Source organism: Paenarthrobacter sp. A20 (assembly GCF_024168825.1).
GTDB lineage: Bacteria > Actinomycetota > Actinomycetes > Actinomycetales > Micrococcaceae > Arthrobacter.
In genome coordinates, this window is record NZ_JALJWH010000001.1 from 2,512,088 (window position 1) to 2,569,758 (window position 57,671).

Genomic DNA, 57,671 nt, shown 5'->3' on the forward strand with positions numbered 1-57,671 from the left:
GTGGTCCCTTGGCATTCCGGCGGGACCACCACGCTGGCCAACGGGGCCGGACTCTGCGAGGCCTGCAACCACACCAAAGAAGACCCCGGCTGGAGCGCCAACACCATGCCCGGCGACAGACACACCCTGGAAACCACCACACCCACGGGACACAGCTACCGGTCGAAAGCCCCAGCCTTGCCGGGTTATAGACAGGGCTCTCGCACGTCCGCGGTGACAACTCCGGGGGTGATAGCGGAACCGTCGGCGACTCCAACAGGTTCGAGCATTACGCCCCCGGAGAGTTCACCGCAATCCCGCCGGGTTGGCCGTAGGGTGCGGTACCGGGACAAGTCGCCCGCGGTGGTTCGGTGAGGAAAGGGACTTCCAGCCGAGAAGGATCATGCTGCAAGGGGCGCTTGCAGATCCGCGAAGCCCGGCGAACCCAAGAGCATGCCCGAAGCGCACAGCATCGCCGAAGACTCGGCGGAGAGAAGCAAACCAAGGCGAAGGCCGTCGCAGGACGCGGCGTCGCCGATCGCCCAGATACCCGGAACGGAGGTGGCGAGGTCGCGCCCCACTGCAATGCCGCCGTCGGACGCTACCAGGAGGCCGGCGCTCTCGGCGAGATCGTTGCGTGCAGTGCGCTCCTCGGCGATGACTACGAGGTCTCCGTTCATGCTGCTGCCATCCTCGAAGAGGATGCCGGTTGCCGGGAGCGGGGAGCCAGCAGCAGACGCTACGACGGCGGCAGGGCGGAGGGTGGTGCGGACGGGACGGACCCCGCGTGCCCGCAGCACGGCCTCAGCCTGGCCAGCAGCAGGTCCGTTGCCTACGAGGATCCCCAAGGGGCGTCGGCCGACGATCCGGGTGACGTCCTTGACTGCTTCGCCGATGTTTGCGGCGTCGTCGATGGTGGAGTAGCTCAGGCTGGATTCGGCGCCCGCCACCGGGGGCAGGACCGGGGCGGAGCCTGTTGCGATGACCAGCTGGTCGTAAGCGAACTCCATGCCGTCCACAGTGGTGACAATCTTTGAGTCGGCGTCGATGAAGCTGGCCGGCTGGCCGAAGCGGACCGAGACCTGGGGGAGTTCAGCGAGTTCAAGCAGGGCGTCCGGGCACTCGTCACGGTTGCTGAGCACGGTGATGGTTCCGTCGAACGCGCGTTGCCGGGAGTCGGACCTTCCGGCAAGTCGCCGCACCAAAGCCTGGGCGGCGGGGCCTGCGCCTGCGATGACGATGTGGAGGGAAGGTGCGGACGGGGTGGCGGACATGTTTGGCCCTTTCGCTCATATGACCTGCTGTTGATCATCAGCGTATTCGGCCGGTTTTTCGCGGGTGTTTCCCCGCTGTTGCCATCTTTGGCGTATCCGTAGCGTGGTGTTTACCAGCCGGTAATAACGTGCGTCACATTCGGCCGCCCATGACCCTCAGTATCGGCGGAGCAGCTCGCGGAAACCGTTCCCAGCGAAGCCGGCCACTGCCCCCGCACGGTCCACGAGTCCGTGGGCGCCCACCGGTTCGAGGGAGGCCAGGAGCCCTGCAGCGTCGGCCAGGCTCATGCTGAGGTCGGCAACCAGCCCACCAACTTCCAGCCGGGCACGCCGCGTATCCGCCCAGGCATCCGGACCCGGGTCGTCACGCAAGGTGCGCGTCACGGCGACGCTTTGCCACCCGCCGTCGAGCCTTACCCGTGCACGGTACGTGACGTCGTCCCCCATGACCTCCACCCGGCCGCCTGCCAGGAACGCCCGCCCGAACCGTGGGTGCTCAAGGTATCCGGTGAGCTGAGGCGCTTCATCGCCGGGATCAGACGGAAGGACCACTGTGGCCTTGAGCGTCACGGGAGAACCGTCCAGGTCGCCGCGAAGGGTGTCGTTGAAGCGGACTCCCGGTGCCGGTTCAGTCATCGCAGTGCAGCTCGCATCCTTGGCCACTCCGGCGTCAGTCATTGATTCAAGGTAGGCGCGGGCATCCCGGTAACCCATCCCGATCAGGGTCTCGGCGTCGATCCTGCCCAAGTAGAACTCCGGGTCCAACGGAAGCGGGTGGCGTGGCCGGACCACATGCAGCACAAACTCGCGCCCGGCAGTTGCGGCAACCTCGAAATCCGCCAAGAGCGCCCCCATGGCGCTCATTTCGATCATGTGCACGTACTGTTCCAGCGGACCATCGCCCCAGTACGGCGTATTTCCAATGCACCAGACAAGCCATACTTCGTCGGCACCCCGCTGCAGGGCTTCGGCCACGTTGGCGTCCCGTACCCAGACCGCGTCGGTCCAAATCTTCCCGTCCCGTCGCAGGGGTGTCAGGAAGATGGGCAACGACATGCCCGCCGCCATGAGCCCGGCGTCAATGACCGTGGCGTCGAGTGCGTGGCAGCGCTTTTCGGTGAACTCCACTACGTTGAAGGAACCTTCGACGGCGCCCGGTTCAGCCGCGCGGGCGCGGATGGTTGCGTCGTTGATGCCCAGAGCCGGGAAGACTTTCCCGAGGATGCCGTCGGCATCGCCGATGGCAGGAAGGGACCACGGCCCCTTGAGATAGTCACCCACAGGCAATGCCGAGCCGAAGTCCTTGACGTCAACCCCCGACCAACGGTTGCACATCTCCTCAGGCGACACTCCTGAGAGCAGCATGCCGGCCGTGAGGATCCCGCCGGAGGTGCCGTCAACATGGTGGAATTCCAGGCCTTCCTCAGCGAGCGCCTTCACCACGCCGGCCTGCCAGGCCACCCGCATTCCGCCACCTGCGAGGACCAGCGAGCGTTTCACGGTGCGCTTCATCCTGCCAGCCCGGCGTTGGCTGGTGCCGCACTGATGCGACGCCAATAGATGAACAGGAGTATCGCCGTCGCGAGGTCGAAGAAGGCGACTAGCAGGGCCAGGGGTGAGAAGACGCCGTTGAGGACGCCGATGCCCACGGCTCCGAAGGCGCCGGTTTTCTGCAGGCCGGACCAGAGCACCACTTCCGGGGAAGGCACGGTGTTGAGCAGGGTGTGGAGGAGCAGTCCGCCGACCACGACCATGAACATGCCCACGGTGCCGAAGAGTTGGCGGGTTTCGGGGGTGGAGCCGGCGCCGATCAGTTGGAGGACCGGTCCGCCGAACGGAACCTGGATGGCGCCGGTCAGCACCGTGATGATGGCAATGACTGCGAGGGCTGCTCGAAGTGGATCAGCGAGGGCCCAGGCGAGAGTGCCGGGAGGGTGCGGCCGGCGGGATCGGGCGGGGTGACCGGGCTGGTGCGCGGTCACGCGAACGACTCCAACAGCCGGCCGCGGTCCACCAGCAGCCACACCATGGCGGCCCAGGTGAGGGTGGATACGTAGAAGCGGATGTCGTTGAGCATCATCCAGCGTTTGAGCAGGGTGCGCAGTTCGGTATCGTCCGCGAAGTCGCCGCCACGGATCCGGACGTTGATGGGGATGATGATGCCTTGGCCCACCCAGGTCAGGACGATGATTCCCAGCAGGCAGATGATGGCGGGGATGACGCGGATGGTGCCCCATTCGGACCAGACGAGGATGCCGCCGGAGATGAACATGATGGGCACCACGATGGTGAAGAACTTGGTGGCCGCACGCGTGGGGATGCCGAAGTGCATGTCCACGTTGTCGCGGGCCAATGATTCCCATGTGGGGTAGAGGAAGAACTTGAGCACCCACATGGTGCCGACGTACATGGTGGCGCCGAAGAGGAAGTAGAGGGCGTTGATCAGGAGGAGCCAGTTCATTGGGCACCGCCCTGTACCCGGCTGCGGTCCGGCGGGGCCAGCCATTCCTGCCCTTGGCCCAAATCCACCACGCTGTCCATCATGTCCCCGCCGCGCAGCGCTGCGGCTTCGAGCTGGGTGGGGGCTGTGAGGAACCAGGCTTCGTAGTGGTCGTCCAGGACACCGTGGGCTTGCGGCAACCATGCGGTGAACACCGGTTTGCTTTCTACCTGCAGCTTTTTCAAGGGTTCGACGCCGGGCGCGTCACCGAGGATGAGCCGCGCCTTGGCTTGGGCTCCGAGGGCGATGTCCCCGGTGGCTTCGAAGTAGATGTCCGATTTCCAGAGCATGTTCCGGAAGACACAGTAGTTTGAGGCAGCGAGTTTGAGTGGCAGCTGGGTTGCGCTTGGCGCTGCGGGCCGTTCGATCTCGATGTAGCAGCCCAACTGGCCGTCCTTGTCGTACTGTGCGGAGACCGAGGAGTCCGTGACCACGAAGTCCAGGTTGGCTTGGTGTTTGGGCATTCCCCAGATCCCTTTGCCTCCCTTGACTGAGACTTCGGAGCTCACGGGCAGGTCCACCACGAACTGACCCAGTTTGAAGGTCTTTTGGAAGATCAGCGGGAGGATGGGCGGGGCTGGGCGGCTGCCGTGGGTGATGGCGATGGCCAGGGAGTATTCGATGTACTTCCCGATGTCAGTGGATTTGTAGTTGACCACCGTCACCACCAACAAGCCTTTGCCGCCGAGACTGAACGGCCGCATCTCGGAACCGGGGAGCGCAGCGGCCGCGGCTTTCTTGTTGATGGGGAAGGCCGCCATCAGTACGGGCGAGTCATCGGAATTGACCGGCATGACGTACTTGATCCCATCCGCGAAGGCATGCTGCCCGCGGAGCCGCTCCTGCCGCCGTGGAACCGGAGACGGGAGGAGTTTGAGCAAGGGTGTGGCCAGCTCGGTGAGGTTTTTCATGGTGTTGGCTCCTGGGCTGGGCTGATTGCTGGGGTTCCGTTGAGTTCGTTGACAATGACTGGGAAGGTGTCCTGCCAGGCGTGGTCGCCGAAGAAGACGTCCAAATGGCCGTAGCCGGGGATGAGGTGGAGTGAGTCCTTCCCGGGGCGGTGCTTTTGGAAGAACGCGAAGGTGCGTTGCTGGCTTTCGGGCAGGAAGCACAGGTTGTCCAGGCCGGCGATGAAAGCGAACCTCGCGTCGGTCTGGGGAGCCTCTGCGACGAAATTGTCCGGCAGTTCCGGATGGTCGCCGGCAGCCACCATGTGCCCGGCTTTGATGCTGCGGCCCATTTCTTCGAAGAAGGTCACGGGTACCTCCGCGAACTCTCCGCTGAGCCACTGGTGGGTGGCGTCGTCGAGGTTTTCATGGGACCAGAGGGCCGGGCGGCCGCTGCCGTAGGTGAAGCTGACCATCTTGCAGACGGTGTTGTCGCATTCATGGTGCGTGGCTTTGACCAGGCCCCGGATGGCCCGGGTGAAGTACCCCTGCGACTTGTACCCCCACGCTGGTGACAAGTACGGAGTGAAGACCTTGACCACAGGGGTCAGGTAGTCGATCTTGAGCCGGGAGAACGCCGGAACCACCGGGTGCAGGGACACCGCATTGGACACGATGGTGTCCACTTGCGGCAGGAGTCCGGCCACGGCGGACATGGTGAATGATGTGGATCCCTGGCAGTGGATCACAGCCTTCATGGTCTCCGCGCCCGTCGCGTTCAGGACGTGCTCGACGGCGGCAGGATGGTCGTACACGGCCGCGTCGGCAAGCGTCCAGGACAGCGGATCGAGGTCGATGGAAGCCCGCCAGTTCAGCATCCACACATCCCAGCCGTCTTCGAGGAGGACGTCTACGATGGTGGTCTTGACCGGGGGCCGGAACAGCTCAGCCCTGACGCCTGAGCCGTGGACCAGTATCACGGGACCCTTTGTGGCTTCCGCCGGCGACGTGACGTGGACGAGGCTGAGCGGTGTGTTGTCCCGGGCACGGAGGGGGATGACCTCAGTCCTGTGCTCGGCACGGGTGATGATCATGGGGTGCTTCCCTTCTGTGTGATGGTGATGGTCCGTGCGATGGTGATGGGTTCTTCAAGAAGCCGCACGCCGGGCAGGCCGGTAACCGGAACCAGGCGCGCGCCGTCGTCGCTGCTTGCCAGTTGCCAATCGCGGCAGACTGTGTCCACCATGAGGGGGTAGACGGTGAGGTCGCCGTCGGGTGCGAGGTGGATGCGGAGGAAGCCTTTATGGTCCTCGATTGCCTGGCCGGACATCCTCCAGGAGGACACCTCTCCGCTGGGCGTCGCCAGGATGTACAGGGCAAAGGCCTCGCTGCCGAGCACCCAGCCACCCAGATGCACCAGCGCCAGGGCCAGGACCAGGATCACGAAGTCCGGCCAGCTTCCTGGCCAGGGAACCAGGATCACGACGGCGGCACTCACCGCGAGCGCTGACAGCTGGTACAGCGCGCCCCGGACAAAAACGACGATGCCTGCCTTGGCCACTCCGAGCCAGCGGGCAAGCGTGGAGGCGACGGCCAGCACCAGCGGAAGGGCAAGGACCAGGACGAGGACCAACAACCAGGTGTTGCCGCGGGTGAGGCTGCGCAGGCTGTCCACGAACGACTCGCCGCGGAAGGCGCTGAAGACGGTCCACAGGGTCAGGGCGGCCACCACGTGCACTATGCCGAGCGACAATCCGAAGCCGGGGTTGCGGATGGGGAGCCAGAACTGCGAGAAGGGGTTGGCCAGCTGCGGGCCGAGCAGGCGGGAATCTCCTTGGCCGGGAAAGGTGGTGGGTGTGCGGGTGAACGTTCGGGCTGCGGCTGTGGGCTCAGGGCCTGGCTGCCCCGTGCCCGTCAGCCCCGTGTGTTCGCCGTTGGAGGACTCACCGGGAGCCGCCGACGGGGCAGGAAGGACGATGTCCTCCGGCAGCCCGTGTGTATCCGAGAGGTAGGCGCCGCCCAACCCGCAGGTGATCATCTGGGTCTTGCCTGGATCCGGTGCCTGGTGCTGGCCGCGGGAGTGCTCTCCGGGGTGGGAGTCCTCGTAGCGGGCGTAATGGTGGAGGTCGCCGGTGAGCCACAGCCGGACGCTGGCACCGGTGGCTTCGAACATGCCGGTTTCAGGGTTGAAGCGCCGGCGCAGGTAGTCCTGTTCGAAGAAGTTTGCCTGGCGGAACTCACCCAGGGCCGGATCAGCGGCGTCAACCCAGAAGGGGGCGGCCACGCAGAGGATGATCGCGTCACCTGGCTGCAATTGAAGGGTGACGTTCCGGTAGAAGTAATCCAGCTGCGGCTCGTCGATGTACTGGCCCAATTGACTGTCCAGGCCCAACAGCCACCAGCCGGGCGTGCCGCCGCGGCCCGGCCCGGGAGGGGCGCCGGTGAGCCGGACGGCAAAGTAGCTGCGCGTCTGGATGGTCCGCCAGCCCCCGATGCTCCGTTGCCTGGTGAAGATCCGGACGAAGGAGGTGAGGCCGTCGTACCAATCGTGGTTGCCGGGAAGCGCAAGCATGATGGGTACGGGATCCCGTCGAGGGTGGGCCGGAAATGCCGTCCGGTACGGGCCGGCCATCCGGTTCTCATAGGCCGCCGGGGAAGCCACAGGGTAGACCTCGTCCCCTCCCAGCACCAGGATCCTGCCGCGGGGGAGCTCATGTCCGTCCACGGTCAGGGTGTCCTGGGCCAGCAGGGATGCCACCGTGTACGTGGCATCGAAGCCGTCGCCGAGGTCGGCCGCGAAGTCGAGCCACATGTCCGCAGGTGCCGACCCTGCTGCACGCTCGTCCTGAAGCCCGGCAGGCGAGGGCAGGCCCCGGCTGCTGACCGGGGGCTGCGCCGGCTGGCCCTGGACGGGAAGGTTATCCAAGCGCAGGGGATCGGCGGGAAAGCTGCCCTCAAGCTCACGCTTATCGCCAAAATCGGCGAATACGGTGGCCGCCGCAACCTTCAGCGCAGTCCTGGCCAGCGACATGGGTGAGAGCCAACGAACCGCCGCCTGGGGTGTGAAACCCAGGACGGCGTGGTGTTTCGCGAGCTCCCAGCTTTTCATTGCTTCGGCTTGAAAGGGAACGGGATACGTTTGAGCCCCGCACCGTAGACCTGCCGGAGTTCGCCACCGAACAACTTCCCGAAGGCCACCAATCCTGCAACGGGGGCTGGGCCTTCGGGGCGGAACGTGGTGAGTTGCTTGGCGAAGTCGAGAGGCCTGATGTAAAGGATGCCGGCGCCCACGACGCCCTCATGGCCGGTGTCGTCTGAGGCCGGCAGCCCGGCCGGTGGAACGTGCCCCTTGAGGATGGTCGCATACAGGGTGGTGGTGTCCGCCCAAAGGTCGAAGCCTGCCTCGTTGTGGATCAGTTTGTGCCCGGTGAACGTGAAAGGCGTTCCGCCTGGGTCCCGCAGCCACAACCGGTACAGCATGCGCCTGGCTGGTGCGCCGTCGTCGGAGGTGTCCTCGACAAACAGGTTGAACCAGCCACGCTCCACCGGCATCCGGCCGCCGAAGAAGTCCGCCAAGACATAGCCCTCGGTCTTGGCAGGGTGGTTCGGGTCGGCAACGAACGCGTCAATGTCCTCGGCAACAATGGTCAGCTCGAACATGATCCGACGGCTTCGGTCCCGCCCCAGGCTCCGGCCCTTTTCCGGGTCGGTGATGCCGGGACTGAACCAACCGTGCATCTGTTCGGTGAACCGCACGGACGTTGCATCCTTGTTTTGAGCGCCAGGCACCCCCAGGCCGCGACTGCGCACCCCGGACCCTTCGGAGACGGCGCTCGCAGGCTGTTCCTCGGGCGCCGCCTTGCCTTTGGTAGCGTCCGGTGCCAGAGCGCGCGGAGCGGACGCACCGACGTCGACGACGGCGCCTGCCGCCTCGCGCTCAACGGTCGCCTTTCCGCTGGACTCGCCCGGGGCCTGCGCATCTGCGGGACTGATGCCTCTGTGGCCCGCCCTGTCCGCGTCCTCGACGATGTGGGCACACGTGCGTTCCGCGAACGCGGCGATGGTCAAGGACGGGTTGGCGCCCACCGGACCGGGCATAGCGGCTCCATCGACCACGTACAGCCCCGGGTACCCGAACACCTCGCCATAGGAATCGCAGACTGCCTCCCCGGGGTGCCGGCCGGACGGCGCGCCCCCGATCGGGTGGACGGTGATGACGCGCTTGGCCCACCACAGCGGGTTGTCAATGAAGTCGCCGTCGAGGTCTTTGGAAACCGACTCCATGGTTTCGCGGACGCGGCCGAAGTATTCCTTGGACGTGGCCATGGTCCAGGCGATGGCGAGCCTGCCGTCGCGAAGGGTCATCACGCCGTCGGGAATGTCCCTGCCCATGCCGAGCAAAGGCACCGAACTGGACGATAGGCGGCCGTCACCCAAGGCTGCGGCGAGGTCGGCCGAGACGTTGGAACGGCCGGAGTCGAACAGCCTGTCCTTGAAGAGTTGCCCCGCGACCCTGGCGGTGCGTTTGATGGTGGTTCCCAACTGGGCGGTTTCGATGAGCCAGTTCATGAAGGCCGGATACCCGGCGTCCTCCACGTAGTAGCCGCGGCCATCGCCGTCGTCGTCGTTCGAATCCGGAACCCTGATCGCTGTGGTGATCACCGGTCCTCGGCTGCCGGCCAGCGTTCGGACGCCGGGACGCGAGCCGTTGGCAGGGGGAGTCTTGGCGCCCATGATGAACGTCAAAAGGTCGCCGTTGCCGCTGAACCGGGTGCCCAAGGCGTCACTGAGTGCCGGGAGGGACCCGCGGTTGCGGAGCAGCAGGAAGTTGGTGCCGAACGTACCTGCACCCAGGATGAGCCTGCGGCAATGGATGATGCGCTCGGTGAGGAGTTCGCCGTGGTGGTCCGGATTGTGCACAACGTACCGGACCTCATAACCGCTGTCCGGCGTTCCGGAATCCAGCGGCCGGATGCCGCGGACATCATGGAAGGTGCGCACATCGGCGCCCTTGAATGCCGCGGCTGAGACGTAATTGTGGTCCAAGGTGTTCTTGGCGCCGGCGTTGCACCCGATGTCGCATTCACCGCTGAGCGTGCACGTCGTCCGCACAGTGTCGGGGCCATGGATGCTGCCGTAGCCGGGCAGGGGCAGCGCATGGTTGGTCCGCGGTTCCGCGGTCGGGCTGCTGGAGAACGTGATGGCAAGGGGCGGGCGGGTGATGGCCAGGCCCAGGTTCGCGGCCGATTTTTCCATGGCCACGGTTTTGGCCGTGTCCCTGTACGGGTAGGGGACAGGCTGGAGCATAGCCTCGGCGGCATCGTAGTAAGGTTCGAGATCTGCCCGGGTGAAGGGCCAGTTCTCGTACCCGCCGCCGGGAATGGGTGACTCGTTGACGAACCACTTTTCGTCTTTGCGCAGCAGCACGTTGGCGTAAATGAGTGAGCCGCCACCCAGCCCGCTGGACACCAGTCCCTCAGTGCCACGGAATGTCCAGGCGTCAAAGAGCCCGTACAGGCCGCGGTCCGGATCCCAGAAGTTCCTGCCCATCTCGGACGGCGAGCGCGCGAAGCTGCCGGGTGGGTAAGGTTTGCCGCGTTCCATGAGCACAACGGACTGCCCGGCTTCGGCCAGTCGAAGTGCGGCCACGGAACCGCCGAAGCCTGAACCAACCACCACTGCGTCGACTTTTTCGATGCCACTGCCCCGGTGGCGTGAAGGATCACTGGCGGGTTCGGTACCCGCATCCCCACTGTTCCCGGTCCCCAGACGACCCATGGCCGTTCCTCTCAGAGGAGATCTGACTACATAGCTGCAGCTGACGGCGCCGGGCGTGGCCGGGCGATGCCTCCGCGGACTATGGGGCTTATGTTCCCACCGGGCAGGGGATCTGTAAATGAGGTGGAGTTATTGGGTAGTACTCGGGTTAAGCGAGGCGCCTGTAAACCATGTCAAAGTCGTGTTCCAGCGGTCCACCGGGGTAACTGCCCCGCTCCAAGCGCGCAGTGATGGTGGTGCCATCCTCGCTGAAGCGGCCAACAAAGCGCTGAGGCCAGTCCGGTCCATCCCGGAAAAGGGTCCACAACTTGTCCTTGAGCGTCATGTCGTAGATCCGCGCTACGCCACGCGAGTCGAAATAGTGCTGCTGGAACGCACCGTCCGAGCCTGTGGCGCCGATGACGCTGACCGCGTTGGGGTACTCGGGGTGCTGGACCGTGGAGCGCTGAATGAGGAAGCCTCCGCCCTCGAGCCACTCGAACGCCGTCCTACCGGAGATCTCCATGCCCGGAACGGACGTTTCCCACTCGCCGACCAGGATGTTCAGTTGCTCCAACGTGGGTTTTGGATCCCGTGCCATGGCTGCCCTCTCTTCGCGTCTTCGCGCTGGTGAACAGGTTCAGCGTAGAGCCCGTCGGTTCCTCCGCCTAGGGTCCTGGCCCCAACTGTTTCCTGTACGGCCGGCATGGTGGGTGGCAGGATGGGCGCATGAGCCGAGTAACCTGCGATCTCACCGTGTCTCTGGACGGCTTTGTTGCCGGCCCCAACCAGTCCCTGGATCAGCCGCTGGGGGAGCGCGGCGAAAGCCTGCACCGCTGGCAGTTCGAAGAACGTGAAGCCAACGCAGCCGAAGTGGCCGGGATCCTGGAGGCGGGCGCCTACATCATGGGCAGGAACATGTACGCAGGACCAGGGGCCGGCCCTTGGGACGCGGACTGGCGCGGGTGGTGGGGTGAGGAACCTCCTTACCATGCGCCCGTCTTCGTCCTGACCCATCATGAGCGGGAGCCCTTGGAGCTGCAGGGCGGCACGACGTTCCACTTTGTCACCAATGGTATTGAGGCTGCACTGGACCGTGCCCGGGAAGCTGCCGGCAGCAAGGACGTGGCCATCGCCGGCGGAGCGCAGACGGCCCGGCAGTTCCTCTCGGCGGGGCTGATGGACGAGTTGAGGCTCCACATCTCGCCGGTCATTCTCGACGGCGGCGAGCGGCTGCTGGATGGACTCGGGGACGTCCGCCTGGAGCCGGTGGACGTACGGGGGACCGGGCTCGTGACGCACGTACGGTACCGCGTGATTCGCTAGCCGGAGATTCGGTGACTGCAAGAATGGGCGCATGCCCCTCCACACCTACCCCATCCGACGGGTTGCTGAGGACCCTGCAAACGTTCTTGATCGCGGTCGCTGGCCGGCAGCGCTGCCGCCTGTTGCCCAGGTGCTTGATGAGGGCCTCGACCTGACCTCAGCAACCATCCTGATTGGCGAGAACGGGTCCGGCAAATCGACCCTGGTGGAAGCCATCGCCCTGGCTTACGGTCTGTCGCCGGAAGGCGGTTCCACCGGTGCACGGCACACCACCAGGTCCAGCGAATCCGTCCTCGCCGACCACTTGCAGCTTGTCCGGAATGCCGGTGCCAGCCGGCGGGGGTACTTCCTGCGGGCCGAAACCATGCACGGATTCTTCACGTACCTCGAGATGAACCCGAGCACATCCGGGGACATCCCATTCCACGACATGTCCCACGGCGAGTCATTCCTGGAATTGGCGCTGGACAGATTCAAGGGGCACGGATTGTGGGTGCTCGATGAGCCCGAGTCGGCTTTGTCGTTCAGCGGTTGCCTCAGCCTTCTCAGTGTTCTGAAGGACCTGTTGTCCCACGGAGATTCCCAGGTCATCATGTCCACTCACTCACCTCTTCTGGCGGCCCTTCCGGGCGCCCGGATCCTGGAAGTCGGGCCTTGGGGCCTGCGGGCACGCGACTGGGAAGATCTTGATCTTGTTGCTAACTGGCGGTCATTCCTGGACGCACCTCAGAGGTATCTTCGGCACATCTGACGCCACCTCACGTGGCCAACGCGCCGGGAAAGTGACCGGAGAGGTTCGCGAATGGGCGGGGCTTGCCCGATGATGAGGTCTGGTCCGGTGATGGGTCCCGTCCGGTGATGGGTCCCGTCCGGTGAGCGGCGTAGCCTTGGCGGCATGGGGAAACTATTGAGAGCAGCACCACGCCTTACATTGACCTGCGGAGCCCTGATGCTGTTGGGAACGGGGTGCGCATCGCTCGGACAGCCGGCCGGCGGCTTGCCGTCTGCCAGCCTGCCGTCCGCCGGGAGCCCAACCCCGGAAATCCGACCGGAAGTTGTGCTGTGCCAAGGCAACGAGGTTTCGCGTCAGGCGCTGGACAATCCACGACCGGCCAGCGAGCTCGGCCCGGAGGCCGCCCCGGCTCTCGCCGGCCGTGGGGTCACGGCTTTTGACCCGGTCACCTGGCTGATTGCGCAGGAGAGCAGCGATCGTGTGATGCTCATGAACAAACTCGCAGCTCCCCAGGATCACGGCCACGGCGATGTCCGCGACTACATGTATATCGTCATTTCCACCCACTCCATGGCATCGGAACCAGGTAAACCGGTATGGGCGGTCGTCGAGTCATCGACCTGCACGCCCACGCTGGACCTTGGCGAGCTGAGAGCCGGCGCAGTCACTCTTGATCCCTCGTTGCCGCCGGCCCCTGAGTCCGATCGCGTGGCTCTCCTCGTCACGGAGTTCGACTGCAACTCCGGGAAGAACGCCGAAGGCCGGATTGACGTCGTCAAGCTCGTCGAAACAGAGTCCACGGTCGAGGTCGTCCTGGGGGTGCAGCCCGCCGGGGCGCAGTGGGCCACCTGTCAGGGAAACCCGGCGACGCCCTTCGCTGTCGATCTCGAACGGCCGCTCGGGAACCGTACCATCCTGGACGCCGCCGTCCTGCCCGCGCGCGAGATCACAGCACCAGCCCGGCCGGGAACCGGCGGATAGCTCTATCTGCCTTCCCCGCCCCGGCGGGGACCAGCAGCCATGCCATCTCCGGCCCGCGATTTCACGGTTCCGCGGGTAGGTTTCGGGTGGAGATCGAACAATGTCCGCCAACCGCTGTACACTCAAGTATCGAACATATATTCGAATAAAGGTGTGTTGTGGGCGTGATCGTCGGCCCCCGCGTGATAGATGCGGGCTTTTCCCTGATGTCGGTACTGCTGGCTCCAATCCCGGTGGCGGCAGGGTATCCATCGCCTGCCCAGGACTACTTTGACGGCAGGATCGATCTCAATGAGCACCTGATCAAGGATGTCACCAGCACTTTCGTGGTGAGAGTGACGGGGCAATCCATGGAGGGTGCCGGGATCAGCGATGGGGACGAGTTGATCGTTAACCGGGCGCTGGAGCCCAAGGACGGGTCCGTCGTCGTGGCTGTCCTTGACGGTGAGTTGACCATCAAGAGGCTCCGCGTCACGCCCTCAGGGGTGATCCTCCAGGCGGACAATCCCAAGTACCCGGACATTCGCGTGCCGGCAATGTCTGAGCTGACCATCTGGGGCGTGGCAACCACGTGCCTGCATCACATCTAGCTGTCGCCGCCCCCGCTGATCCCCGAGTTGATCCGTTCTATCTTTGAGTGCACATACGCGACATATGCACTTGAAGGATGGGTCTACTCTTCGATGGTGTCAGTCCGGGCCGGAACTGCTCGAGAGCGCAGCCGTGACACTTCGGATGCTGGCCGAACCGACCCGCCTCAACCTTCTTTGGCAACTCGCCAAACTCCGGCTCATCCAGGAGACCATCAACCACGCCGACCACCAAGTCAGGGGCGAACCCGCCCACGACTAACCCAAGCGGTGTGATCAGCGGCAGGTTGATATCGAACTGGAGCTGATGTTGTGGGCGGAGTTCGGTCGCTGCTGCAACGCGGTTTCTTGTCGCCGGTCGGCGGTACAGTTGATGCATTCGAAGATATATTCGAATGCATGGGGTGTCCTGCGTGATGATTGCGGGCATGCGTGCTAGTGGCGAACGCAAGGAGAATGATGTCCAAGCCAGCTCTCATGCATCAAATGCAAGAGATTGCCCATGTGGATATCAACTGCTTCTATGCGTCGGCGGAGAGGGCATTCAACCCCGCGCTGGAGGGCAAGCCATTGATTGTGTTGTCCAACAATGACGGTTGCGCCGTGACCAGGTCGCCGGAAGCCAAGAAGCTGGGCATTGGGCTGGGGGAGCCGTGGTTCAAGATCGCCCCACGGGCCAAGGAATGGGGGCTGATAGCGCTCTCCAGCAACTATGAACTGTACGGCGACATCAGCTCCCGGGTCATGGAGCTCCTGGCCCGCTACTCGGCATGGCAGGAGGTCTACTCCATTGACGAGGCGTTTCTCGGAGTCAGGGGACAACCGCAGGACTTGCTGGAGCTGGGAAGCACCATCAAGGCAGCCTGCCAACGGCATGTGGGGGTTCCGGTCTGTGTCGGAATCGCCCGCACCAAGACCCTGGCCAAGCTCGCCAACAAATGGGCTAAGCACAATCCAGCCTTCCACGGCGTATGCCGCTGGGACTCGGTCCCCGAAGCCCAACGCGAAGCTCTCATGGCACGGCTGTCCGTCATTGAAATCTGGGGTGTGGCAACGCGGCTTACCAAGCGCCTGAACGCCCTGGGAATCTTCTCAATCCTGGACCTGGTCCGCGCCGACCCGATTGCTTTGCGGGACAAGTTCTCGATTGTCATGATGCGAACCGTCCTGGAACTCCAAGGCACGCCCTGTATTCCCATGGAGGAAGAGAGAGTCGGCCGGGACCAACTGATCTTCTCCCGCTCGTTCTCCACACCGATTACGACGACGGACCAGCTGCGGCAGGTGCTCAGCGTCTACGGTCAAATGGCCAGTGCCAGGCTGGCCAAGCACGATCTTCAGGCCAAGCTCCTAACAGCGTTTGCCGCGACGTCCGTCTACAACCCGAACGATAAGTCCTTTCCCACGGTCACCGTGAGGCTGCCCATGCCCACGTCGGACCCCGTGCTCCTCACCAAGGCCGCACACGCGCTGGTCCCCAAAATCCAGGAAGGCGTGAAGTATGCCAAAGCCGGAATCATGGTCACGGACCTCCGTCCCAGCGGCAACCAGAAACCGTTGGAGATCTTCGAGAACCGTCATGAGGAGCGCGGCATCGGCCCCCTGCTGGAGCAAGTCAGCAAGCGGTATGGCCGGGGCTCCATCGGCCTGGGCCACGCCGGCATTAAGGGCGGCCCGGACTGGTCCATGAAACGGGACATGCTCAGCCCCCGCTACACCACCAACTGGGACGAACTTCCCCTGGTGAAGGCGGCGTAGCGTGGCAGGGGACGAGGAAGCGGAGGACCTACGCCCGCAGCCGGTAACCGCGCTTCACGACGGTCTCCACGAGCTTGCCATCCGGCAGCGAGGACCGCAGCCTGCTGACTGTCATGTCCAGGGCGTGCACGGAGCCACGCAGGTCCAACAGGTCCGAGAGCGCTTCCCTGGACAATACGGCTCCGCCCGCGCCGAGCAGGGCCCGCAGCAGCAGGAGGGGGGCCGGTGCAAGGTCCACCACCTCACCGTTGATCCGCAGGCAGCGCCCACGCAGCTCGATCGTTGCGCTCTTGGTTTCCAAACGGCGCACGTGGTTCAGGGACAGGTGCTCCGTCACCAAGCGGATCAAGGCACCCATCCGGTAGCGGTCGGGGATAAGGGGCGTCAGCCCGGCGTCGACCAGTGGCTGTGCGGTGACCGGCCCCACCGCGGCAACAGTCACCGGCCCCTTAAGGGCTTCGATGAGCTGCCGGTAGAGGCCCATTTCGTGAGCGGTGCTCCACATGGCATCCACCGCGGGGGCGCTGGTGAACGTCAGTACATCGAGGTTCCCGCCCACCACGGCTTCGATCAGGCGCGGCAGTTTGTCCTCGCCGTCGGGCTTCACCCAGCGGTATGGCGTCACGGTCAGGACCGTGGCGCCGGACATGCGGAGCCGCTCCAGCTGGCGGACGTCGGTGTATCCGTGCAGCTGCACGGCCACGGTCTTGCCACGAACGCCTTCGGCCAGCAGCATGTCCACCAGCGTGGCCGTGGTTTCGTCACTGCTGATTCCGACGTCGGCAAGACCGGCAGCGCGCACGGCACCGCGGGCCTTGGGGCCACGGACGAACATGCGGCAAGCGGACAAGGCTTCCAGGAGTTGCTCGCCGATGCCGAACGAGTCCGCGGCCTCGCACCAGCGGCGCATTCCGTAAGCCGTGGTGGCGATACAAATGTCCGGCTTTGCCGCAATGATGGTGCGGGTGTCCTCGATGAGGACCATGTCTTCCTGCACAGGAGCGATCTTCAAAGCGGGGGCGTGCAACACGCTCGCACCGCGGCGCTCCAATGCCTCAATGAGGTCACGGGAACGGCGGTGCGAGGTGACGCCGATTCGGAAGCCATCCAGCGGCGCATCGGCCGCTTCGGATACTCCCGGAGCGGCGGTGGCGTCGTGGACTTCGAGGGCGCGTGCAACAGTCATGTGTTCTTACCTTCAGGCTTCAAGGAGCGAAGCCGCGAGGCGGCTCAGTTCAGCGGATGCTTCAGCATGATTGCGGTTGGCTTCAGCCACCCGGACCACCTCGCCGATGACCAGAACGGCCGGGTTGCTGCAGCCGGTGGCTGCAGTTTCGATCGTACCCAGATCAGCGATGGTGGTGCGCTGTCCCGGACGGTAGCCACGTTCAACGACGGCCATGGGCATGTCCGAATTCATCCCGGCCCGACGCAGGCCTGCCGCCAGCTGGGGAAGGGTGCCGATACCCATGAGGACCACGATCGTGCCGCCAAGGCCGGCAAGGTGGGTGTGCTCCTTCTCGGTCAACGGGGCGTGGCCGGACACCACGGTGAACATGTGGCTCACTTCGCGGTGTGTCACCGGGATCCCTGCCGCTGCAGGAACGGAGATGGCACTGGTGACACCGGAAATCACCCGTACCGGGACGCCGGCCGCAACACAGGCGGCCACTTCCTCGCCTCCGCGGCCGAACACGTATGGATCGCCGCCCTTGAGTCGGACCACGTTCTTACCCAGCAGGGCAGCTTCCACCATGAGCTTCTCGATGTCACGCTGAGTCACCTTGTGGAGGCCAGGCTGCTTTCCGACATCCACCAGCTCGGCAGAGGTCAGGTCGGCCAGTTCCTGGTAGGGAGCCAGCCGGTCATAGAACACGACGTCGGCATCCCGCAAGGCGTCGATGGCACCAACCGTCAGCAGGTCCAGGGCCCCCGGGCCTCCGCCTACCAGGGTGACGTGGCCCTCAGCGCCCGGGGCGGGCTCGAACGCAACAGGGATTCCGGCGTCGCGGCAGCGTTCCACCAGCGGCAGCCAGCCAGCCCCGCCGTCGTCCACTACTGCCACCAGGAACGGGCGCTCGGGGAGCTGGCCGTCGCCGGGCACACCCTCCGGGGTGCTCAGCCGGTACACATGGGCACCGGCGCTCTGGTAGCGGCGGATTGCTTGGCGGGCGGACTTGTCCGACCCCGTGACGAGGACGTCACGGCCGGTGAGATCGATGGTGAGCTGCATGGGAGACCCCTAGTTTTCTGCGCCGACGGTTTCGCTGCGGACCGGGATGGTGGAGGCAATGAGCACACCGCCCTTTTCTTCGTTCGTGGCCGGACGGATCTGGCCCCGCTCAGGAACGAAGGAGATGGATTCGTCCTTCTGGTTGGGAGCGTTGACGAAGGAACGGAAACGGCGGAGGCGCTCCGGGTCCTTCAACGTCTCAGCCCACTCGTCCTCGTAGGTGTCGATGTGCTTGGCCATGGCTGCCTCAAGCTCTTCGGCGATGCCCAGGGAGTCGTTGACCACTACCTCCTCGACGTGCTTGATGCCGCCGTCAAGCTCCTCCTGCCAGCGAGCGGTGCGCTGCAGGCGGTCGGCGGTGCGGATGTAGTACATGAGGTAGCGGTCGATGTACTTCAGAAGGGTTTCGTCGTCCAGATCCTTGGCGAGCAGCTGGGCGTGGGCCGGGGTGGCGCCACCGTTACCGCCGACATACAGGTTCCAACCGTCCGCCGTAGCGATCACGCCAACATCCTTGCCGCGGGCCTCCGCACATTCGCGGGCGCAACCGGAGACACCCATCTTCAGCTTGTGCGGGCTGCGGAGGCCCCGGTAGCGGAGCTCCAGTGCGATGGCCATCGCCACGGAATCCTGGACACCGAAGCGGCACCACGTGGATCCAACGCAGGACTTCACCGTGCGCAGGCTCTTGCCGTACGCCTGTCCGGACTCGAAACCGGCATCCACCAGTTCCTTCCAGATGTCCGGGAGCTGCTCAAGGCGGGCACCGAACATATCGATGCGTTGTCCGCCCGTGATCTTGGTGTAGAGGTTGTACTTCCCGGCAACGGCCGCGATGACGCCCAGGCCCTTGGGCGTGATCTCGCCACCTGCGATGCGGGGGACCACCGAGTAGGTGCCGTCTTTCTGCATGTTCGCCAGAGCGCGGTCGTTGGTGTCCTGCAGCGAGCCACGTCCGGCATCCAGGACATAGGCGGAGTGCTGGCTGGCCAGGATGGAGGCAATGGTCGGCTTGCAGATATCGCAGCCCGCACCGGTGCCGTACTTGGCCATGATCTCTTCGAAGGACGTCAGTTCCAGCACGCGGATGGCGTCGAAGAGTTCCTGGCGGGAGAGGCTGATGTGCTCGCAGAGTGCCTTGGAGACCTCGATGCCGGACTTCTTCAGCTCGCCTTCGAGGAGCTTCTTGAGCATGGGGACGCACGATCCACACTGGGTACCGGCCCTCGTGCAGCCCTTGAGTTCGCCGAGTTCCTGCACAGGAGCGTCGCCTTCGCAGGCGCCGCAACCGTTGATGGTGTCGCGGATGGTTCCGGCGGCCACGTTGTTGCAGGAGCACAGGATGGCGTCATCGGGGAGCTCGGTCTCCGGGGCCTCGCCACCGCCGGCAGCGCTCAGATAGGCACCGGGTTCGGCGGAGAGCTCGCGGCCCAGGAGCGGGCGGAGGCTCATGTAGGGGGAAGCATCGCCGACGAAAATGCCGCCCAAGAGGGTCTTGGCATCATCGGTGGTGACGATCTTCTGGTAAACGCCGCGGGCGGGGTCGGCGTAAACGATTTCGAGGGAGTGCTCGGTCCGGGCGAAGGCGTCACCGAAGCTGGCAACATCAACGCCGGACAACTTGAGTTTGGTGGCAGTGTCAAAGCCCGGGAAGGTCGCTTCGCCACCGTGCAGGCGGTCGGCAACGATCTCGGCCATGGTGTTGGCGGGAGCCACGAGGCCCAAGCACATGCCCTCGAAGTTGGCCACCTCACCGATGGCCCAGATCCCGTCCACTTCGGTAGCACAGAAATCGTTGATGACCACACCGCCGCGCTGGCCCAAGCTGAAGAGCTGCTCTTCGCCTTCTGCCGCGCGGAAAAGGTCGTCGCGGGGTTTGACGCCGATAGCCACGATGACAAGGTCGGCGTCGATGGTGCGGCCGTCGGCCATGAGGACTCCGGTGACGTTGCCGTCGTCGTCCGTAACAACCTCCGAAGGGAAGACGCCACCGTGGACCTCGAAGCCCTTGGCTTCAATCAGCCGACCGAGGGCCTGGCCTGCGCCTTCGTCCAACTGGGTGTTCATGAGCCAAGGCGACCCGTTGATGACCACCGGAGTGGCACCGAGCTGCTCGGTACCGGCCGCGGACTCAAGCCCCAGCAGGCCGCCGCCGATGGTGACTGCGTTGACCTTGCGTCCCAGCTTCGCGCTGAGCTCGGCGATGGCCTTGTTAATGGTCCAGACGTCTTCGAGCGTGCGGTAAACGTGGGTGTGCTCGGCGCCGGGAATGGGAAGCCGGGCTGCATCCGAACCCGAGGCAACCACCAGGTGGTCGTATTCGTACTTGTTGCCGGCGGCCGTGAGCACACTCTTGGCAACCGTGTCGATCTTGACGGCGCGCTCGCCGGTCTTGAGGGTCAGGGCCTCGTGGTCCCACATCGATGCCTCGCCCAGGGTGAGGTCCACGTCGGTTTCGGTGAGGGCCTTGCTCAGCGCCACTCGGTCATAAGGGAGGTGGGCCTCTTCGGTCAGCACCGTAACCTGCCAACCTTCAAGTCCCCGGTTGACCATGGCATCGGTGAAACGGTGGGCAGCGGGACCGCCGCCGACGACGACGATGCGGCGCGGGTTCTCTGTACTTGAAGTGTGTCCGGTCACTGGTGGGCCTTTCGCAGATGTTGCAGACGGATCTCCGCAACTTGTGGTTCCAGCCTAGGGACGGGCAGTTTCGCTTCAGTTTCCCTTATGTTTCGTGATCTTAACTTCTGCATCACGAACGCATTTCCGGGGGCGTGAGGTCTCTTTTACGCGTTGGACACAAACGCGCACCCCTGTTGAAACACCCCCGCCCTAGCGTGGAGGAGTGGCCGCAAGCGTGGCCCGGTCCGGGGGAGTGACGGTGGAAATGCCAGCACCCGGACACAGTGAGAGGGGCTGAAATGACCGTAATTCTGGACCGTGCCGAGGACCTGACCACCACCGCCACGTGGCAGCGTGTTTGCCCGGTGGCAGAACTGGAAGTGGCCTGGGGCGAAGCGGCACTGATCGCCGGACGCCAGGTTGCCCTGTTCCGCACCGCGCCCACCGAGGTCTTCGCTGTGGCACAGCAGGATCCTGCAACGCTGGCCAACGTCATGGCCCGCGGCATCATCGGATCCCGAGGCAGCAGGCCGACCATCGCGTCGCCACTGCACAAGGAGGTCTACGACCTCGAAACCGGGGAGTGCTTCACCAACCCGGAACTTACGCTCGCCGTCTTCGCCACCCGTTTGGTGGACGGTTTCATCGAAGTTGAAGTCTAGGACTCCTACAAACCCAATGCTTCGCGGACATCCCTAAGGACATCGTCCAGGGAGGTCCGTGCTGCTTGGCGTGCCTCGGGCAGTTCGGCCGCGGACTCAACGGCCTGGATGACTTCCAGGTAGCACTTGAGCTTGGGCTCCGTGCCACTGGGACGGATAATCACGCGGGTGAGGTCCCGGGTCACATACAGCAGACCGTCCGTGGGCGGCAGGGCCTGGCTTCCTTCTGCCAAGTCGGTGAAGACCTCGACGGCGGAGCCTCCGAATGCTTCGGGCGGGTTGACCCGCAGGCGGTTCATCATGGCGTCGAGCAACCCGAGGTCTGCCACCCGGATGCTCAACTGGTCACTGGCGTGCAGCCCGTGCACCAGGTACAGGTCATCAAGGGTGTCGAAGATGGTCCTGCCCTCAGCTTTGGCGGCGGCGGCCAATTCGGCGATCAGGACTGCTGCGGAAATGCCGTCCTTGTCGCGCACCAGTTCGGGCGCCACACAGTAACCCAGGGCTTCCTCGTACCCGTAGGTGAGGCCGGGAACCCGGGAAATCCATTTGAATCCCGTGAGCGTTTCCTCGTGCGCATACCCGGCTGCTGCCGCGATCCGTGAGAGAAGGCGTGAGGACACGATCGAGTTGGCGAAGACGCCGCCCCGGGTCTCTTCGCCCGCACCGGCGGCCATGCGCGCTACGACATGTGCGCCCAGTAACGCACCCACTTCGTCCCCGCGCAACATCCGCCAAGCACCGGTGGCGGGATCCAAGGCTGCGACTGCGGCGCGGTCGGCGTCGGGATCATTGGCCAGAACGATGTCCGCATCCGAGTCCGCGGCAGCCGCGAGAGCCAGGTCAAGCGCGCCGGGTTCTTCCGGGTTGGGGAAGGCAACAGTGGGGAAGTCAGGGTCCGGTGCCGCCTGTTCAGCCACCAGGGTGACGTCCGTGAAACCTGCGGCATTAAGGACTGAGACGGCCGTTTCGCCACCCACACCGTGCATGGGAGTCAGGACGATCTTGAGGTCCCGGGCGGGAAAGTGTTCCCGATCTGCCAGGCCGGCCATGGCAGTTTCATACTCTGCGGTGATGGCGTTGGGCAGCACGGTCCAGCCGGCCGCGGCCAGCTGAATCGAGTCCAGCGCCCCCACAGCCTCGATCTTCGCCGCGATTTTTGCATCGTAGGGGGCCACGATCTGGGAACCGCGCCCGCTCTCCGGCACAGCGTGCCGCCCCAGGTAGACCTTGTAGCCGTTGTCCTGCGGCGGGTTGTGGCTGGCTGTGACCATCACGCCGCCGTCGCACTCCAGTGACCTGACCGCGTAGGCGAGCAACGGCGTCGGGAGCGCCGCCGGCATGAGGAACGTCTCGATTCCTGCTGCGGTGAAGATTGCCGCGGTTTCCTCGGCAAAGATGTCCGAGTTGTAGCGGGCATCAAAGCCGACGACGGCGCGTGGCTGGGTTCCCGGCGCAGCTGCAGCGACTGCTTCGTTGAGGAAAGCCGCCAAACCTGCCGCGGCTCGACGGACAACGACGCGGTTCATGCGGTTGGGACCGGGGCCCAGTGCTGCGCGGAGGCCGGCAGTGCCGAACTGCAGGGTGCCGTTGAAGCTGTCGCCCAGCTCCTGGGCTGCTCCCGCATCACCGCCACTGGCGAGTTCGGCGAGCTCCACGAGAGAGGCCGACGTCGCCGGATCCGGGTCTTGGGATGCCCATTCGCGGGCGTCGGTGAGCAGCTGTTCAAATGCGGCATCGCTGGATGTCATAGGGACAAAACTATCCTCAATGAGCCGCGAAGGGGCAACGAGGGGCAAGATCCCTTCCCCCAAGAGGGGTCTTAATGGGTGGGATCCCGCTCATCGGCGGCACTAAAGTGAGCGCGTTCGCACGGTGAAGTCCGTGTCGCCATCCAGGCTGAACCCTGAAGAACCCGTGTCGTCCCAGTCCGGGAAGAACGTGTCCGAAACAACCGCAGCTCCGTCTCCGGCGAAGACTTCCACAGAGGACGAATCCAAGAGGATGGTCAGATGGACCTTGTTCCCGGAGGATGGCAGGGCCACTTCGTGAAATGGGCTGAACTTTTCAGAGAAGTTGCCCGTTCCGGCCTTGGACCGGTCCACCCTGAGAGTGTGGTTCTCCTTGTTGTAGGAGATACGCAGGCCCGCATTGGCATCGGGCGATTGGCGGAGGATCAGTCCGGCTTCGCGGGCAGAGGTCAGTTCCATCTCGAGTTCGATCAGTTGGGCGCGGCCCGTGAAGTCCTCGCCGAGTGCCTTCGGTGAGGAGCCGATGGTGAGGTTTTTGCCTTTGACTTCACTGCCGGCGCGTTCAAGTGCCGTTCTTGCTGCGGAGGCGATGACGGACCGCAGTTCGAAACGGCGCTCTCCGCGAACCAAGGTGAGCTCGCGCGGAATCGCCATGGAACCTCGCCACGGAGTGGTGGGAACATGCTGGGCGTAGTCCCAGTTGCCCATCCAGCCAAGCAGCACGGGTTTGTCACCGGGCGCGCCGGAGATGGAGTTGGCCGCGTAATAGTCGGCGCCATGGTCCAGCCACTGGGATTCGTTGAGTGGGGCATCCGGTGCGGCCGCGTTTTCGGCTGTGAAGCGGGTCCCGTCGAATTCACCGACGAAGTACTGCATGCCCGAGCCGCCAGCTATACCGCCGGGGTTGATGCTGAGCAGCATCACCCACTTCTTCGCGGTGGAACCTTCTACCTTCATCTGGAGAAGTTCGGGCACCTCCCAGAGCCCTCCTTGGGCTCCGACTCCCGAGAAATCACTCAAGTAATCCCACTGGAGCAGATCGGTGGACTTGAACATTTTGACCACTTGGGCGTCGGCCACCACGGTGGTCATCACCCAGTAACCGCCCGGCTCATACCAGGTGATTTTGGGATCGCGGAAGTTGTTGTTCGTGGGCGCGAGGTTCAGCACAGGGTTGCCCCGGTACTTCTGCCAGGTGGTCCCGTTATCCAGGCTGAAGGCGAGCGACTGTGCCTGCGCGCCCTGGGGGAGTGCACCGTTCTTCCCGTAAGCGCTGGTGTAATGGGCCACCATCGGCGGATTCCCTGCCGATCCCAGTCCGGAAGCGTTGTTCGTGTCCATGACGATGCAGCCGGAGAAGATCTCTTCCTCGGGGCTGGCTTCCATGGCCACGGGACGCTGTTCCCAGTGCACCAGGTCTGTGCTGGTGGAGTGGCCCCAGGACATGTTGCCCCACGAGTTTCCGCGCGGGTTGTACTGGTAAAACGCGTGGTAGGTCCCGTCGTGGAAGACGAGGCCATTGGGGTCGTTGAGCCAGTTCTTTTCAGCCGTCAGGTGGGCAACGGGCCGCCAAGGATCCGAAGCGGTAGGTGCCGGACCCGTCGAGGTGGGGGACGGCGTCGGGCTGGCCGTGCAGGAAGCGGCAGAAAAGGCGACCACGACGGCGGCACTTGCGGCCAGTAAATGGCGGCGGGACAGGTGGGGGTTGGGATAAGTCATGGGGAAAATCCTGAAGGGGTTGGGGTGGCAGGGGTGCTGGCCCTTCTGGAGCCAACACCCCTGCCGCGGCCTCACGGCCAGGGTTTTATGGCCTACTTGTAGTGGCCTTCGCCGCCGACGCGGACGTTGGTGGGCAGGTAGCCGAACGGGCCGAGGCCGTTCTGGCCGAAGCTGCGGTCAACCTGCGTCACTCCGCCCTTGAAGTTCATCTTCACGGTGGGTGAGAGTGAACCGCCGCGGACACCGTCCACGTTGTCGATGAACGACTGCACCAGGCCTCCGGGCTGCACGTAGTGCGAGTAGGCCTGGAACTGGCGGCCATTCTGTCGGGGGTCCGGGCCTTCCGGGGCGTTGGCCGGCATGTTCAGGTCCGTGGGGGAACCCAGGGCCAGGCCGCTGTTGTTGACCGGCTGGTAGTCCGAACGGACGCCGTTGCCAACAAAGCCGTACACGCCGTCGGGACCGCGCATGCCGTCCGCGTAGGTGAACTGGTGGCTGATGGTGAACAGGTAGTACTTGTTCTTCCCGTTCTCGTTCTGGATGAAGATCTGGGGACGCTCAGTCTGATCGTTGACGCAGTTTGCAGACAGGATCGGCGGAAGGAAGCTCCACTTGGTCAGGTCCTTGTTGTCTGCGACTGCCAGGCCCACGTTTGCTGTCTGGTACCAAGCGCCGGTGCTGTTGACCTGGGCCACGGTTTCGGCGTTGGGATCGCCGGGCTGGTAGCCCAGGTCTTCCTGCTTGCACTTGTAGGAGCCCCGGGTGCCACCGGTGTTGCCTTCGAAGACCATGAAGGTCTTGCCCGGGTGTGCGGGGTCCGCGAACGTGTACGGATCACGGAAAGCGAAGCCCGGGTTCTGGGCCTTGTTCTGGTACAGCTTTCCGTCCGGTTCCAGCAGTTTGGTGTGCTGGAAGCCATCAAAGCTCACGCCGTTCTTGTCGGCATGGATGGTGCCCAGGGCCTTGGCGATGGCCGCGTCGGGGGCGATTCCACCCCCACCGGCGTTGCGTTCGGCGATGTCATAGAACGTGGTGGCCGTGTAGAACACGTTGATCTTGTTGCCCTGCATGAGGCGGGTGGAACCGGACCATTCCGTGTTTCCGATGGACGTGTTGTCCAGGAACAGGTGTCCGCCGTAGTTCCATTTGTCCTTGGCAGGATCGGCGTTGGTCTTCCGGAAGAAGTAGCCGATCCGGGCGTTCCAGTGGCGCTGGTCGAAGCCGTAGCCTGCATGCCGGTCAGCCACCAGGGAGAAGATGACGTCATAGCCCTTGTAGCTGATCTGGTTCGCGTTCTCGTCGGTCAGGGACCAGGTGTCCCATACCCAGACGTCGTCGTTCATGGCCGGGAAGTCCTTGGGGATTTCCGGCATGGTGACGTTGGGGCTCATGGAGTTCTGGCCCGGTGCAACGTTGGGGTTGCTCTGGGCCATGATCTGTTTGGCGTCGGCGCGCGTCCACTTGGACGTGAAGTCTGCTGCCGGGTCGTAGGCCTGCTGCGTATGGGTGGTTGGCAGCGGGAAGCCGGGCGTGGGTGCCGGCATGGTGCTCGACGGCGGGTCGGCCGGCAGGTTGGCCTGCGCAGCGGGCGTGACCAGCAGGATGCTGCCTGCCACGCTGGCTGCAGCGGCGACGGCTATTGCCCGTCGCAGACGGCGGCGTGGCCGTTGAGGGGTTGAGTGCGTGTTCATGCTTGCTCTTCTCGCGGAGTGTTGGACTTCGTGGAGTGGGGCGCATGCCCTGTCCCCTGATGAGGGGTTCTTTTACTCAGGCGTCCGTCGATCCGCTGGAAGCGTCTTCGAAGGACGCCATCGTTTCGAGGTGGCGACGAGTCCATGCGGGGCCCTCGTCGCGGTGTGTTCCGGCACGTCGACTTACCGGAGCACTCTCCACGCTAGACACGTGTTAGGTCGCAAATCAAAGGGCATTTCATCTGCCCGGGAGGCTACCCGCCCGTAGATGCGCAAGCGCTTACATTGCCAACGTGCGCGCGTGACATTTCCGGCCAGGCAGGTCAAATGTTGCGCAACAAATCAGATTTATTCTGGGAATCTGCTGTGCATTTACTTCCCGCCCCCGATTGTTAGCGCACACGCCGACGCGCACCCTTAAAGACGCGCACCCTTAAACAGGAATGCGTGGCCACCTGCCAGTGACCACGCATTCTTTGGGGTTCGTCTTAGAGCTTGGCGATGATCTCAGCCAGGAGCTTGGAGATCCGCTTGCCCGCGGCCTGCCCGGCTTCCAGGACCTCCGCGTGGCTCAGGGGGACCGGGCTGATACCTGCGGCGAGGTTGGTCACCAGCGAAATGCCGAAGACTTCCATTCCCGCATGGCGGCCGGCGATCGCTTCAAGCGCGGTGGACATGCCCACCAAGTCGGCGCCGATGCGCTTGGCGTACTGCACCTCGGCCGGCGTTTCGTAGTGCGGGCCCGTGAACTGGGCGTAGACGCCCTCCTGCAGGGAGGAATCGACTTCGCGGGCAAGATCGCGGATGCGTGAGGAATAGAGGTCGGTGAGGTCAACAAACGTGGCGCCCTCAAGCGGTGAAGTTGCGGTGAGGTTGATGTGGTCGCTGATGAGCACGGGAGTGCCCGGGGTCCACGCCTCGTTGAGACCGCCGCAGCCGTTGGTAAGGACCAGGGTCGTGCATCCGGCGGCTGCTGCGGTGCGGACGCCGTGGACCACTGAACGTACACCGCGGCCCTCGTAGTAGTGCGTCCTGGCGCCGAGGACCAGGGCCCGCTTGCCCTCTTTGGTGAGGACGGAGCGGATGGTGCCCACATGGCCCACGACTGCTGGTTTGTGGAAGCCCGGGACCTCCGAGGCGTTGAGTGTGGCGGTGGTTTCACCAATAAGGTCCGCGGCCTCCGCCCAGCCGGATCCGAGCACCAGTGCTACATCGTGGGACTCGACGCCGGTCTCCGCGGCAATGAAGTCAGCGGCGGCTTGTGCGGCTTCGAAAGGGTCTGTGTTCATCAGCTCAGTGTTACTCACTGGTACAAGCTACCTTGCGGCCACGGGACTTTGGTAGGGACCCGGGTGCTGGTGAGGGTGGGCTGAGTGGCAGCCGGCGTGGCAATGAGCGAGAATTGAGGATTGTGACCACCCAAGTTGACTTCAGTGCCCCCCGTATCGCGATCCTGGGAGGTGGTCCCGGCGGATATGAAGCTGCCATGGTGGCCGCCTCACTCGGCGCCCACGTCACCATCGTTGAGCGGGCAGGCCTCGGCGGCTCAGCCGTGCTGACCGACGTCGTGCCTTCCAAGACCCTCATTGCCACCGCCGACCTCATGACCCGCGTCGGTGAGGCGGACGAGCTGGGAGTGAAGTTCGACGGCGACGGCACCGCGTCCAAGCCCCGTGCAGACCTTAAGCACATCAATGATCGTGTCCTGAACCTGGCCCATGGACAGTCCGAGGACATCCGTGCCGGCCTTGAGCGACTGGGCGTGGAGATCGTGATCGGTTCCGGCAAACTGCTGGACAACAACACCATCGAGGTCCTGACCCTCGAAGGAACCCGCACCATCGATGCCGACGCCATCCTGCTGGCTGTCGGCGCCCACCCGCGCGAACTCCCCACGGCCAAGCCCGACGGCGAACGCATCCTCAACTGGGCCCAGATCTACAACCTGGACGAGCTCCCCGAAGAGCTGATCGTGGTGGGATCCGGTGTTACCGGCGCGGAGTTCGCATCCGCCTACAACGGCCTGGGATCCAAGGTCACCCTGATTTCCAGCCGCGACCAGGTCCTTCCCGGCGAGGACACGGACGCTGCCAAGCTGCTGGAGGGCGTCTTCGAGCGTCGGGGCGTCCGCGTTTTGTCGAAGTCACGCGCGAACGCCGTCGAGCGGACGGACGACGGCGTGAAGGTCACCTTGGGTGACGGATCGGTCGTGACAGGCTCGCACTGCTTGGTGTGTGTTGGATCCATACCGAACACGGCCGGAATCGGTCTTGAAGAAGCCGGTGTGACCCTCACGGAGTCCGGCCACATCAAGGTGGATGGCGTTTCCCGCACCACCGCCCCCAACATTTACGCTGCCGGCGACTGCACAGGCGTTTTCGCCCTGGCTTCTGTAGCCGCCATGCAGGGCCGCATCGCCATCGCGCACTTCATGGGCGACGGAGTGAAGCCGCTCAAGCTCAACCAGGTGGCGTCCAACATCTTCACCTCCCCGGAAATCGCCTCCGTAGGCGTTTCCGAGGCCGATCTCGCCTCCGGCAAGTACCAGGGCGACGTGGTGATGCTGTCCCTGCTCAGCAATGCCCGCGCCAAGATGCGCAACACCAAGGACGGCTTCGTCAAGATCATCGCCCGCAAGGGATCAGGCACCGTGATTGGTGGCGTGGTGGTTGGCCCGAACGCTTCCGAGCTCATCTTCCCGATCTCCGTGGCCGTGACCCAGAAGCTCCACGTGGACGACGTCGCCAGCGCCTTCACGGTGTACCCGTCGCTCACGGGATCCATTTCTGAGGCCGCACGGCGCTTGCACGTGCACATGTAGGTTCAAACGCCGACGCCCGTTTCGACGGTTCGCTGCGCACCATGCCGTTCGCACGGCACCCTGCGCAGCGAGCCATCGAGGCGGGCGTTTCTGCGTCCAGCGACTTAGCGGATGCCCCGGTACTTGAGGCCGGCTCCCAACGCCGCCAGGCTCAGGCAAGCCAGGATGGCCAAGTAGTAGGCAGGGGCGACATCCTGTCCTGTGATCTCGATGAGGTACGCGGCGATCATGGGAGTGAAGCCACCGAAGGCCGCCACGGAAGCGTTGTAGCTGAAGGACAGTCCGGTTGCCCGGGAACGTGCATCAAAGGCGTCCGACATCACCGAGGGCAATGCTCCGAAGTAGGCGGCCTTCAGGCAACCGAGAATGGTCATGGTGGTGGCCAGAACCAGGAAGGACCTCCCGGCAGTCAGCCAGAGGAACAGCGGGATCACCATCAGTGCGGTCAGAATGACCGTGGGGATCATGATCCTCAGTCGCCCGAACTTGTCCGAGAGGTGCCCCACCACGGGTGTCCCGAAGGTGAGGATGACGCCCGTGATCACCAGGCAGCTGAACGAAGCTGACGGGTCGAGTCCCAACTGCTTGATCCCGTACGTAGGCATGTACTGGAGGATGAAGTTCACTGCCGTGGAAATGGCCAAGGCGCCTGCAGCAATGAAGATGCCGAGCTTTTGGGTCTTGAAAACATCCAGGATGGGGGATCCCGAGGCTCCGGCGTCGTCGTCGCTGCGGACGATCGGCGCTTCATCCACATGCTTCCGGATGAAGTAGCCCGCCGGGCCCACCAACAGCCCGAAAATGAAGGGGATGCGCCAGCCCCACTCGGTCATGTCCGATGCGGAAAGCACGGAGGTGAGGACGGCGACGAAGATGGCTGCCATCAGCGATCCCAAGCCTTGGCTGGCGAACTGGAAGCTTCCCAGGAAGCCCTTGCGCTTGGAGTCTTGGGCGATGAGGAACGACGTCGCGGCACCAAACTCACCACCAGCCGAGAAGCCTTGGACCAGGCGGGCAAGGATGATGCCGATCGGGGCGAGCATGCCAATCTGGTCGTAGCCAGGCATGAAGGCGATCATCGCCGTGCCGATCACCATCAGGCGGATGGTCAGCATGAGGCCCTTTTTCAAACCCTTCCTGTCTGCGTAGGAGCCAAGGATGAGGCCGCCCAGGGGACGGATCAGGTAGGAGGCGCCAAAGACGGCAAAGGCTTGGATTAGCTCCACTGCCGGGTTTTCGGCCGGGAAGAAATTGCGGCCGATGTAGATGGCAAGCAGGGCATAGATGCCCATGTCGAACCACTCCAGGGCATTACCGACCGTCGCGGCGGCAATTCCTCGCGTGGTCGATTTCCTGGACTGCGGGCGTACAACGTCGTCGTTGATGCCAACAGGTGCCGGCTGCTGCGCAGGACCGGCGTTGGGCGTTGTTGTCATGGTGTTCCCTCGATGATACGTAGTGGGATTCAGGCGTGGGCTGCTGTGCGGCGTTGCTCCAGGACAGGAACCTGGGCTTGGCCTAGATCGTGGAAGAGCCCGCACGCGATCTGCAGGCCTTCGCGGGCGATGGACTCGAGCATGTGTTCGTTGGGCGCGTGCTGCAGGCAACCGGGGTAGGAGTGCGGGACCCAGAGTGTCGGCAGCCCCAGGATGTCTTCGAAAACGTGGTTGGGGAGGGAGCCGCCAATGTTGGGCAGGATCGCCGGTGCCGTGCCCGTGGTCTCCGTGATGGACTGGCTGGCCCAGGCAACCCAAGGATTGTCCGGGTCCAACCTGCTGGCAGGAAAGACCGTGGTGACCCGGGCCTTGACCATGTCAAAGCCCTTGGCGTCCAGATGGTCCTGAAGTCGGCGCTCCAACCCGTTGGTGTCTGTTCCGGTGACGTATCGAAGTTGCAGGATTGCTTGCGCGGTTCCGGGAATGGCGTTGACGGGGTTTTCCAGGTCAGCAGCGCCCAGGGCCAGGACTTCCAGCGTGTTCCAGCCGTAGACCCGCTCAGCAGGGCTGAGGCTCTCATCGCCCCAGCCCTCATCAACGGCAGGGTCTTCGGGCCCCGGCAAGATTTCGACGCCGGCAAGGGCTCGCCGGACGGAGCCCGGTAGCGCTACAGGCAGCAGGCCGGGTATCTGAACCCGGCCATGTCCGTCCACCAGTGTGCCGATGGCGGCTGCCAGGGTGGTGGCCGGATTCCGAAGGAGCCCGCCCCAGTTGCCCGAGTGGTAGGAGCTGGGCCGCAGCTTGGCCGTGAGCTCAAAGCTTGCGCCGCCCCGGGCGCCAAGGAAGATCGTCGGAGTATGGGCGTTGAGGCGGGGACCATCGGATGCGATGAAGACATCCGCGGAGAGCTCATCCTGGTGCGAGGCCGCGAACTCGGCCAGGTTGGGCGAGCCGATCTCTTCGCCGCATTCGAACAGGAATTTGAGATTGAAGCCAAGCTTTCCCTGGTGGGCAAGCAGAAGCCGGAGGGCTGCCAGGTTTACCAAGTGCTGGCCCTTGTTGTCGGCGGTGCCCCGGCCGTACCAGTGACCTTCTTGAACGGAAACTTCCCACGGATTACGGCCTCCTGCCCACCGTCCCTCGTGGCCGTCCACCACATCGGCGTGTCCGTAGCAGAGGACCGTGGGGAGCTCAGGGCTTTCCATGCGGGTGCCGAGCAGGAACGAGTTGTCGCTGCCGTCCCACCGGTCCCACCGATCCACGGCGCACCCCATGTCCTCCAACAACTGGGTGAGGATGTCGTCCAGATATGCATTCAGTGCATCTCTTCCCTCAGGCTTGCCGCTCTCTGTCGGGTAGGAGACCGCTGTGCGCAGTTCTCTGAGAAACGTTCCAGAGTCGATGTGATCATTAGCTGCAGCAAGGATTTCGGTGCGTAGAGTCATGGGCTTCGTTCCTCGAATCGTGGTGGCTAACTCCGACTCTAGATGTGGCCTGACTCACTAACCAGTATCCTTTTCTCAATAAGCTTTGACTTGAATGCAAACCGAAGGGAAGCGTGCGACGTGCAGCTGTTGCCAACATCGCTGATCTATTTCCGCGAGGTCGCCGGTACCGGATCCATCACTGAGGCCGCAGAAATCCTCCACGTCTCGCCATCAGCCATCAGCCGTCAAATGAGCAAGCTGGAATCCTCGGCCGGAGCTCCGCTCTTCGTCAGGCACCCGCGGGGCATGATGCTTACCGAGGCTGGGCGATTGGTGTTGGCGCATGCCCGCAGGAGCGAACTCGAAGGAGAATCTCTGCTCCAGGAACTGCGGGATACGGAGTCTCGGCGAACCAGCGTCATCAAGGTTGCCAGTGCGGAAGGGCTGGCTCACTGCAGGGTGCCGGCGGCCATCGCAACGATGGTAGCCAGCTACAGCGACGTTGTGTTCAACCTGGTGGTCGTGCCCTCAGCAGAGGCCACGCGTCAAGTGATCGACGGCAAGGCTGACATTGCCGCGGTGTTTGCCCTCGGGCCCCAGCGTGATGTCACTGTGGAGTTTTCCTTACCGGCTCCTGCCTTGGCTGCCGTCACGCGCGATCATCGGCTGGCAGCTCGGGATTCGGTGTCTCTCAAGGAGCTTTGCGAGGAAAAACTTGCCCTCCCCGGACGAGGGATTACCCAGCGTGAGCTCTTTGATATCGCCGTCCAGCGGGAAGGACTTAGCCCTGAGATCGTCCTGGAAACGGATCAAGTGGGACCCATTCTTGCCTTTGCCCGGAGCGGCGCTGGAGTGGCGCTGATGAGCAGGTTCACGGTCCCGGCACGCGAAGACGCTGGTCTTGTCTTCATCCCCGTGGACAACACGGTCTTCCTCCAGCGGGAGGGACAAATCCAGACCATGGCCGGGCGCCGCAAATCGGCCTTGGTCACTGCCTTCGCTTCGGCCTTGGCGGACGAGCTCTTGGCTGAGTAGACCGGCTCAGTACTGCTTGCGCAGCGCCGAAAGGGCTTCAGCGAGGGGCATATTCAAGGCAGGGCCGTGTCCCGGGAGGACCACTGAAGCGTCAACATCATCGAGCCGATGGGTAGCCCCTAACGCCGCCGCCGGGTCCGAGTGGTACATCCGGTGCAACATCTGCGGGCCGGACATAGGGCTGATCGGGTGCCCGCTGACGAACGAATCTCCCACGGCGATCGCCTGGGCGGTTGGCAGCAGCAAAGCAACGTTGCCCGGGGTGTGGCCGGGAAGAAGGATCGCTTCCGGCTTTCCCGGCAGGCCTTGGAGCTTCTCCTGGGTCCAGGCCTCGGCCCGTGTGGCCGGCTCTGCTTGGAGGGCTTTGGCATTGATGACGTGCAGCATCCAGTGGAACACCTTGGGCCGCCACGCCCGGACCAAGACCTGGCCGAACGTGACCTGATGCTTCTCTTTGCCCTGCACATGGGCAAGTTCCTCGGGGGAGCAGAGGATGGGTGTGCTAAAGGTTCGGGAGAAGTAGGCGGCGGATCCTGTATGGTCCACGTGTCCATGCGTGATCAACATTGCCTTGGCTGCCGCGGGATCCAGGCCGAGCCCACGGACGGACTCCAAGACCAGGTCACGGTCGGCGGGGTAGCCGCCGTCGATCAGGATGAAGCCTGAGTCGTCACGGACAATGAGCCAGTTGGACGCCGGTCCCTCCACGAAAAAGACGCCGGGTGCTTGTTCGGAGATGTTCACCCGAGAAGTCTAGAGAGCTACGCGGCGTCAGGCGGCAGCCGCTTGGAAATGTTTTTCGATGATCCCCTTGATGTCCTCATGGCATCCTCCACAGCCAGTTCCGGCGCGGGTGGCCTTGGAGACCTCGCCGACCGTGCTGCAGCCTTCAACAACGGAGTCCTCGATGCTGGCCGCGCTGACCCCTGCGCAACGGCACACGGTCCGCTGGGGATCGTTGCTGGTTGCGCCGGCGTCAAGCTGGTCAGGCCCATCGAGCCGGAGCAGCAAGGACCGGTCGGCAGGCAACTCAGAGGAACGCTCGAACAGCACCACGAGTTCAGCTGCAGTCCTGGGCATGCCCACAGCTACGAGGCCCTCCAGGACCCCGCCGCGCGTGGTCATCTTCACGTAACGGCCGTGCTCCGGATCTGCCCATTGGGAGATCTGCCGACGGGCACGTCCGGCAACAGCGCCGGCTTCCAACAACTCCTCATCCCAAGGATCGGCCTGGTTGTCGCCGGCCACTGCAAGGTTGATGCCCCGCGCCTTCAAGACCACCACTCCGGGCTTCTCCTTGGGCAACGCCTCCAGTGCATCCGCGGCAGCCTGGCCGTCACGGGCCAGAACCACCAAGTACTCGGCCAGCCATTCGGCCTGGCGCCACCCCGGGCCCACCAAGCCGGAAGGCCCACCTGCGGTACGGCAATCAACGCAGGAAGCGTCCGGGCAGCGCACTTCCGCGCAGTCACCGATCGCGAACATGTGCGGCTCGTGATACGTCCGGAGATGGTGGTCCACCAGAATGCCGGAGGCGACAGGAAGCCCACATCCCTCAGCCAGTTCGATACGGGGCCGGACACCGCAGGACAACACCAGCAGATCGCCGTCGATCGCGGAACCGTCATCCAGCAGCAAGGCCGAGAAGCTGCCGCCGGGTCCGGCCGTCTCCACGCCGGTGGAACGTGCGTTGCCGGCCATCCGGACGCCACCGGCGCGCAGGCTGTTGGTGAGGACGGAGCCACTGCCGCGGTCGATGCTGCGTCCCAGGGGGAAGGGCCCGTTGTGCACCACCGTGGTTTGGGCACCCTCTTCGGCGGCCGCGAGGGCGGTCTCAAGACCCAGCACGCCGCCACCCAGCACCACAACACGTTTGCCTTCGGCAACCGCGGCGCGAAGCACGGCAGCATCCCGCAGATCACGCAAAGCTGTAACTCCGGCCGGAAGGACGGGCCGGGAGGGATCCGGGTTGAGTCCGGTCAGGTTGGGAATCACAGGACGGGAACCAGTGGCGAACACCAAACGGTCGTAGTGTTCAGTGGTGCCGTCCGAGAGGACTACGTGCTGGCGGGCACGGTCGATCCGCTTGACCTTGATGCCCAACCGGACGTCAACACCGTCGGACGTCAACTCGGACGCATCGGCCATCGCCAAAGCCTCGGCTGTGGTGCGGCCAACGCCGAGCTCAGCAACCATGACCCTGTTGTATGCAGCCTCGATCTCCTGACCCACCACCAGCAATTGCACCAGTCCAGTGCGAACGGCGGGGAGCAGTTCGTCAATGAGCCGCGATGCCACAGGCCCGAATCCAACTACAACAATGCGTTCGCTCATGATGCCTCCTTGACGTGCAGTGGCAGTCGCGTCCCGGCAGGAACTGTGCTCGAGGCCAGATTCTTTGTGGAGACTGCCCGCCGGACCCATACCCGGCTGGTCTTGAATTCCGGCATGCCGGAGATGGGGTCTGTTGCCGCTTCGGTGAGGCGGTTGGCGTTTTCCTGGCCGGGGAAGTGGAACGGCAGGAAGACGGTGTCCGGTCGGACTGTGGTGCTGAGTTCAGCGCGGCAAAGTACTTCGCCGCGCTCGTTCGTGACGGTGGCGTAGTCGCCGTCGGCGATACCGCGGGCAGCTGCTGTGCCCGGGTGGATGAGGAGCCGGGCCTGCGGCTGCGACGCCATCAACTCGCTCACGCGGCGGGTCTGGGCGCCGGACTGGTAGTGCTCCAGCAGCCGGCCCGTGGCGAGTGCCAGGGAGTCGTCCGCAAAGGAACGCACAGCCCGCTTGGAGGGAGTGACGGGAACCATCACTGCGCGGCCATCGGCGTGGGCGAACCCATCGCCGAAGAGCCGCGGGGTGCCGGTGCTGCCCACAGGGTAGGGCCAGTAGGCAGCTTCGCCGCGGTCCAGCATGGCGTAGTCGATGCCCGAGTAATCGGCCAGACCACCAGCAGAAGCCAGCCGTAGCTCCTCGAAAACAGTCTCGGGATCATCGCTGAAAGTCGAAGGGGCCTCAAGAAGCTCCGCCAGCCGGGCCATGAGCCACAGCTCGCTCCGGACACCCGGGGGAGGCGTCAACGCACGCCGGCGACGGATCACGCGGCCTTCGAGGTTGGTCAGCGTGCCTTCTTCCTCGGCCCACTGGGTAACCGGCAAAACGAGGTCAGCTTCGGCAGCGGTCTCGGACATGAAGAAGTCGCAAACCACCAGGAAGTCCAGGCTGCGAAGACCATGGATCACCGCGTTGGTGTCCGGGGCGGACACCACCACATTGGCGCCGTGCACGAAGAGGCAACGGACGCCGTCGGGTTTTCCGAGCGACTTGAGAAGTTCGACGGCGGGCAGGCCGGGGCCGGGGATGAGCGACTCATCGACTCCCCACACGCCGGCGACGTGGGCGCGCGCTGCGGGGTCGGTGATCTTGCGGTAGCCCGGGAGCTGGTCCGCCTTCTGGCCATGCTCGCGGCCGCCCTGGCCGTTGCCTTGGCCGGTGAGCGTGCCATAGCCGCTGCGGGCTGAGCCGGGCAGTCCAAGGAGCAGGCTGAGGTTGATTGCCGCAGTAGCGGTATCGGTGCCGTCTACGTGCTGTTCCACGCCGCGGCCGCTGAGGACGTAGCTGCCACCGGCGCGGGCGCCTTGGGCCAGTCGTCGGGCCGTCTCGCGGATGAGGGTGGCGGGGACGCCGGTGATGGACTGGACGCGCTCCGGCCAGAACGCAGAGAGGCTGCGAACCACGGCCGCGTAGCCGCTGGTGTTCTTCTCGACGTACGAGGCATCGGTGAGCCCTTCGTGGACCACCACATGGCTGATGCCCAAAAGGAGGGCCAAATCGGTGCCGGGCGTCGGCTGCAGGTGGAGGCCGCCGCCGTCGGACGTGAACGCTGCAGTAGCCGAGCGGCGGGGGTCCACCACGATCAGCCCACCGGCATCGCGCGCGCCCTGCAGGTGCTGGACGAACGGCGGCATCGTCTCGGCAACGTTTGAACCGAGCATGAGGATCACGGACGCGGTGTCGAGGTCCGTGACGGGGAAGGGGAGACCGCGGTCCACGCCGAAGGCGCGGTTGCCGGCGGCGGCCGCGGACGACATGCAGAACCGGCCGTTGTAGTCGATCCGGGACGTCCTCAGGGCGAGCCGGGCGAACTTGCCCAGCAGGTAAGCCTTCTCGTTGGTGAGGCCGCCACCCCCGAAGACTCCCACGGCATCATTTCCGTACTGAGCCTGGGTGTCCTTGACGGCTGCGGTGATGAGCATGAGCGCCTGGTCCCAGGAGATGGGCTGGTGCACGCCGTCGGAACCTTTGAGCATCGGCTCCGTGACGCGGCCGTTGTGATGCAACAACGACGCCGATGTCCAGCCTTTGCGGCACAGCCCGCCCCGGTTTGTGGGGAAGTCGCGCCCGGAAACTTCCAAGGGCACGGCGGGTGTGGCCGGTTCTGCGGCGGGCGCTGCCGCTGCCCCCGGAACTGCGGGTGCAGCCGGGGTCAGCGTCATGGCGCACTGGAGCGCGCAGTAGGGGCAGTGGGTATCGGCGCCGTTGGGCATCTAGATGTGTCCGATCGTGTTGCGCTTCTGGGCGGGGCGGATGTAGCAGACCCAGCAGACGGTGAGCATCAGGACATAGGCTCCAACGAATCCGTAGAACGCCGGGGTGTAGGAGCCGCTGGCCGTATTGGAGGCATTGAGTACCTGCGGGATGACGAATCCGCCGTAGGCGCCGATCGCGGAGATCAGGCCCAGGGAGGAGGACGCGAGCCGCGCGGTGGTGGCACTGGGTGCTCCGGAGCGTGCTGCCCGGCTGGACGTTGCGAAGATGACGGGGATCATCCGGTACGTTGCACCGTTTCCAAACCCGCTGGCCAGGAAGAGCAGCAGGAACAAGGTCAGGAAGAGCCAGAAGTTCTTCAGCGGCAACGTCCAGATCATGGTCAGGGTGATGACGGCCATGGAGGCGAACGAAGCAATGGTCATCCGTGCCCCACCCATGCGGTCAGCCATACGGCCACCATAGGGGCGGGCCAGGGAGCCAACCAGCGGGCCGAGGAAGGCCAACGAGAGTGCAACTGCGCCGACATGGATGGACGAGAAGTCCGGGAAGTAGTCCTTGATGAGCTTGGGGAAGACGCCTGCGAAGCCGATAAAGGAACCGAAGGTGCCGATGTACAGGAACGCCATGATCCACAGGTGCGGTTCCTTCAGGGCGGCCAGCGAGCCGGCCACATCACCCTTGGCGCTGGTGAGGTTGTTCATGTACTTGTAGGCGCCAAAGGCGGCGATGATGATCAGCGGAATCCAGATGATGCCAGCCATCGGCAGGTTCACCGTTCCGGCCGCCAGCAGGGTGATGGCGATGGGAACAACGAGCTGCGCGACGGCGGCACCCAGGTTTCCGCCGGCTGCGTTCAGGCCCAGCGCCCAACCCTTTTCGCGGGCGGGGTAGAAGAAGGTGATGTTGGCCATCGAGCTGGCGAAATTACCGCCACCGAAACCGGCGAGTGCGGCCATCAGGAGCATGACGCCGAAGGGCGTTTCCGGGTTCGAGACACAGATGGCCAGGCCCGTGGTGGGAATCAGGAGGAGGAGGGCGGAGACGATGGTCCAGTTCCGGCCACCGAACTTGGGAACCATGAAGGTGTACGGGATTCGGAGCGTAGCGCCTACCAGGCTGGGGATGGAGATGAGCCAGAAGATCTGGTTGGTATCAAAGGTGAAGCCGGCTGCGGGCAGCTGGACCACCACGATGGACCACAGTTGCCAGACGACGAAACCGAGGAATTCGGCGAAGATCGACCAGTAGAGATTGCGCTTGGCGATGGACCGGCCTTCGGCTTCCCACTGGCCCTTGTCTTCGGCATCCCAGTTGGCAATCCAGCGGCCGGGGCGGTGTTCAAGGGCGGGGGCTGCGGTGGCAGTGGACTGGGCGGGGGCCAGTTCTTCTGCGGAGCGGTCAACAGTCACGGAGTGGCTCCTTGGTGGGGGACGTTGTTATTCCAAGGTAGGTTTCGTGCATTTCGTGGACGGGCGCCGTTTGTAAACGTGCTGTGACATTTCCCTATCGGAGGGGTCACCGGCGCGTGAGGCCATGGTGAGGTAATGTGGCCCGGACCACAGGATGAGATTTTCCTGCGCGTCCGCATGTTGGACTTGGTTGTCCGGTCAATGGACAGCCGGAACTATTATTGAACTCTCGAATAAACCTTCGCCGGGTAGGCTCCTGGGGCATCGGCCGGCGTGAACGAAAGCTGCTAATACATGTCTTCCACCGCACCATCCAAGGAAGGCGAGTCCACTAAGCCAGTGAACTCGCGGGGCAAGGTGATCTTCGCGAGCCTGATCGGCACGACGATCGAGTTCTACGACTTCTATGCCTATGCCACCGCGTCGGTACTCGTCTTCCCGAAGCTCTTCTTCCCCGACGCCACTGACATCAATGCTCTCCTCAGTGCGTTTGCCATCTTTGGTGTTGCCTTCTTCGCGCGTCCCATCGGTGCCGTGGTCTTCGGCCACTTCGGTGACAAGATCGGCCGCAAGGGCACCTTGGTTGCTTCGCTGTTGACCATGGGTATTGCCACGTTCCTTATTGGACTCCTGCCCACGGCATCCATGCCGGGATGGGCAATCCTCGCCCCGATCATGCTGGTGATCCTGCGCTTCTTCCAGGGCCTTGCCCTGGGTGGAGAGTGGTCCGGTGCGGCTCTGCTGGCCACCGAAAATGCTCCCGAGGGCAAGCGGGCCATCTACGGCACCTTCCCGCAGTTGGGTGCTCCCATCGGTTTCATCATCGCCAACGTCATCTTCATCTGGATGAACGTGGCCCTGAGTGCCGAAGAGTTCCTGGCCTGGGGTTGGCGTGTTCCGTTCATCCTGAGCGCCGTGCTGGTGATCGTCGGACTCTACGTCCGCCTGAAGCTGGTGGAGAGCGCATCCTTCACCAAGGTGATCGAGCAGGACAAGGTCCAAAAGCTGCCCCTCGCTGCCACGCTCAAGAGCCACTGGCGCCCCGTGGTGGCAGGCACCTTCATCATGTTTGCTACCTACGTGCTCTTCTACATCATGACCACGTTCACGCTGTCCTACGGCACCAAGCCCACCTTGGCCGGCGCGCAGGCCGCAGCCGAAAAGGCAGGCAAGCCCATGACCGCGGACCAGGTCGCGGCGTTCGTCCCCGGCCTTGGCATCACCCGGTCCGACTTCCTGTGGATGCTGATCATCGGCGTCGTCTTCTTCGGCATCTTCACGGTGGTCTCCGGACCGCTCGCGGAGAAGTGGGGCCGCCGCAAGTTCCTGCTGGGTGTCACCGCCGGGATCTTCGTGTTCGGCGCGCTCTGGTTCACCATGTTTGGTCCGGGCCAGGCAGCGGCGATGGTTGGCCTGATCGTGGGCTTCACGCTCATGGGCCTGACGTTCGGGCCCATGGCAGCCATCCTTCCGGAGCTGTTCCCCGCGAACGTCCGCTACACCGGTTCTGCCGTGGCGTACAACCTGTCGTCCATGATCGGGGCGGCTCCGGCATCGTTCGTTGCCATCGCGCTCTGGTCTGCCGCGAACGGCAGCACCTGGCTGGTGGGTGTCTACATGGCAGTCGCCGCGGTGATCACGTTCATTGCTCTTTGGCTGACCCGTGAAACCAAGGACATGGACTACGAGAACAACGTTGCCTAAGTAGCCCAATAACGACGGCGGCTCCGCACCAATGGTGCGGAGCCGCCGTCGTTAAGGGGTTCTTTGCGCTAGTCCTCGATGGTGGCGATGACGGCGCCAGCCGCGACGGTCTCGCCGGCGGTGGCGGCGAGGCCACGCACTGTGCCTGCCTTGTGGGCGGTGAGGGGCTGCTCCATCTTCATGGCTTCGAGAACCACGATCAGGTCGCCCTCGGCCACCACGTCGCCCTCAGCGGCTGCCACCTTGACGATGGTGCCCTGCATCGGGGAGGTCAGGGCGTTGCCGCCAGCTGCAGCAGCCGTGGCGCCGGCCGAGCGGGAACGCTTCTTGGACTTTCCGCCCTTGGCACCTGAACCGCTGGAGACCGCGGCGACGCTGCCACCCAGGCCCGACGGCAGGACGACCTCAAGGCGCTTGCCGCCAACCTCGACGACGACGCGCTGGCGCTCACCGGCGTCGGGCGCTTCAGCACCGGTGCCCGTGGCCGACCATGCCGGAATGCTGTTGACGAACTCGGTTTCGATCCAGCGGGTGTGAACCTTGAACGGTCCTTCAGCGGGAGCGAAATCGGGGTCGGTGACCACGGCGAGGTCGAACGGGATGACGGTGGGGATACCCTCAACAACCATCTCTTCCAGGGCGCGGCGGGAACGCTGGAGAGCCTGCTCGCGGGAAGCGCCGGTGACAATCAGTTTGGAGAGCATGGAGTCGAAGTTGCCGCTGATGACGTCACCCTGCTCGATACCGGAGTCGATCCGGATCCCGGGTCCTGTCGGGTTCTTCAACGTGCTTATGGTGCCCGGAGCAGGCATGAAGTTGCGGCCCGGATCTTCGCCGGTGATGCGGAACTCGAAGGAGTGGCCGCGGACCTCGGGATCGTCGTACCCGAGTGCTTCGCCGCGGGCGATGCGGAACTGCTCGCGGACGAGGTCGATGCCCGTGACTTCTTCCGAAACGCAGTGCTCTACCTGGAGGCGGGTGTTGACTTCAAGGAAGGAGATGGTGCCGTCCTGGCCCACCAGGAACTCACAGGTTCCGGCGCCGAGGTAGTTGGCTTCCTTCAGGATGGCCTTGGAGGACTCGTAAAGCCTCTTGACCTGCTCTTCGCTCAGGTAGGGAGCCGGGGCTTCCTCAACGAGCTTCTGGTTGCGGCGCTGCAGTGAGCAGTCGCGGGTGGAGACCACCACGACGTTGCCGAACGCGTCGGCAAGGCACTGGGTTTCAACGTGGCGCGGAGCATCGAGGAAGCGCTCGATGAAGCACTCGCCGCGGCCGAAGGCTGCTGTGGCTTCGCGGACCGCAGATTCGTAGAGCTCGGGGATTTCGTCCATGGTACGGGCGACCTTGATGCCGCGACCGCCACCACCGAATGCTGCCTTGATGGCAACGGGGAGGCCGAATTCTTCGGCAAACTTCAGGATTTCGTCTGCAGATTCCACGGGATCAGCCGTGCCGGGGACCAGGGGAGCGCCAACCTTTTCGGCAATGTGGCGGGCCTGGACCTTGTCGCCCAAGGCTGAGATGGCTGCGGGGGAGGGGCCGATCCAGGTGATGCCGGCGTCGATGACCTTGGCCGCGAACTCGGCGTTCTCCGCCAGGAAGCCGTAGCCGGGGTGGATGGCGTCCGCGCCGGACTGTTTGGCGACGTCGATGATCTTGTCCATCACCAGGTACGACTCGGCGGCGGTGTTGCCGCCCAAAGCGTAGGCTTCGTCGGCGAGGCGGACATGGAGGGCATCACGGTCGGGGTCGGCGTAGACCGCTACGGAGGCGATGCCTTCGTCCCGGGCGGCTCGGATGATGCGGACCGCGATTTCGCCGCGGTTGGCAATCAAGACCTTGGTAAGAGGGCTGGAAATGGGCTGCGCCGGGTTAGCTGACAAGTTGTTGACTCCTTCTGTCCTTCAGGGAGCCTAGCGCGATTGTGAGGGTTCCGCCCATATTGATGGGGGATTCCGTGTGTGAGGCGATGTTCCTTTGTAGGGTTGCTACAAATGGCGTCTACTGCTCGTCGTTGTCCCAGAGTTCGGTGATTCCCACGTTCGCGTGGACCAGCAGGTCCCGCAGCGTAGAGATGGAAAGCCCGACGACGGCGTGCGGGTCGCCGTCGACCTTGCGGATGAAGGCCCCACCCAAGCCGTCGATAGTGAAGGAGCCGGCGCAGTGGAGTGGTTCGCCGGTGGCGATGTAAGCGTCGATGTCGTAGGTGCTCATTTGGGCGAAGTGGACCTCGGCGCTGGATACGGCCCCTACCGTGGCGCCGGTTCCTTCGGGAGTCTCGTTCTCGTCCGCATCTGCTTCGGTATCCCTGCAGTCCACCAGCCAGTGTCCGGTGTGCAGCACTCCATGCGAGCCACTCATCCGCAGCATCCGCTCCCGTGCCACGTCCGCGGTGTAAGGCTTGCCGTGGGACTCGCCGTCGAACTCGAAGACGGAGTCGCAACCGATAACCAGGGCGCCCTCGGCCTCGGGGAGCGCGGCAACGGCCTCTGCCTTGGCCCGTGCCAAAAGCAGCGCGGTGTCATGCGCGTCCGTCACGCCGTACTTGGCCTGCACCGCATCCTCGTCCACGTCCGAGACCAGGACATCATGCTGGATCCCGGCTTCCGTGAGCAGCTTGGTGCGGGCGGGGGACTGGGAGGCGAGAATCAATCGGGTCACGCCACCCAGCCTAATACCAACCATCTCTCACTTCCCGCGCTTATCCCGCCGACCCCCTATCACCTTCCGCGTGCTTAAACCGAACGCTCGCTCACTTGCCTCAAGCAAGTGAGCGAGCGTTCGGTTATATCGGTTGTTAGGTGAGAGACGGTTAGTGGACCAGTTCCTCGGATCCGGCCTTCGAGCGGTCCGTTCGGTCCAGCTTGGCGCCTTCAACATCGACGTCCGGCAGGATCCGTTCCAGCCACTTGGGCAGCCACCAGGCCTTCTCGCCCAGAAGGTACATCACAGCGGGAACGATGGTCATGCGGACCACGAAGGCATCAATCAGCACACCGAACGCCATGGCGAAGCCGAGCGGCCGGACCATGGTGAGGTGGCTGAAGATGAAGCCGGAGAACACACTGACCATGATGATCGCGGCGGCGGTGACCACGGCTGCAGCGTGGCTGAAACCGGAGCGTACCGCGTGCTTGGCAGTCTCGCCGTGCATGAACGATTCCCGCATGCCCGAGGTGATGAACACCTGGTAGTCCATGGCGAGACCGAACAGCACGCCGATGAGGATGATGGGCAGGAAGCTTAGGACAGCGCCCGGATTGGCGACGTCGAAGATCCCTCCCAGCCAGCCCCACTGGTAAACGGCAACCACGGCACCGAAGGCAGCAGCGAGGGACAGCAGGAATCCGCCGGTTGCCAGCAGGGGGACCACGATTGAACGGAATACCAGGAGCAACAGGAGCAGGGAAAGGCCGACGACGATCGCCAAGTACGGTGGCAAGGCAGCCCCGAGCTTGTTGGAGACGTCAATGTTGCCCGCGGTTTGCCCGGTCAGGCCGATGGTCACGTCCATGTCGTCCTGAATTGCTGAGCCCTTGGCCCGGAGATCCGACACCACCTGCACGGTGCCGGCGCTGGCCGGACCTTCCTTCGGAATGACCTGGAAGACGGTGGTGCGGCGGTCTTCGCTCAGGGCAATGGGCACGGCTGCGACGACATTCTCAACACTGCGAAGCTGGTCCGCCACGTCAAACTGCTTATTCTTGGCGTCGTTCTCGCTGAGGCCTTCCGGGAACTCGCCGACCACGATGATCGGTCCCGTCACGCCTTCCCCGAAGCTGCTGCGGGTGAGGTCGTAAGCCTTGAAAGCCTGCGAATCCACGGGCTCGGATCCGCCGTCGGGAAGTGCCAGCCGCAGCTGGGAGGCCGGCAACGCCAAGGCGCCCAGCAGGACCACGCTGGCAATAAGTGCAACCCAAGGATGGCGCGTCACCATGCCGCCCCAGCCGCCGCTGCTGCGCTTCTCTTCGAGCTCGCGGTCGGCTGCTTCGTGGCCGGGCTCGGCGTTGTGCTTGGCAGCCTTGGCCCAAGCGCGCTTGGAGATGAGTCGGCGGCCGATCAGGGCCAGAACGGCGGGCGTCAGGGTCAAAGCGACGACGACGGCGACCGCAACTGTCGCCGCGGCGGCAACACCCATGACTGCGAGGAACGGCAGGCCGGGGACCACCAGCGCAGCCAGGGCGATGATGACGGTGAGACCGGCGAACAACACAGCGTTACCGGAAGTGCCGGTGGCCAGTGCCGCGGATTCCTCGGCGTCCATGCCGGCCAGGAGCTGGGTGCGGTGGCGGTTGACGATGAAAAGGGAGTAGTCGATGCCGACAGCGAGGCCCAGCATGAGGGCGAGCATGGGGGAGATGGAGCTCATGTCGATCACGCTGGTAAGGGCGAACGTTCCGCCGACGCCAACGGCAACACCGATGAGGGCCATCAGGAGCGGCAAGCCTGCTGCGATCAAAGTGCCGAGCATGAGGATCAGCACCAAGGCCGCGACTGCGACGCCCACGATTTCAGCAATACCGAAGATCTCCGAGACATCTTCGGTGATTTCCTTGCTGGCGTAGGCCGTGACGCCGGCCGATGAGACCGCATGGACGATCTCCTGGACTTCCTCGCGGACGGCAGGGTCAACGGCGTTAATGGAGGTCTTGAACTGGACCTGCGCTACTGCTGCTTTGTTGTCACTGGAAACAAAGCGGAGGCCTTCGGAGGCTTCGAGCTGTCGCTTGCCCAGAGCCAATGCGGCGGCGCCGTCGGCAGCTTCCTTGGCTCCGGCGTCGAGCTTTTCCTTGCCGGCAGCAAGTTCGGCGCGCTGTGGAGCCAGCTGGGCTTCGATCTGGGAGGGTGTGAGGCCTGAGGCAGCCAGTTGCTGTTCCGCCCCGGCGAGTTGGGCCTCGCCCGCTTCCAGCTGTGCGCGGGAGGCGTCAAGCTGGGCCTGGCCCTCGGCTGCCTTCGCCTCACCGGCAGCGATCTCAGCCGCGGAGTTATCCAGTTGCTCCTGCGTGGTGAACGGGTTCACCGTTCCTTGCACGTCCGGCATGGCTTCAAGCTTTGTCAGGGCAGCGGCCACTGCGTCCTTCTTGGCTTGGTCGAATCCGCCGTCGCCGGCGTCGAAGACCACGCTGGCCGAACCTCCCGAGGAATCGGGAAGGGCTTCCTTGAGCTTGTCGGCCATCAGCTGGGTTTCGGTGCCCGGGATGGTGAAGTTGTTGGACATGGTGCCGTGGAACGCTGCGGCCGAGCCGCCCACTGCCACCATGACGGCCAGCCAGATGGAGATGACCAGCCAGCGGCGCCGATACGAAAACTTGCCGAGACGGTAGAGGAACGAAGCCATGTCAGAACCGATCTGTGGTGGTTGGAACGGAGGGGGAGGCAGCTGAGGCGTGGAAAGAAGCGTCCGACGGCGGCGCGAAGCCGGCGCCCAGGAGGCCCATCGCATCGATGAGGTGCTGGCGAAGGACCGCCAGGGATTCCGCGGAGAGGTCTGGCCCGCGTTCGGCGAACCATACGGTCATCGCCGCCTTGCCGCAGGAGATCACGGAGCCAGCCAAAGCGTGAAGGTAGAGCTCGCTGATGCCCTCCCCGAGCCTGCCTCGGGCAGCATCGATGATTTGCCCGGTGCAGTGTTCCCAGGCTTCCAGCTCGGAGCGCGCGAGCGAGCGGTTGTCCTGCGTCAGGCTGAACAGCTCGGCCATGGGTGCCACGGACATGGGATCTGCCAGCGCCATGAGGGCTGCCTGCGCGGATTCAAGGATTGACTCGTCGGCGGGGCGCAGCCGGAACTGTTCCAGGGCGTGGTCCATAAAGCCGTCGGCTACGGATGACAGTGCGGCTTCAAGGCTGGGGAAATAGTTGAAAAAAGTCCGCCGGGACACGCCGGCGCTGGCGGCGATGTCCTCAACGGTGAAATTCCCGGACCCGTTGCTACGCAAAAGGTCCAGGGCTGCGGAAGCGATGGAGCTGCGGGTGGCCGCCTTGTTGAGTTCGCGTCGTGTGGGGACTGCGGCGTCGGCATGGGCAGGCGACTCCGCAGCGGCACCGTGGTTGCTGGTTTGGGTCACATACTTACACTAAGTGCAAGTTTGCACTCTGCGCAATTTGAGCTTTGGTAGGTGCAAAGAATCCCGCCCTCGTCCGCTCCGCCCACCGGTGAACGGGGAGCGGAGAGCGGGCGAGGACGGGATCCTGGATTGGTTGGAGACTGGCTGCCTAGAACTGGGTTGGCGGAGCCGGCGGAATTGGCTGGCCCGGCTGCTGCGGCTGTGGGGGCTGGGCTGGCTGCTGGGCGGCGGTCTTGGTCAGGTAGACCGACTGTCCCGTAGCCCCGGGCTCCCCTTCACCCAGCGGCAGGACATACACGGCGGTTCCGTACGCACAGACCTCGGTCCAGTTGGTGCCCATCTCGGACGTGTCGAAACGCATGGCGACGATGGCATTGGCTCCACGTTGCTGCGCTTCATTGACCATGCGTGCCATGACTTCCTGGCGGCTTTCGTAGAGTGCCTTGGTCATTTCGGGCAGCTCGCCGCCGCCGAGGGAGCGGAAGCCGGCAAGCATTTGCGAGCCGATGTCCCGTGAGCGGACGGTGAGGCCCATGACTTCGCCGAAGACGGCGTCGATCCGGTGGCCCGGGATTTCATTGGAAGTGACGATCAACATGGTCCGAGCCTATCCAGTCTTGGCCTCTTAAACAGGGAAATCCCCCGGGGAGGACTCCCCGGGGGATTTACGCCGTGTCAAAAGACTGAAGCTAGGCCTTGGAGTCGGCCAGTTCGCGCTCGTTGCTTTCGGCTGCTGCCTTGTCGGCGGCGTACTCGTCGGCAAAGGCGGCACCGTTGCGGGGTGCGTTGTACAGCGACTCATCCAGGATGCCCTGACGCTTGGCCACGATGGCCGGGACCAGTGCCTGGCCAGCCACGTTGACGGCGGTGCGGCCCATGTCCAGGATGGGGTCGATAGCCAGCAGGAGGCCGACGCCGGCCAGCGGCAGTCCCAGTGTGGACAGAGTCAGCGTGAGCATGACGACGGCGCCGGTGGTACCTGCCGTAGCGGCGGAACCGAGGACGGAGACCAGAACGATCAGCAGGTACTGGCTGAAATCAAGGTTGATGCCGAAGAACTGTGCCACGAAGATGGCTGCGATCGCCGGGTAGATTGCTGCGCAGCCGTCCATCTTGGTGGTGGCGCCCAGCGGCACGGCGAAGGAAGCGTAGCCGGAGGGGACGCCGAGGTTCCGTTCAGTGACGCGCTGCGTGAGCGGCAGCGTGCCGATCGAGGAACGGGAGACGAACGCCAGCTGCACGGCCGGCCACACGCCGGAGAAGTACTGCTTGATGGACAGGCCGTGAATGCGGACCAGTATGGGGTAGAGGACGAACAGCACCAGAGCCAGCCCGATGTAGATGGCGGCGGTGAACTTGCCCAAGGAACCGATGGTGTCCCAGCCGTAGATGGCTACAGCGTTACCGATCAGGCCTACCGTGCCCAGCGGAGCAAGGCGGATGATCCACCACAGGACCTTCTGGATGACGGCCAGAGCTGAAGCGTTGAACGTCAGGAAGGCCTCAGCCTGCTTGCCAACCTTGAGTGCGGCAACGCCGACGGCGATCGCGACCACCAGGATCTGGAGCACGTTGAAGTTGACCGCGGTGCTGACGGTGGTGGCAGCGTTGGCGCTCTCGGTCACAGTGGAGCTGGCGCCAAGTCCCAGGAAGTTCTTCGGGAAGAGGCCGATCAGGAACGCCCACCAGTCACCGGTCTTGCCGGCGTACTTGGCTTCTTCGGTGATGCCGGTTGCCGCGCCCGGCTGCAGGAGCACGCCCAGGCCGATGCCGATCAGCACCGATACCAGCGAGGTGATCGCGAACCACAGCAGGGTGTTCCATGCCAGTCGCGCCGCATTGGAGACCTGGCGCAGGTTGGCAATGGAGCTCACCACAGCGGTGAAAATCAAAGGAACGACGGCGGTCTGCAGCAAGGAGACGTAGCTGGAGCCGATCGTCTGGAGAGTAGCCCCCAGGCCGTTTGGGGAGGCCTTGGTGCTGCCCGTGTACTTGGCGATGAGGCCGAGGATGAGGCCCACAATGAGGGCCGCGATGATCTGGACGCCGAAGGAACCGGCCCACTTGGGGAGCCGGAAGCCGCTCTTGCCAGCTGCTGGGGAAGTGTTGGTTGAGGTGCTCACCGGAACACGTTAGGTGCATGGCCAATAACATAGCGAACGGACGTTGAGAAATGTTACGTGCGCAAAAGTTATTCCCGCCGCTTTGTGACGTTGCTCTCAGGGGAGGGTGTTGAGGGCCCCCCGGGGAGCTTGCGTGCCATCGACGGTTAGTCGTGCGCGAAGAAGGTCGCCCATGGGCTCCCAACGCAACCCGTGTGGCGACGGCAATGGGCTCAACGTCGTCTCTCGTGACGAGGGCAAACACAGTGCTGGGAAGCACGACCGTTCGGAGCACATTGTCAGCCGGCGTGGGCGGGTCCGGAAGCAACGTCGTGGCTTATGCCCTGGACGATAAACAAGATCAGACCATCGGAGGGTACTTCGCCACGGCCGGAACCGGATTCTTGACCGGCGCTGGGGGATCCTGGGTTGTCGGCAAGGCGGGGGCCGCATGGGCTGCTCCAGAGGCTCCGCTTCGAGCGCTGGTACTTTAGTCGAAACGTCGAACTGTGGAACGATTTCCGTATCGCACGGTGTAACTTTTGAAAATCAACAGGAAATTGCTTCTTCTTTCGAAGTTGGCAAAGATTATGAGTTTGATATTGGCTGGTTCTCCCGCGTTGTCATGAAGGACCTTAGGAACGGCATTCCGTCGGCTCACGACTATCGATTGGTGCGCTGACCTCGGCCGCGGGAGAGTTGTTGGCTGTGCTCGCGGCACACCGAGTGGCCCCAGCCTCTGGCCGGAGGCACTCGAGCCGAGTCAGCCCAGCAACGCCCGGCGCAGCACGTCCAAACCGACGGAGCCGATGTTGAGCGCCTTGCTGTGGAAGGACTTGAGATCGAAGCCTTCACGGGACTCCAGCTCGGCACGGATCTGCTCCCACAGACGCTGCCCCACCTTGTAGGACGGAGCTTGTCCCGGCCAGCCCAGGTAGCGGGTGAATTCGAACTGAAGCTGGCCTTCGCTGATGTCGAGGTTGGCTTTGAGGAAGTCGAAGCCCTTCTCCGGCGTCCAGGTGCCGGTGCCCCAACGTTCGGGGACGGGCAGTTCCAAGTGCACACCGATGTCGAACACTACGCGGGCTGCCCGCATCCGTTGGCCATCCAACATGCCCATGTGGTCGCCCGGGTCCTTAAGGTAGCCCAGTTCCAGCATGAGCTGCTCGGCGTAGAGCGCCCAGCCTTCACCGTGGCCGGAGACCCAGCAGACATTGCGGCGCCAGTTGTTCAAGAGTTCCCGGCGGTAGGTTGCCGTGGCGACCTGAAGGTGGTGGCCGGGGACCCCTTCGTGGAAAACGGTGGTGGTTTCGGACCAGGTGGTGAAGGTGTCTTCGCCTGCCGGCACTGACCACCACATACGTCCGGGCCGGGAGAAGTCGTCGGAAGGGCCGGTGTAGTAGATGCCGCCCTCGTCGGTGGGGGCGATCATGCACTCAAGAGTTCTCATGACGTCCGGGATGTCGAAATGGACGTCAGCCAGCTCGGAGACTGCGCGGTCGGAGAGTTCCTGCATCCAGGCTTTCAAGGCATCTGTGCCCTTGATCTGGCGGGCGGGATCGTTGTTGAGGATGCTCTTGGCTTCTTCGATCGATGCACCAGGTTTGATCTGGTTGGCGATCTTCTCCTGCTCGCCGATGAGCCGCTCGAGCTCCTGAACGCCCCAAGCGTAGGTCTCTTCCAGATCTACTTCAGCGCCAACGAATGAACGCGAGGCCAGCGCGTAGCGTTCGCGCCCGACTGCGTCCTTCTCCGGTGCCAGGGGCAGGAGTTCGTCCCGAAGGAAGTCGCCCAAAGCGCTGTACGCAGAACGCGCGGCCGCAGTCCCGGCGTCGAGCTTTGACTGGATATCCGCGGGCAGCGGCGCATCACCCACCGAGGCAGCAGCGGCCATTTTGGCGAAGAAACCATCCTCAGCGGCGTAGCGGCCGGTCTGCTCGACGACGATCCGGACTTGGCGGGCGGCGGCTACTTTTCCGTCGGCAGCAGCGGAGCGAAGGGACTCAAGATAGCCTTCAATCGCCCCGGGAACATTGGCCGCGCGGCCGGCAATGTGCTCCCACTGTTCAACGGTGTCCGTAGGCATGAGATCGAAAATGGCGCGGATGTCTTGGGCAGGAGAGGCAATGTTGTTCAGGTCGGCGAGGTCCCAACCCGACTCGTGGATTTCCAGGTCCAGGCCGAGCCGCTCGCGCATGGCGTCGAGGGTGACGGCATCCACATCATCGGACGGCTCAAGGCCTGCCAAGGCATCCAATGCCAACTTTGTGGCCTCCGCATGGGCCTCGGCACCGGCAGGGGAGTAGTCCTGGTATTCGGTTTCGTGTCCCGGCAAGCCCAGAGTGGTGGCGAAACTGGGATTGAGTTCGATCAACTTTTCTGTGTACGCGTCAGCGACGGCATCGATGGCGGACTTCGGGCGTACAGGAGTGTTTGCAGTAGTCACCCACAGAGCCTAGCCGCGACGCCGCTTACGTGAAAGGGTTGTTGAACTTTTCCATGTGCGGGAAAACTAGCCGCGGCTGCGCTTCCATGCGCCAGGGCCCGGTGACGGGTCCAACCGAAGCTGCTGGCGACGCACCCAATGCCGAACATTCGGCGTGGAAGCGGCCGTCGCTTCAGGGGCGCCAAGGGAAACCACGACGGCGGCAATCGCCGCGAGCTCTTCGGCCGTCGGTTCGCCCTTGACCACCGAAAAAAGCGGCGCAGCGGGTACCTGATCAGGCGCGGAATCAGCCCGGTGCTTTGGAGTGCTCACAGCGGGATGTTTCCGTGCTTCTTGGTGGGCAGGCTCGCGCGCTTGTCGCGGAGGGCACGGAGCCCGCGGATGATCTGGAGGCGCGTGTCGGATGGAGCGATGACTGCGTCCACGTAGCCCAGCTGCGCTGCCTGGTACGGGTTGAGGAGTTCTTCCTCATAGCCCTGGATGATCTCGGCCCGCTTTGCCTCGACATCGCCGCCAGCTTCGGCAACAGCAGCAAGATCGCGACGGTACAGGATATTCACGGCGCCCTGGGCACCCATGACGCCGATCTGGGCGGTGGGCCAGGCGAGGTTCAGGTCTGCGCCCAACTTCTTGGAGCCCATCACGATGTACGCGCCACCGTAGGCCTTGCGGGTGATCACGGTGAGCTTGGGGACCGTTGCTTCGGCGTAGGCGTACAGGAGCTTCGCGCCGCGTCGGATGATGCCTTGGAATTCCTGGTCCTTGCCGGGCAGGAATCCGGGTACGTCAACCAGGGTGATGATGGGAACGTTGAACGCGTCGCAATGGCGTACAAAGCGGGCTGCCTTTTCAGAGGCGGAGATGTCCAGGGTTCCCGCGAACTGCATGGGCTGGTTGGCCACGATGCCCACGGTGTGTCCCTCGACGCGGCCGTAGCCGATCATGACGTTGGGGGCGTACAGCGACTGCATTTCCAGGAAGTGCGCGTCGTCCACGATCTGCTCGATGACCTTGCGCATGTCGTACGGCTGGTTGGCGGAATCGGGGATCAGCCCGTCCAAGGCGAGGTCGTCGTCGTTGAGTTCCAGTTCCTGGTCGTGCTCCACGACGGGGGCCTCGGACAGGTTGTTGGAGGGGAGGAAGTCCAGGAGTTCGCGGACGAATTCGATCGCGTCTGCTTCATCGGAGGCAAGGTAGGTGGAGGTGCCGGTGGTGGCGTTATGCTGCCGGGCGCCACCGAGTGTTTCCATGTCCACGTCTTCGCCGGTGACGGTCTTAATGACGTCCGGTCCCGTGATGAACATGTGGGAGGTCTTGTCCACCATGACAACGTAGTCGGTCAGGGCGGGGGAGTAGGCGGCACCGCCGGCGCACGGGCCCATGATGAGGGAGATCTGCGGGACCACGCCGGAAGCGTGGACGTTGTTGCGGAAGATGTCCGCGAACATCGCCAGCGAGGCGACGCCTTCCTGGATGCGCGCGCCGCCGCCGTCGTTGATGCCGACAACCGGGCAGCCATTGCGCAGGGCGAATTCCTGGACCTTGACGATCTTCTCGCCGTTGACCTGGCTCAGGGAGCCGCCGTAGACGCTGAAGTCCTGGCTGTAAATGGCGATGAGCCGGCCATCCACGGTGCCGTATCCGGAAACCACGCCGTCGCCGAGGGGTTTCTTCTTTTCCATGCCGAAGGCCGTGGAGCGGTGGACGGCCAGGGCGTCGAACTCGACGAACGAGCCCGGATCAACCAGGAGGTCGATGCGTTCGCGGGCGGTGTTCTTGCCGCGGGCGTGTTGCTTTTCAATCGCTTCCGGGCCGGAAGGCTGTTCTGCACGGGCCTGGCGGTCGCGGAAGTCGGCAATCTTTCCCGCTGTCGTTGTCAGATCGTGGCTCATCAAGTGTCTCCGGCTCTGTAGCTGATTTTCGCTGGCACAGTTCGTTCACGGTTAAGTAGCTTCCGTACAAAGAACAGGCCCCGATGGCCAGTCTAGTGACGCCTTTGCCGCGAACCGCTGTAGAAACCCTACAATTTTCCGCGTCCAAGCCAAATCCCTCACCATGTTACCCGTCGGTAACATAGTTGGGCTAGAGTGTCCCCATGACTTCAAGCAACGACGCTTCCCACGCACTTTCGCAGGCAGAGACTCCCTACGTCGCTACCGGTTCGCTCAAGGACAGGACCATCCTCATGTCCGGTGGCAGCCGTGGCATCGGACTGGCGATCGCCACCCGCGCGGCCCGTGACGGTGCCAACATTGTGATCATGGCCAAGACCGGCGACCCCCACCCCAAGCTGGAGGGAACCGTCTTCACGGCAGCGGATCAACTGGTCGCCGCCGGCGGACAGGCACTGCCGTTGGTGGGGGACGTCCGCAACGACGACGACGTTGCTGCCGCGGTGGCCGCCGCCGTCGAGCGTTTCGGTGGGATCGACGTCGTCGTTAACAACGCCTCGGCGATCGACCTCTCCCGCACCGATGCCGTAGACATGAAGCGCTATGACCTCATGCAGGACATCAACGTCCGTGGCACTTTCCTGCTCTCCAAGCTGGCGCTGCCGGCCCTGCGGGAGTCCGCTCACGGCCACATTCTCACACTGTCCCCGCCCCTCAACCTGGAACCCAAATGGGCCGGCATGCACTTGGCCTACACCATGGCCAAGTATGGGATGAGCCTGACCACCCTGGGCCTCGCCGAAGAGTTGAAGGACGACGGCGTGTCGGTCAACTCGCTCTGGCCGTGCACCTTGATTGATACTGCCGCGATCCGGAACATGCCGGGCGGGCAGCAAATCGTGCAGGCGGCGCGTGGCCCGGAGATCATGGCCGACGCGGCGCACGCGGTGCTCACTGGCACTGGCGCAACCGGGAATTTCTTCACGGACGAGGAAGTCCTTCGCGCCGCTGGGGTGTCGGACTTTGCGCCGTACAGCCTCGGCGCACCCGAGGACCGCCTGGTTCCGGACATCTTCCTCTGAGTCGATTTCGCCGGACGGATTTCTCTGGGCGGATTCCCAGACGCTTTTCGGTTCACGGGCCATCCCGGAGCGCCGCAACTGGATAGGATTCAGCTATGGATGCCGAACAGCCAGACAACAGCGAACCGCAGGTCCCGTCCGGGCCGTCCCGTTCTCCCTTGGACCGCGATGCGCTGCTCCAGCCGGACTTCCTGTCGGCCACGGGCATCTCCCAATTGAACATTGTCGCGTCCACGGGCTCCACCAATCAGGACTTGGTGCGCGCCGTCACGGTTGAGCCCAAAAAGTGGGCTGATCTTGCGGTGTTGACCGCCGAACACCAGACGGCTGCGCGCGGACGGTTGGACCGGCACTGGGAATCACCGGAGCGCTCGGCAGTGTCCGTGTCCATGGTCCTGCGTCCCGTAACGGCCGAGGGCATGCCCGTGCCCACACAGAGCTACTCCTGGCTTTCCCTGCTTGCGGCCGTTGCCCTGCGCGAGGCGTTGCAGGAAACCGCCGGAGTGACCGCTGAGATCAAGTGGCCCAACGACGTCTTGGTCAAGGGTCGCAAGATCGCCGGAATCCTGGCGCAGATGACACCCCTGGGCGACGGTTCGGTACCTGCCGTGATCCTCGGAGTGGGTCTCAACGTGACCCTGGCGGAAGATGAGTTGCCGGTTCCAACAGCAACGTCCCTCGCGTTGGAAGGCGCCACGACGACGGACCGCACCGCGCTGCTGAAGAGCTACCTTTCGCGATTTGCCCGGCTTTACCGCAGCTTCTGCAATTCCGAAGGAGACCCTTCCGCCGGTCTGGACGGCGGACCGTCGCTGCACAAACGTGTTGAGTCTGCCATGGTCACGTTGGGCCGCGAAGTGCGGGCGCACTTGCCCGGCGATCACGAACTGGTGGGGCATGCCTCACGCCTCGATGAGCATGGCTCGTTGCTGGTGGTGGACCATGGCGGCAGGGAACACGTCGTAACGGCCGGGGATGTGGTGCACTTGCGCGCCACGGAAAGCGGTTATGCGTAAAGAGCTGCTTCCGGGGGAGCAGGTCATCACCATCACGCGGCAACAGTCGCGTTCCCTCTTCTTTCCCGTCCTGGTCTTCGTACTTGCTCCAGCCCTGACCGGCTACGCCTGCGCCTGGATTGTGAAGGGCAATGCCCAGCGGGTCGCTCCATTCATTACAGTGGAATGGACTCCCTGGCTGATGGGCATCTGTGTGGTGCTCGCAGCGTGGTTGTTGATTGGCTACAGCCTCAAGCGCGTGCTGCGCTGGCGCTCCATCAGGTACATCTTGACGAGCAGGCGGATACTTGCCAAATTCGGAATGTTTCGGCGTCGCGATTGGCAGGTTTCACTGATGGCGGTCCGCAACGTGGGCGTTCATCAGAGCATGCTCCAACGGTCATTGCACTCGGGGAATATATCCTTGGATACCGGGCACTCCGGGACAGCCGTTCTGGCGGACGTTCCCGAGGTTGGAAAATTCAGGGGCTTCATTCTTGACGCGATGGACGAACTCCCGCAAGGTGAGGTTTTTGAGGGCCAAGTATTGACGGATTATGACCAGTTGCCATGGGAGCTGAGAGAAGGTGGAAGAGATGAGCGTTGAGGATCAGCAGTCCGGCGAGGACTTGGACCAGGAGTTCGACGCCGTCCCCGAACCTTCCGTGGATGAGGATACGGATGCCGGGCCTGCTCCGGTACCGGTGCAGACGGGTCCACCCACTGGGGTGATGTCCGCCGAACGCCTTGCTATTAAGGCGCTGGAGTCGAAGTTGCTTGGCGGCGAACGCAAGCTCCGCCGTCGCGAAGTCGCAGCCGGCGCAGGCGTATCCATTCTGTCCGCACGAAAAATTTGGCGTGCCCTCGGGTTCCCGAACTTCGGCGACGAAGACGTTGCCTTTACCGAGCGGGACCAAGCCGCGCTGTCCACCATCCTGGACCTCGTCAGGGCAGGGATCCTTACCGAGGAAGCTGCTATCTCGGTCACCCGTTCCATCGGGCAGATGACGGACCGCATGGTGGTCTGGCAGATCGAAGCCCTGGTGGAGGACATGGTGTCCGAGCAGGGGATTCCGGATGCGGTGGCCCGTAAGCAACTCGTGGGCCAGTTGCCGGCCTTGGTGGATTCCCTCGAAGAGATCCTTGTTTATTCATACCGCCGCCAGCTGAATGCAGGAGTGCAGCGCCTCGCGGTGAGGGCCGAGGCAGGGCTGCAGGCGAGTGAGGAAGGCCGCGAGGGCGACGAAGATGACTCCCCGTTGCCCCTGGCGCGCGCAGTGGGCTTCGCGGACCTCGTCTCATACACCAGCCTTTCGCGTCGCATGAACGAAAAGACCCTAGCCCAACTGGTGCAGCGCTTTGAGAACAAGTGCGCCGAGATTATTTCCGTGGGTGGCGGACGCCTGGTCAAGACCGTGGGTGACGAAGTCCTCTACATCGCGGAAACGCCTGCGGCCGGGGCCGAGATTTCGTTGGCACTGGCCCAAGCTTTCACTGAGGACGAGATCCTTCCCCAGTGCCGCGTTTCCATGGTCTGGGGCCGCATTCTATCCAGGCTGGGTGACATCTACGGACCCACGGTGAACCTCGCCGCCCGGCTCACCACCTTGGCCCAGCCCGGTACGGTCCTGGTGGACGCGATGACAGCCGCTGCGCTGGGGCAGGATGACCGTTTTGTCCTGGTTCCGCAGAAGTCGGAGAATGTCCGTGGCTTCGGTGAGATCCATCCTGTGATGCTGGCCCGCGGCCGCGGCAAGGGCCTGGTGCTGGACTAGGCGCGTGATCACAGCCCGCCTTCCAAAGCGCACGCTCTCTCACCTCCCGTCGTATTCTGCCCGACGCCCTCTCACTTCCTTCAAGAAAGTGAGAGGGCGTCCCTGTTTTGGGGGCGTTTGGTGATAAGGGATCGGGGGCGGCCAGGCGGTAAACCGGGGAGCCGGACACAGGTGTTGACGCGTGGGTCCTCAGGGGATGAACGACGCGACTTAGCTAATCGATGGATTAACCCGGTAGGCTGTGGGTTGTTTGTGTCGTGATTTCGCCGTGGGGGTCGGCGCCGGCGGCTTCGTGCTGCCTGAACTGTGGGGGATTGTAGGATGGCTCTGCCTGATGGGTCCGGAAAACGCCGTGCCAAAAACCGCCGGCGCAAAGCCATCGCAACCACGGCCTTCACGGCGGCAGCAGCTGTCCTGGTGACTGGTGCCATCCTTTACCCGGGGTTCAAGACCACCGAGGTGGAACTCAACGAC

At 64.0% G+C, this 57,671-nt stretch carries 47 protein-coding genes (2 of these 47 running past the window's edge); 16 read left to right on the forward strand and 31 right to left on the reverse strand.

Annotation, left to right across the window (positions count from 1 at the left end):
- Positions 1-354, forward strand: the 3' end of a protein-coding gene (locus tag J3D46_RS11820) for an HNH endonuclease (RefSeq protein ID WP_253467317.1). It extends 1,143 nt beyond the left edge of the window; the window shows 354 of its 1,497 coding nt (coding positions 1,144-1,497); the start codon falls outside the window, past its left edge; the stop codon is at positions 352-354.
- Positions 355-380: 26 nt separating this feature from the next.
- On the opposite strand, the gene J3D46_RS11825 is transcribed toward J3D46_RS11820, so the two are convergent.
- From J3D46_RS11825 to J3D46_RS11865, 9 genes are all read right to left on the reverse strand, one after another.
- Complete coding sequence (locus J3D46_RS11825; RefSeq protein ID WP_253467319.1) at positions 381-1,253, reverse strand: FAD-dependent oxidoreductase; 873 nt, start codon at positions 1,251-1,253, stop codon at positions 381-383.
- A 156-nt stretch (positions 1,254-1,409) separates the two neighbouring features.
- Positions 1,410-2,753 (reverse strand): patatin-like phospholipase family protein, encoded by a 1,344-nt coding sequence (locus J3D46_RS11830; protein WP_253467321.1) that lies wholly within the window; start codon positions 2,751-2,753, stop codon positions 1,410-1,412.
- Positions 2,754-2,761: 8 nt separating this feature from the next.
- A complete protein-coding gene (locus J3D46_RS11835) occupies positions 2,762-3,235 on the reverse strand; it encodes a hypothetical protein (protein WP_231338686.1) in 474 nt (157 codons plus the stop codon).
- Positions 3,232-3,714 carry a hypothetical protein gene (locus J3D46_RS11840; RefSeq protein WP_253467323.1) on the reverse strand — a complete coding sequence of 161 codons (483 nt, stop codon included), beginning with the start codon at positions 3,712-3,714 and terminating at the stop codon, positions 3,232-3,234. The genes J3D46_RS11835 and J3D46_RS11840 overlap by 4 nt, the downstream gene beginning before the upstream one ends.
- Positions 3,711-4,664 (reverse strand): acetoacetate decarboxylase family protein, encoded by a 954-nt coding sequence (locus J3D46_RS11845; protein ID WP_253467327.1) that lies wholly within the window; start codon positions 4,662-4,664, stop codon positions 3,711-3,713. Before J3D46_RS11845 ends, J3D46_RS11840 begins: the two co-directional genes overlap by 4 nt.
- Complete coding sequence (locus tag J3D46_RS11850; RefSeq protein WP_231338683.1) at positions 4,661-5,734, reverse strand: alpha/beta hydrolase; 1,074 nt, start codon at positions 5,732-5,734, stop codon at positions 4,661-4,663. The genes J3D46_RS11845 and J3D46_RS11850 overlap by 4 nt, the downstream gene beginning before the upstream one ends.
- Positions 5,731-7,749, reverse strand: a complete 2,019-nt coding sequence (locus J3D46_RS11855) for a hypothetical protein (RefSeq protein ID WP_253467330.1) — start codon at positions 7,747-7,749, stop codon at positions 5,731-5,733. Before J3D46_RS11855 ends, J3D46_RS11850 begins: the two co-directional genes overlap by 4 nt.
- On the reverse strand, positions 7,746-10,418 hold the full coding sequence (locus J3D46_RS11860) for a GMC oxidoreductase (protein WP_253467333.1): 2,673 nt from the start codon (positions 10,416-10,418) through the stop codon (positions 7,746-7,748). Before J3D46_RS11860 ends, J3D46_RS11855 begins: the two co-directional genes overlap by 4 nt.
- A 148-nt stretch (positions 10,419-10,566) precedes the next feature.
- On the reverse strand, positions 10,567-10,998 hold the full coding sequence (locus tag J3D46_RS11865) for a hypothetical protein (protein ID WP_253467336.1): 432 nt from the start codon (positions 10,996-10,998) through the stop codon (positions 10,567-10,569).
- A gap of 128 nt (positions 10,999-11,126) precedes the next feature.
- Between J3D46_RS11865 and J3D46_RS11870 the strand changes: the two genes are divergently transcribed.
- From J3D46_RS11870 to J3D46_RS11890, 6 genes are all read left to right on the forward strand, one after another.
- On the forward strand, positions 11,127-11,723 hold the full coding sequence (locus J3D46_RS11870) for a dihydrofolate reductase family protein (protein ID WP_231338679.1): 597 nt from the start codon (positions 11,127-11,129) through the stop codon (positions 11,721-11,723).
- Positions 11,724-11,754: 31 nt separating this feature from the next.
- On the forward strand, positions 11,755-12,474 hold the full coding sequence (locus J3D46_RS11875; RefSeq protein WP_231338678.1) for an ATP-binding cassette domain-containing protein: 720 nt from the start codon (positions 11,755-11,757) through the stop codon (positions 12,472-12,474).
- A gap of 198 nt (positions 12,475-12,672) precedes the next feature.
- Positions 12,673-13,437, forward strand: coding sequence for a hypothetical protein (locus J3D46_RS11880; protein WP_253467339.1), 765 nt, complete (start codon positions 12,673-12,675; stop codon positions 13,435-13,437).
- A gap of 158 nt (positions 13,438-13,595) precedes the next feature.
- Entirely contained in the window at positions 13,596-14,027 is a 432-nt protein-coding gene (locus J3D46_RS11885) for a LexA family transcriptional regulator (RefSeq protein WP_159697748.1), read from the forward strand.
- A 133-nt stretch (positions 14,028-14,160) separates the two neighbouring features.
- Positions 14,161-14,289: a hypothetical protein gene (locus J3D46_RS24965; protein WP_256492792.1), complete on the forward strand. Its 129-nt coding sequence runs from the start codon at positions 14,161-14,163 to the stop codon at positions 14,287-14,289.
- A 197-nt stretch (positions 14,290-14,486) separates the two neighbouring features.
- Positions 14,487-15,785 carry a Y-family DNA polymerase gene (locus J3D46_RS11890; RefSeq protein ID WP_253467342.1) on the forward strand — a complete coding sequence of 433 codons (1,299 nt, stop codon included), beginning with the start codon at positions 14,487-14,489 and terminating at the stop codon, positions 15,783-15,785.
- 28 nt (positions 15,786-15,813) lie between these two features.
- Here the strand turns inward: J3D46_RS11890 and J3D46_RS11895 are convergent, their stop codons facing one another.
- Genes J3D46_RS11895 through nirB form a run of 3 tightly spaced genes read right to left on the reverse strand, consistent with a single transcriptional unit; the run spans position 15,814 to position 20,658 of the window.
- Complete coding sequence (locus tag J3D46_RS11895; RefSeq protein ID WP_253467345.1) at positions 15,814-16,971, reverse strand: uroporphyrinogen-III synthase; 1,158 nt, start codon at positions 16,969-16,971, stop codon at positions 15,814-15,816.
- A gap of 12 nt (positions 16,972-16,983) precedes the next feature.
- Positions 16,984-18,018, reverse strand: a complete 1,035-nt coding sequence (cobA, locus tag J3D46_RS11900; RefSeq protein ID WP_253467348.1) for a uroporphyrinogen-III C-methyltransferase — start codon at positions 18,016-18,018, stop codon at positions 16,984-16,986.
- 9 nt (positions 18,019-18,027) lie between these two features.
- The gene (gene nirB / locus J3D46_RS11905; protein WP_253467351.1) at positions 18,028-20,658 is read right to left on the reverse strand and encodes a nitrite reductase large subunit NirB; all 2,631 of its coding nucleotides are present in this window, start codon (positions 20,656-20,658) and stop codon (positions 18,028-18,030) included.
- Positions 20,659-20,939: 281 nt separating this feature from the next.
- Between nirB and nirD the strand changes: the two genes are divergently transcribed.
- Positions 20,940-21,302 carry a nitrite reductase small subunit NirD gene (gene nirD, locus J3D46_RS11910; RefSeq protein ID WP_253467355.1) on the forward strand — a complete coding sequence of 121 codons (363 nt, stop codon included), beginning with the start codon at positions 20,940-20,942 and terminating at the stop codon, positions 21,300-21,302.
- 5 nt (positions 21,303-21,307) lie between these two features.
- Here the strand turns inward: nirD and J3D46_RS11915 are convergent, their stop codons facing one another.
- From J3D46_RS11915 to J3D46_RS11930, 4 genes are all read right to left on the reverse strand, one after another.
- Positions 21,308-23,053, reverse strand: coding sequence for a phospho-sugar mutase (locus J3D46_RS11915; RefSeq protein ID WP_253467359.1), 1,746 nt, complete (start codon positions 23,051-23,053; stop codon positions 21,308-21,310).
- 102 nt (positions 23,054-23,155) lie between these two features.
- Positions 23,156-24,772, reverse strand: coding sequence for a glycoside hydrolase family 32 protein (locus J3D46_RS11920; RefSeq protein WP_253467362.1), 1,617 nt, complete (start codon positions 24,770-24,772; stop codon positions 23,156-23,158).
- A gap of 92 nt (positions 24,773-24,864) precedes the next feature.
- Positions 24,865-26,463 (reverse strand): glycoside hydrolase family 68 protein, encoded by a 1,599-nt coding sequence (locus J3D46_RS11925; RefSeq protein ID WP_253467365.1) that lies wholly within the window; start codon positions 26,461-26,463, stop codon positions 24,865-24,867.
- Positions 26,464-26,951: 488 nt separating this feature from the next.
- Positions 26,952-27,752: a purine-nucleoside phosphorylase gene (locus tag J3D46_RS11930; protein ID WP_253467368.1), complete on the reverse strand. Its 801-nt coding sequence runs from the start codon at positions 27,750-27,752 to the stop codon at positions 26,952-26,954.
- A gap of 122 nt (positions 27,753-27,874) precedes the next feature.
- On the opposite strand from J3D46_RS11930, the gene J3D46_RS11935 reads away from it, so the two are divergent.
- Entirely contained in the window at positions 27,875-29,284 is a 1,410-nt protein-coding gene (locus J3D46_RS11935; RefSeq protein WP_231339257.1) for an NAD(P)H-quinone dehydrogenase, read from the forward strand.
- Positions 29,285-29,388: 104 nt separating this feature from the next.
- Here the strand turns inward: J3D46_RS11935 and J3D46_RS11940 are convergent, their stop codons facing one another.
- Both J3D46_RS11940 and J3D46_RS11945 read right to left on the reverse strand, forming a co-directional pair.
- Positions 29,389-30,720: an MFS transporter gene (locus J3D46_RS11940; RefSeq protein WP_253467370.1), complete on the reverse strand. Its 1,332-nt coding sequence runs from the start codon at positions 30,718-30,720 to the stop codon at positions 29,389-29,391.
- Positions 30,721-30,749: 29 nt separating this feature from the next.
- A complete protein-coding gene (locus J3D46_RS11945; RefSeq protein ID WP_253467373.1) occupies positions 30,750-32,165 on the reverse strand; it encodes a M20 family metallopeptidase in 1,416 nt (471 codons plus the stop codon).
- A 120-nt stretch (positions 32,166-32,285) separates the two neighbouring features.
- On the opposite strand from J3D46_RS11945, the gene J3D46_RS11950 reads away from it, so the two are divergent.
- The gene (locus J3D46_RS11950) at positions 32,286-33,182 is read left to right on the forward strand and encodes a LysR family transcriptional regulator (RefSeq protein ID WP_253467376.1); all 897 of its coding nucleotides are present in this window, start codon (positions 32,286-32,288) and stop codon (positions 33,180-33,182) included.
- 6 nt (positions 33,183-33,188) lie between these two features.
- Here J3D46_RS11950 and J3D46_RS11955 read toward each other — a convergent pair whose 3' ends face one another.
- Genes J3D46_RS11955 through J3D46_RS11970 form a run of 4 tightly spaced genes read right to left on the reverse strand, consistent with a single transcriptional unit; the run spans position 33,189 to position 39,136 of the window.
- A complete protein-coding gene (locus J3D46_RS11955; RefSeq protein WP_253467379.1) occupies positions 33,189-33,926 on the reverse strand; it encodes an MBL fold metallo-hydrolase in 738 nt (245 codons plus the stop codon).
- A gap of 27 nt (positions 33,927-33,953) precedes the next feature.
- On the reverse strand, positions 33,954-35,516 hold the full coding sequence (locus J3D46_RS11960) for an FAD-dependent oxidoreductase (protein WP_231339294.1): 1,563 nt from the start codon (positions 35,514-35,516) through the stop codon (positions 33,954-33,956).
- Complete coding sequence (locus tag J3D46_RS11965) at positions 35,513-37,723, reverse strand: molybdopterin oxidoreductase family protein (RefSeq protein WP_253467382.1); 2,211 nt, start codon at positions 37,721-37,723, stop codon at positions 35,513-35,515. The genes J3D46_RS11960 and J3D46_RS11965 overlap by 4 nt, the downstream gene beginning before the upstream one ends.
- Entirely contained in the window at positions 37,724-39,136 is a 1,413-nt protein-coding gene (locus tag J3D46_RS11970) for an MFS transporter (protein WP_231339302.1), read from the reverse strand.
- A 294-nt stretch (positions 39,137-39,430) separates the two neighbouring features.
- Here J3D46_RS11970 and J3D46_RS11975 point away from each other — a divergent pair, with 294 nt between their 5' ends.
- The gene (locus J3D46_RS11975) at positions 39,431-40,840 is read left to right on the forward strand and encodes an MFS transporter (protein ID WP_231339304.1); all 1,410 of its coding nucleotides are present in this window, start codon (positions 39,431-39,433) and stop codon (positions 40,838-40,840) included.
- 68 nt (positions 40,841-40,908) lie between these two features.
- On the opposite strand, the gene J3D46_RS11980 is transcribed toward J3D46_RS11975, so the two are convergent.
- The 9 genes from J3D46_RS11980 to J3D46_RS12020 form a co-directional block, all read right to left on the reverse strand.
- Positions 40,909-42,723, reverse strand: a complete 1,815-nt coding sequence (locus J3D46_RS11980; protein WP_253467385.1) for a biotin carboxylase N-terminal domain-containing protein — start codon at positions 42,721-42,723, stop codon at positions 40,909-40,911.
- 118 nt (positions 42,724-42,841) lie between these two features.
- Positions 42,842-43,501, reverse strand: a complete 660-nt coding sequence (locus J3D46_RS11985; protein ID WP_231339320.1) for a nucleoside triphosphate pyrophosphatase — start codon at positions 43,499-43,501, stop codon at positions 42,842-42,844.
- Positions 43,502-43,652: 151 nt separating this feature from the next.
- The gene (locus J3D46_RS11990) at positions 43,653-46,178 is read right to left on the reverse strand and encodes an MMPL family transporter (RefSeq protein ID WP_253467388.1); all 2,526 of its coding nucleotides are present in this window, start codon (positions 46,176-46,178) and stop codon (positions 43,653-43,655) included.
- Between the two features lies 1 nt (position 46,179).
- Positions 46,180-46,905, reverse strand: coding sequence for a TetR family transcriptional regulator (locus J3D46_RS11995; RefSeq protein ID WP_253467391.1), 726 nt, complete (start codon positions 46,903-46,905; stop codon positions 46,180-46,182).
- 148 nt (positions 46,906-47,053) lie between these two features.
- Complete coding sequence (locus J3D46_RS12000; protein WP_253467394.1) at positions 47,054-47,503, reverse strand: YbjQ family protein; 450 nt, start codon at positions 47,501-47,503, stop codon at positions 47,054-47,056.
- A 91-nt stretch (positions 47,504-47,594) separates the two neighbouring features.
- A complete protein-coding gene (locus J3D46_RS12005) occupies positions 47,595-49,028 on the reverse strand; it encodes a dicarboxylate/amino acid:cation symporter (RefSeq protein WP_253467397.1) in 1,434 nt (477 codons plus the stop codon).
- A 742-nt stretch (positions 49,029-49,770) separates the two neighbouring features.
- Complete coding sequence (locus tag J3D46_RS12010) at positions 49,771-51,453, reverse strand: DUF885 domain-containing protein (protein WP_253467399.1); 1,683 nt, start codon at positions 51,451-51,453, stop codon at positions 49,771-49,773.
- A 66-nt stretch (positions 51,454-51,519) separates the two neighbouring features.
- Positions 51,520-51,765 carry an acyl-CoA carboxylase subunit epsilon gene (locus J3D46_RS12015; RefSeq protein WP_231339364.1) on the reverse strand — a complete coding sequence of 82 codons (246 nt, stop codon included), beginning with the start codon at positions 51,763-51,765 and terminating at the stop codon, positions 51,520-51,522.
- On the reverse strand, positions 51,762-53,345 hold the full coding sequence (locus tag J3D46_RS12020; RefSeq protein WP_105693983.1) for an acyl-CoA carboxylase subunit beta: 1,584 nt from the start codon (positions 53,343-53,345) through the stop codon (positions 51,762-51,764). The genes J3D46_RS12015 and J3D46_RS12020 overlap by 4 nt, the downstream gene beginning before the upstream one ends.
- Positions 53,346-53,548: 203 nt before the next feature.
- Here J3D46_RS12020 and J3D46_RS12025 point away from each other — a divergent pair, with 203 nt between their 5' ends.
- The 5 genes from J3D46_RS12025 to J3D46_RS12045 all read left to right on the forward strand — a co-directional run.
- On the forward strand, positions 53,549-54,427 hold the full coding sequence (locus J3D46_RS12025) for an NAD(P)-dependent oxidoreductase (RefSeq protein ID WP_253467402.1): 879 nt from the start codon (positions 53,549-53,551) through the stop codon (positions 54,425-54,427).
- A 95-nt stretch (positions 54,428-54,522) separates the two neighbouring features.
- A complete protein-coding gene (locus J3D46_RS12030; RefSeq protein WP_231339375.1) occupies positions 54,523-55,443 on the forward strand; it encodes a biotin--[acetyl-CoA-carboxylase] ligase in 921 nt (306 codons plus the stop codon).
- Positions 55,436-56,029, forward strand: coding sequence for a PH domain-containing protein (locus tag J3D46_RS12035; protein ID WP_231339383.1), 594 nt, complete (start codon positions 55,436-55,438; stop codon positions 56,027-56,029). Before J3D46_RS12030 ends, J3D46_RS12035 begins: the two co-directional genes overlap by 8 nt.
- A complete protein-coding gene (locus J3D46_RS12040; RefSeq protein ID WP_159708448.1) occupies positions 56,019-57,197 on the forward strand; it encodes an adenylate/guanylate cyclase domain-containing protein in 1,179 nt (392 codons plus the stop codon). The genes J3D46_RS12035 and J3D46_RS12040 overlap by 11 nt, the downstream gene beginning before the upstream one ends.
- Before the next feature lie 321 nt (positions 57,198-57,518).
- Positions 57,519-57,671, forward strand: the 5' portion of a protein-coding gene (locus J3D46_RS12045; RefSeq protein ID WP_253467405.1) for an Ig-like domain-containing protein. Its footprint extends 5,964 nt past the window's final position; 153 of the gene's 6,117 nt are visible here — the first part of the coding sequence; its start codon is at positions 57,519-57,521; its stop codon lies beyond the right edge, outside the window.

What these genes read in the sequence shown, in the direction of transcription:
- J3D46_RS11825 (WP_253467319.1), bottom strand. Translation starts at nt 1,253, where the DNA reads ATGTCCGCCACCCCGTCCGCACCTTCCCTCCACATCGTCATCGCAGGC.
- J3D46_RS11840 (WP_253467323.1), bottom strand. Translation starts at nt 3,714, where the DNA reads ATGAACTGGCTCCTCCTGATCAACGCCCTCTACTTCCTCTTCGGCGCC.
- J3D46_RS11845 (WP_253467327.1), bottom strand. Translation starts at nt 4,664, where the DNA reads ATGAAAAACCTCACCGAGCTGGCCACACCCTTGCTCAAACTCCTCCCG.
- J3D46_RS11850 (WP_231338683.1), bottom strand. Translation starts at nt 5,734, where the DNA reads ATGATCATCACCCGTGCCGAGCACAGGACTGAGGTCATCCCCCTCCGT.
- J3D46_RS11855 (WP_253467330.1), bottom strand. Translation starts at nt 7,749, where the DNA reads ATGAAAAGCTGGGAGCTCGCGAAACACCACGCCGTCCTGGGTTTCACA.
- J3D46_RS11860 (WP_253467333.1), bottom strand. Translation starts at nt 10,418, where the DNA reads ATGGGTCGTCTGGGGACCGGGAACAGTGGGGATGCGGGTACCGAACCC.
- J3D46_RS11865 (WP_253467336.1), bottom strand. Translation starts at nt 10,998, where the DNA reads ATGGCACGGGATCCAAAACCCACGTTGGAGCAACTGAACATCCTGGTC.
- J3D46_RS11870 (WP_231338679.1), top strand. Translation starts at nt 11,127, where the DNA reads ATGAGCCGAGTAACCTGCGATCTCACCGTGTCTCTGGACGGCTTTGTT.
- J3D46_RS11875 (WP_231338678.1), top strand. Translation starts at nt 11,755, where the DNA reads ATGCCCCTCCACACCTACCCCATCCGACGGGTTGCTGAGGACCCTGCA.
- J3D46_RS11880 (WP_253467339.1), top strand. Translation starts at nt 12,673, where the DNA reads ATGCTGTTGGGAACGGGGTGCGCATCGCTCGGACAGCCGGCCGGCGGC.
- J3D46_RS11890 (WP_253467342.1), top strand. Translation starts at nt 14,487, where the DNA reads ATGTCCAAGCCAGCTCTCATGCATCAAATGCAAGAGATTGCCCATGTG.
- J3D46_RS11895 (WP_253467345.1), bottom strand. Translation starts at nt 16,971, where the DNA reads ATGACTGTTGCACGCGCCCTCGAAGTCCACGACGCCACCGCCGCTCCG.
- cobA (WP_253467348.1), bottom strand. Translation starts at nt 18,018, where the DNA reads ATGCAGCTCACCATCGATCTCACCGGCCGTGACGTCCTCGTCACGGGG.
- nirD (WP_253467355.1), top strand. Translation starts at nt 20,940, where the DNA reads ATGACCGTAATTCTGGACCGTGCCGAGGACCTGACCACCACCGCCACG.
- J3D46_RS11915 (WP_253467359.1), bottom strand. Translation starts at nt 23,053, where the DNA reads ATGACATCCAGCGATGCCGCATTTGAACAGCTGCTCACCGACGCCCGC.
- J3D46_RS11920 (WP_253467362.1), bottom strand. Translation starts at nt 24,772, where the DNA reads ATGACTTATCCCAACCCCCACCTGTCCCGCCGCCATTTACTGGCCGCA.
- J3D46_RS11925 (WP_253467365.1), bottom strand. Translation starts at nt 26,463, where the DNA reads ATGAACACGCACTCAACCCCTCAACGGCCACGCCGCCGTCTGCGACGG.
- J3D46_RS11930 (WP_253467368.1), bottom strand. Translation starts at nt 27,752, where the DNA reads ATGAACACAGACCCTTTCGAAGCCGCACAAGCCGCCGCTGACTTCATT.
- J3D46_RS11940 (WP_253467370.1), bottom strand. Translation starts at nt 30,720, where the DNA reads ATGACAACAACGCCCAACGCCGGTCCTGCGCAGCAGCCGGCACCTGTT.
- J3D46_RS11945 (WP_253467373.1), bottom strand. Translation starts at nt 32,165, where the DNA reads ATGACTCTACGCACCGAAATCCTTGCTGCAGCTAATGATCACATCGAC.
- J3D46_RS11960 (WP_231339294.1), bottom strand. Translation starts at nt 35,516, where the DNA reads ATGAGCGAACGCATTGTTGTAGTTGGATTCGGGCCTGTGGCATCGCGG.
- J3D46_RS11965 (WP_253467382.1), bottom strand. Translation starts at nt 37,723, where the DNA reads ATGCCCAACGGCGCCGATACCCACTGCCCCTACTGCGCGCTCCAGTGC.
- J3D46_RS11975 (WP_231339304.1), top strand. Translation starts at nt 39,431, where the DNA reads ATGTCTTCCACCGCACCATCCAAGGAAGGCGAGTCCACTAAGCCAGTG.
- J3D46_RS11990 (WP_253467388.1), bottom strand. Translation starts at nt 46,178, where the DNA reads ATGGCTTCGTTCCTCTACCGTCTCGGCAAGTTTTCGTATCGGCGCCGC.
- J3D46_RS12000 (WP_253467394.1), bottom strand. Translation starts at nt 47,503, where the DNA reads ATGTTGATCGTCACTTCCAATGAAATCCCGGGCCACCGGATCGACGCC.
- J3D46_RS12020 (WP_105693983.1), bottom strand. Translation starts at nt 53,345, where the DNA reads ATGAGCCACGATCTGACAACGACAGCGGGAAAGATTGCCGACTTCCGC.
- J3D46_RS12025 (WP_253467402.1), top strand. Translation starts at nt 53,549, where the DNA reads ATGACTTCAAGCAACGACGCTTCCCACGCACTTTCGCAGGCAGAGACT.
- J3D46_RS12030 (WP_231339375.1), top strand. Translation starts at nt 54,523, where the DNA reads ATGGATGCCGAACAGCCAGACAACAGCGAACCGCAGGTCCCGTCCGGG.
- J3D46_RS12035 (WP_231339383.1), top strand. Translation starts at nt 55,436, where the DNA reads ATGCGTAAAGAGCTGCTTCCGGGGGAGCAGGTCATCACCATCACGCGG.
- J3D46_RS12040 (WP_159708448.1), top strand. Translation starts at nt 56,019, where the DNA reads ATGAGCGTTGAGGATCAGCAGTCCGGCGAGGACTTGGACCAGGAGTTC.